Annotated in this window: 51 protein-coding genes and 1 tRNA gene (1 of these 52 only partly in view); 38 read left to right on the forward strand and 14 right to left on the reverse strand. The window is 66.8% G+C overall.

Annotation, left to right across the window (positions count from 1 at the left end; genetic code table 11):
• Positions 1–70 precede the first annotated feature (70 nt).
• The gene (locus EJO66_RS29875) at positions 71–1771 is read left to right on the forward strand and encodes a bifunctional protein-serine/threonine kinase/phosphatase (RefSeq protein ID WP_125966942.1); all 1701 of its coding nucleotides are present in this window, start codon (positions 71–73) and stop codon (positions 1769–1771) included.
• A 17-nt stretch (positions 1772–1788) separates the two neighbouring features.
• Here EJO66_RS29875 and EJO66_RS29880 read toward each other — a convergent pair whose 3' ends face one another.
• Positions 1789–3057 (reverse strand): MFS transporter, encoded by a 1269-nt coding sequence (locus EJO66_RS29880; protein ID WP_125966943.1) that lies wholly within the window; start codon positions 3055–3057, stop codon positions 1789–1791.
• 257 nt (positions 3058–3314) lie between these two features.
• Here EJO66_RS29880 and EJO66_RS29885 point away from each other — a divergent pair, with 257 nt between their 5' ends.
• Positions 3315–4616, forward strand: a complete 1302-nt coding sequence (locus tag EJO66_RS29885; RefSeq protein WP_125966944.1) for an ANTAR domain-containing protein — start codon at positions 3315–3317, stop codon at positions 4614–4616.
• 25 nt (positions 4617–4641) lie between these two features.
• On the opposite strand, the gene EJO66_RS29890 is transcribed toward EJO66_RS29885, so the two are convergent.
• From EJO66_RS29890 to EJO66_RS29905, 4 genes are all read right to left on the reverse strand, one after another.
• A complete protein-coding gene (locus tag EJO66_RS29890) occupies positions 4642–5451 on the reverse strand; it encodes an ABC transporter ATP-binding protein (RefSeq protein ID WP_125966945.1) in 810 nt (269 codons plus the stop codon).
• Positions 5448–6359: a nitrate ABC transporter permease gene (gene ntrB / locus EJO66_RS29895; protein WP_125966946.1), complete on the reverse strand. Its 912-nt coding sequence runs from the start codon at positions 6357–6359 to the stop codon at positions 5448–5450. Before ntrB ends, EJO66_RS29890 begins: the two co-directional genes overlap by 4 nt.
• Before the next feature lie 13 nt (positions 6360–6372).
• On the reverse strand, positions 6373–7617 hold the full coding sequence (locus tag EJO66_RS29900) for a CmpA/NrtA family ABC transporter substrate-binding protein (protein ID WP_125966947.1): 1245 nt from the start codon (positions 7615–7617) through the stop codon (positions 6373–6375).
• A 341-nt stretch (positions 7618–7958) separates the two neighbouring features.
• Positions 7959–9239 carry a nitrate regulatory protein gene (locus EJO66_RS29905; protein WP_125966948.1) on the reverse strand — a complete coding sequence of 427 codons (1281 nt, stop codon included), beginning with the start codon at positions 9237–9239 and terminating at the stop codon, positions 7959–7961.
• A 77-nt stretch (positions 9240–9316) separates the two neighbouring features.
• On the opposite strand from EJO66_RS29905, the gene tsaD reads away from it, so the two are divergent.
• Positions 9317–10381 carry a tRNA (adenosine(37)-N6)-threonylcarbamoyltransferase complex transferase subunit TsaD gene (tsaD, locus tag EJO66_RS29910; protein WP_125966949.1) on the forward strand — a complete coding sequence of 355 codons (1065 nt, stop codon included), beginning with the start codon at positions 9317–9319 and terminating at the stop codon, positions 10379–10381.
• Here tsaD and EJO66_RS29915 read toward each other — a convergent pair.
• Complete coding sequence (locus EJO66_RS29915; protein ID WP_124961647.1) at positions 10314–11075, reverse strand: alpha/beta hydrolase-fold protein; 762 nt, start codon at positions 11073–11075, stop codon at positions 10314–10316. The two genes, tsaD and EJO66_RS29915, sit on opposite strands and share 68 nt — an antisense overlap.
• 191 nt (positions 11076–11266) lie before the next feature.
• Positions 11267–11638, reverse strand: a complete 372-nt coding sequence (locus EJO66_RS29920; RefSeq protein WP_124961646.1) for an Hsp20/alpha crystallin family protein — start codon at positions 11636–11638, stop codon at positions 11267–11269.
• Between the two features lie 121 nt (positions 11639–11759).
• Between EJO66_RS29920 and EJO66_RS29925 the strand changes: the two genes are divergently transcribed.
• From EJO66_RS29925 to EJO66_RS30045, 25 genes are all read left to right on the forward strand, one after another.
• Positions 11760–13040, forward strand: coding sequence for a branched-chain amino acid ABC transporter substrate-binding protein (locus EJO66_RS29925; RefSeq protein ID WP_124961645.1), 1281 nt, complete (start codon positions 11760–11762; stop codon positions 13038–13040).
• 11 nt (positions 13041–13051) lie between these two features.
• A complete protein-coding gene (locus tag EJO66_RS29930; protein ID WP_125966950.1) occupies positions 13052–14212 on the forward strand; it encodes a pyridoxal phosphate-dependent aminotransferase in 1161 nt (386 codons plus the stop codon).
• A gap of 215 nt (positions 14213–14427) precedes the next feature.
• Positions 14428–14694 carry a 30S ribosomal protein S15 gene (rpsO, locus tag EJO66_RS29935; protein ID WP_007837783.1) on the forward strand — a complete coding sequence of 89 codons (267 nt, stop codon included), beginning with the start codon at positions 14428–14430 and terminating at the stop codon, positions 14692–14694.
• A gap of 216 nt (positions 14695–14910) precedes the next feature.
• Positions 14911–17217, forward strand: a complete 2307-nt coding sequence (gene pnp / locus EJO66_RS29940; protein ID WP_125966951.1) for a polyribonucleotide nucleotidyltransferase — start codon at positions 14911–14913, stop codon at positions 17215–17217.
• Positions 17218–17310: 93 nt separating this feature from the next.
• Positions 17311–18309: an NAD(P)H-quinone oxidoreductase gene (locus EJO66_RS29945; RefSeq protein WP_125966952.1), complete on the forward strand. Its 999-nt coding sequence runs from the start codon at positions 17311–17313 to the stop codon at positions 18307–18309.
• Complete coding sequence (gene tpiA / locus EJO66_RS29950; RefSeq protein ID WP_124961641.1) at positions 18303–19088, forward strand: triose-phosphate isomerase; 786 nt, start codon at positions 18303–18305, stop codon at positions 19086–19088. Before EJO66_RS29945 ends, tpiA begins: the two co-directional genes overlap by 7 nt.
• A 39-nt stretch (positions 19089–19127) precedes the next feature.
• Complete coding sequence (gene secG / locus EJO66_RS29955) at positions 19128–19541, forward strand: preprotein translocase subunit SecG (RefSeq protein WP_124961640.1); 414 nt, start codon at positions 19128–19130, stop codon at positions 19539–19541.
• A 117-nt stretch (positions 19542–19658) separates the two neighbouring features.
• Positions 19659–19743, forward strand: a tRNA-Leu gene (locus EJO66_RS29960).
• Positions 19744–19811: 68 nt separating this feature from the next.
• The gene (locus EJO66_RS29965; RefSeq protein ID WP_124961639.1) at positions 19812–20171 is read left to right on the forward strand and encodes an NADH-quinone oxidoreductase subunit A; all 360 of its coding nucleotides are present in this window, start codon (positions 19812–19814) and stop codon (positions 20169–20171) included.
• Between the two features lie 15 nt (positions 20172–20186).
• On the forward strand, positions 20187–20666 hold the full coding sequence (locus EJO66_RS29970) for a NuoB/complex I 20 kDa subunit family protein (RefSeq protein ID WP_012748606.1): 480 nt from the start codon (positions 20187–20189) through the stop codon (positions 20664–20666).
• 13 nt (positions 20667–20679) lie between these two features.
• Positions 20680–21291, forward strand: a complete 612-nt coding sequence (locus EJO66_RS29975) for an NADH-quinone oxidoreductase subunit C (protein WP_124961638.1) — start codon at positions 20680–20682, stop codon at positions 21289–21291.
• A gap of 1 nt (position 21292) precedes the next feature.
• Positions 21293–22546, forward strand: a complete 1254-nt coding sequence (locus tag EJO66_RS29980) for an NADH-quinone oxidoreductase subunit D (protein WP_018905852.1) — start codon at positions 21293–21295, stop codon at positions 22544–22546.
• A 10-nt stretch (positions 22547–22556) separates the two neighbouring features.
• Positions 22557–23105, forward strand: coding sequence for an NADH-quinone oxidoreductase subunit NuoE family protein (locus tag EJO66_RS29985; protein WP_021008160.1), 549 nt, complete (start codon positions 22557–22559; stop codon positions 23103–23105).
• Positions 23105–24445, forward strand: coding sequence for an NADH-quinone oxidoreductase subunit NuoF (gene nuoF / locus EJO66_RS29990; protein ID WP_124961637.1), 1341 nt, complete (start codon positions 23105–23107; stop codon positions 24443–24445). The genes EJO66_RS29985 and nuoF overlap by 1 nt, the downstream gene beginning before the upstream one ends.
• A 20-nt stretch (positions 24446–24465) precedes the next feature.
• A complete protein-coding gene (nuoG, locus tag EJO66_RS29995) occupies positions 24466–26628 on the forward strand; it encodes an NADH-quinone oxidoreductase subunit NuoG (protein ID WP_125966953.1) in 2163 nt (720 codons plus the stop codon).
• Entirely contained in the window at positions 26625–27701 is a 1077-nt protein-coding gene (nuoH, locus tag EJO66_RS30000; protein ID WP_124961635.1) for an NADH-quinone oxidoreductase subunit NuoH, read from the forward strand. Before nuoG ends, nuoH begins: the two co-directional genes overlap by 4 nt.
• Before the next feature lie 17 nt (positions 27702–27718).
• Positions 27719–28264: an NADH-quinone oxidoreductase subunit NuoI gene (nuoI, locus tag EJO66_RS30005; protein ID WP_012748599.1), complete on the forward strand. Its 546-nt coding sequence runs from the start codon at positions 27719–27721 to the stop codon at positions 28262–28264.
• Positions 28265–28302: 38 nt separating this feature from the next.
• Positions 28303–28965, forward strand: coding sequence for an NADH-quinone oxidoreductase subunit J (locus tag EJO66_RS30010; RefSeq protein ID WP_125966954.1), 663 nt, complete (start codon positions 28303–28305; stop codon positions 28963–28965).
• Entirely contained in the window at positions 28962–29270 is a 309-nt protein-coding gene (gene nuoK, locus EJO66_RS30015) for an NADH-quinone oxidoreductase subunit NuoK (protein ID WP_012748597.1), read from the forward strand. Before EJO66_RS30010 ends, nuoK begins: the two co-directional genes overlap by 4 nt.
• Before the next feature lie 7 nt (positions 29271–29277).
• The gene (gene nuoL / locus EJO66_RS30020) at positions 29278–31308 is read left to right on the forward strand and encodes an NADH-quinone oxidoreductase subunit L (protein ID WP_125966955.1); all 2031 of its coding nucleotides are present in this window, start codon (positions 29278–29280) and stop codon (positions 31306–31308) included.
• 25 nt (positions 31309–31333) lie between these two features.
• Positions 31334–32815 (forward strand): NADH-quinone oxidoreductase subunit M, encoded by a 1482-nt coding sequence (locus EJO66_RS30025; RefSeq protein WP_124961632.1) that lies wholly within the window; start codon positions 31334–31336, stop codon positions 32813–32815.
• A gap of 24 nt (positions 32816–32839) precedes the next feature.
• The gene (nuoN, locus tag EJO66_RS30030) at positions 32840–34327 is read left to right on the forward strand and encodes an NADH-quinone oxidoreductase subunit NuoN (RefSeq protein ID WP_124961631.1); all 1488 of its coding nucleotides are present in this window, start codon (positions 32840–32842) and stop codon (positions 34325–34327) included.
• 16 nt (positions 34328–34343) lie between these two features.
• Positions 34344–34652: a DUF2818 family protein gene (locus tag EJO66_RS30035; RefSeq protein ID WP_124961630.1), complete on the forward strand. Its 309-nt coding sequence runs from the start codon at positions 34344–34346 to the stop codon at positions 34650–34652.
• A gap of 5 nt (positions 34653–34657) precedes the next feature.
• Positions 34658–35263, forward strand: a complete 606-nt coding sequence (locus tag EJO66_RS30040) for an NUDIX domain-containing protein (protein WP_420856710.1) — start codon at positions 34658–34660, stop codon at positions 35261–35263.
• 7 nt (positions 35264–35270) lie between these two features.
• Positions 35271–35738 (forward strand): DUF1178 family protein, encoded by a 468-nt coding sequence (locus tag EJO66_RS30045; RefSeq protein ID WP_124961628.1) that lies wholly within the window; start codon positions 35271–35273, stop codon positions 35736–35738.
• Positions 35739–35762: 24 nt separating this feature from the next.
• On the opposite strand, the gene EJO66_RS30050 is transcribed toward EJO66_RS30045, so the two are convergent.
• A complete protein-coding gene (locus EJO66_RS30050; RefSeq protein ID WP_124961627.1) occupies positions 35763–37547 on the reverse strand; it encodes an ABC transporter transmembrane domain-containing protein in 1785 nt (594 codons plus the stop codon).
• A gap of 77 nt (positions 37548–37624) precedes the next feature.
• On the opposite strand from EJO66_RS30050, the gene EJO66_RS30055 reads away from it, so the two are divergent.
• Genes EJO66_RS30055 through EJO66_RS30070 form a run of 4 tightly spaced genes read left to right on the forward strand, consistent with a single transcriptional unit; the run spans position 37625 to position 42612 of the window.
• The gene (locus tag EJO66_RS30055; protein WP_124961626.1) at positions 37625–38161 is read left to right on the forward strand and encodes a MarR family winged helix-turn-helix transcriptional regulator; all 537 of its coding nucleotides are present in this window, start codon (positions 37625–37627) and stop codon (positions 38159–38161) included.
• Positions 38154–39635, forward strand: coding sequence for an efflux transporter outer membrane subunit (locus EJO66_RS30060; protein ID WP_125966957.1), 1482 nt, complete (start codon positions 38154–38156; stop codon positions 39633–39635). The genes EJO66_RS30055 and EJO66_RS30060 overlap by 8 nt, the downstream gene beginning before the upstream one ends.
• 43 nt (positions 39636–39678) lie before the next feature.
• Positions 39679–41019 carry an HlyD/EmrA/EmrK family protein gene (locus EJO66_RS30065; protein ID WP_124961624.1) on the forward strand — a complete coding sequence of 447 codons (1341 nt, stop codon included), beginning with the start codon at positions 39679–39681 and terminating at the stop codon, positions 41017–41019.
• Positions 41020–41049: 30 nt separating this feature from the next.
• Positions 41050–42612 carry a DHA2 family efflux MFS transporter permease subunit gene (locus EJO66_RS30070; RefSeq protein WP_124961623.1) on the forward strand — a complete coding sequence of 521 codons (1563 nt, stop codon included), beginning with the start codon at positions 41050–41052 and terminating at the stop codon, positions 42610–42612.
• A gap of 16 nt (positions 42613–42628) precedes the next feature.
• Here the strand turns inward: EJO66_RS30070 and EJO66_RS30075 are convergent, their stop codons facing one another.
• Positions 42629–43828, reverse strand: coding sequence for an AGE family epimerase/isomerase (locus tag EJO66_RS30075; protein ID WP_124961622.1), 1200 nt, complete (start codon positions 43826–43828; stop codon positions 42629–42631).
• Between the two features lie 217 nt (positions 43829–44045).
• On the opposite strand from EJO66_RS30075, the gene EJO66_RS30080 reads away from it, so the two are divergent.
• The 5 genes from EJO66_RS30080 to EJO66_RS30100 all read left to right on the forward strand — a co-directional run bounded on the left by EJO66_RS30080 (position 44046) and on the right by EJO66_RS30100 (position 48827).
• Complete coding sequence (locus EJO66_RS30080) at positions 44046–44816, forward strand: ABC transporter ATP-binding protein (protein ID WP_124961621.1); 771 nt, start codon at positions 44046–44048, stop codon at positions 44814–44816.
• Between the two features lie 87 nt (positions 44817–44903).
• Entirely contained in the window at positions 44904–45620 is a 717-nt protein-coding gene (locus EJO66_RS30085) for an ABC transporter ATP-binding protein (RefSeq protein WP_124961620.1), read from the forward strand.
• A 56-nt stretch (positions 45621–45676) separates the two neighbouring features.
• Positions 45677–46873 (forward strand): ABC transporter substrate-binding protein, encoded by a 1197-nt coding sequence (locus EJO66_RS30090; protein ID WP_124961619.1) that lies wholly within the window; start codon positions 45677–45679, stop codon positions 46871–46873.
• A gap of 86 nt (positions 46874–46959) precedes the next feature.
• Positions 46960–47835 carry a branched-chain amino acid ABC transporter permease gene (locus EJO66_RS30095; protein ID WP_124961618.1) on the forward strand — a complete coding sequence of 292 codons (876 nt, stop codon included), beginning with the start codon at positions 46960–46962 and terminating at the stop codon, positions 47833–47835.
• A gap of 5 nt (positions 47836–47840) precedes the next feature.
• The gene (locus tag EJO66_RS30100) at positions 47841–48827 is read left to right on the forward strand and encodes a branched-chain amino acid ABC transporter permease (protein ID WP_124961617.1); all 987 of its coding nucleotides are present in this window, start codon (positions 47841–47843) and stop codon (positions 48825–48827) included.
• A 55-nt stretch (positions 48828–48882) separates the two neighbouring features.
• Here the strand turns inward: EJO66_RS30100 and EJO66_RS30105 are convergent, their stop codons facing one another.
• From EJO66_RS30105 to EJO66_RS30125, 5 genes are all read right to left on the reverse strand, one after another.
• Positions 48883–50715, reverse strand: a complete 1833-nt coding sequence (locus EJO66_RS30105) for a bifunctional metallophosphatase/5'-nucleotidase (RefSeq protein WP_124961616.1) — start codon at positions 50713–50715, stop codon at positions 48883–48885.
• Positions 50716–50798: 83 nt separating this feature from the next.
• Positions 50799–51254, reverse strand: coding sequence for a hypothetical protein (locus EJO66_RS30110; protein ID WP_124961615.1), 456 nt, complete (start codon positions 51252–51254; stop codon positions 50799–50801).
• Between the two features lie 99 nt (positions 51255–51353).
• Complete coding sequence (locus tag EJO66_RS30115; RefSeq protein WP_125966958.1) at positions 51354–52427, reverse strand: lipocalin-like domain-containing protein; 1074 nt, start codon at positions 52425–52427, stop codon at positions 51354–51356.
• Positions 52427–53503: a PLP-dependent cysteine synthase family protein gene (locus EJO66_RS30120; RefSeq protein WP_124961614.1), complete on the reverse strand. Its 1077-nt coding sequence runs from the start codon at positions 53501–53503 to the stop codon at positions 52427–52429. Before EJO66_RS30120 ends, EJO66_RS30115 begins: the two co-directional genes overlap by 1 nt.
• Positions 53504–53598: 95 nt before the next feature.
• On the reverse strand, positions 53599–56214 hold the full coding sequence (locus EJO66_RS30125) for an FtsX-like permease family protein (protein ID WP_185738407.1): 2616 nt from the start codon (positions 56212–56214) through the stop codon (positions 53599–53601).
• 100 nt (positions 56215–56314) lie between these two features.
• Here EJO66_RS30125 and EJO66_RS30130 point away from each other — a divergent pair, with 100 nt between their 5' ends.
• Positions 56315–56739, forward strand: the 5' portion of a protein-coding gene (locus EJO66_RS30130; RefSeq protein WP_223262453.1) for a serine hydrolase domain-containing protein. Its footprint extends 979 nt past the window's final position; the window shows 425 of its 1404 coding nt (coding positions 1–425); its start codon is at positions 56315–56317; its stop codon lies off the right edge, out of view.

The following is a 56739-nucleotide window of genomic DNA, read 5'->3' on the forward strand; positions in this document are numbered from 1 at the left end:
AACGAATCAAGCTATGGGAAGCGCTCGGCGCGCGTGGAAAGCACGCGGAAAGCACGTGGAGAATGGCGCCATGAGCTTTGAAGTGGACATCGGCTACAGCAGCCAGCGCGGACCGCGCGACGTGAACGAAGACTTTGCCGGTGCCGTGAACGCACCGCCGGGCGAAGAGTCGCGCGGGCTCATCGCGGCCATTGCCGACGGCGTGTCCACCGGCGGGCGCGGCCTGGAGGCGGCGCAGACGACCGTCATGGGCCTCTTGGCCGACTACTTCGCGACGCCCGACACCTGGGAGCCGACCGCCGCGCTCGACCGCCTGGTCGCCGCGCAGAACGCCTGGCTCGCCGACCACAACCGGCGGCGGCAGGGCGGCGCCACCGCGCTCACCACCCTGACGGCGCTGGTGCTGCACGGCCAGAGCTACACGCTCGCGCACGTGGGCGACACGCGCGCATGGCGCGTGCGCGCCGGCGGCGGGCCGGCCATGCCGCTGACCCAGGACCATGCCTTCGAGCATCCCGACATGCGCAGCCGCCTGACGCGCGCCATCGGCCTGGACGACCAGGTGCGCGTCGACTATGCGCAGGGCGACGTGCGCGTGGGAGACTGCTTCGTGCTCACCACTGACGGCGTGCACGGCGTGCTCAAGCCGCAGCGCCTGGCCGCGCTCGCCCTGCAAGGCAGTGCCGAGGAGGCGAGCGAGGCGCTGGTGCGCGCGGCGCTCGACGCCGGCACGCGCGACAACGCGACCGCGCTGGTCATCCGCGTTGTCGGCCTGGATCTGCGGCAACTCGACGACGAACTTGGCGACGGCCGCCGCCTGGCGCCGCCGCCGTTCCTGAAGGTGGGCGACGCGCTCGACGGCTACGTCGTCACCGCGCTGGTGGCCGACACCGGCGTGCACCTGCTGTACCAGGCGCGCAATGCGGCCACGCGCGAACTGGTGGCGCTCAAGACCTTGCATCCCTCGCGCGCCAGCGACCCGCAGGAGCGCGCGATGCTCGCGCACGAAGCCTGGCTGGGCCAGCGCGTGGGCAACAGCGGATTCGTGCGCGTGCACGAGCGCGCCGAGAACGCCAGCGCGCTCTACATCGTGTTCGACTGGCACGGCGGCCGCACGCTGGAGCAGATGCGCAAGTCCGGCGCGCGCGGCGCGGTGGCCGAGGTGGTTGCCGCCGCCATCGAGCTGGCCAAGGCCCTGGGCCGGCTGCACCGCCACGGCGTGGTGCATCGCGACATCAAGCCCGGCAACCTGCACCTGGGCGACGATGGCCGCTGGCGTATTCTCGACCTGGGCGTGGCGCTGTCGGGCCGCGAAGGCGCGGCCCAGCGGGAGCTGCATGCCGGCACGCCGAGCTACATCAACCCCGAGCAGTGGGAGGGCGCCGAAGCCGACACCGCGAGCGACCTGTTTGCGCTCGGCGTCACGCTGTACCAGTGGCTCGGCGGTCATCTGCCCTATGGCGAGATCGAGCCCTACCAGGTGGCGCGCTACCGGCGCGATCCGGCCGCACTCTCGCGCCTGCGGCCCGACGTGCCCGTGTGGCTCGACCATCTGGTGCGCAAGGCCGTCGCGCGCGATCCGCGCGAGCGCTTCGAAACTGCCGAGGAAATGCTGCTTGCCCTGGAGCGGGGTGCTTCCCGCCCCGTGAGCGCGCCCGCCGCCACGCCGCTGATCCGCCGCGACCCGGCCGCGCTCTACAAGATCGCGCTGGCCGTGTCGCTGCTGTTCAACGCACTGCTGGTGGTGTGGCTGCTGTTCTTGCCACGTTGAGGACGGGCGGAGGAAGGTCATGGCCGCGCCGTCTTCCTCGCGGGGGGCACGTACTTGGCTTCGGCAGCGTGGGGCGAGGTGCGTGCCCGGCCACCTTTCTCGGCCCAGGTGCGGGTCCAGCGGATCTGCATCACGCGCATGACGCCCAGCATCGCCAGCGACAGCGCACCGAAGAATACGAAGCCCCAGACGTAGCTGCCCAGGTACTGCTTCGACAGGCCCATGGCATTGGGCACCAGGCCGCCGCCCAGCGCGCCGATCTCGCCGATCATCGAGCCGGCCACGGCGGTGCTCGTGGGCCAGCGCAGCGGCACCAGTTGGAACAGCGCGCCGTTGCCTGCGCCCAGCGCGGCAAAGCACAGGATCAAGAGCAGCGTGGTGAGCGCGAGCGATGCCGACGAGATGCCCACCAGCACCAGCCCGACGGCCACCACCAGCAGCACCACGGTCAGCGTGTTGACGCCACCCCAGCGGTCGGAGATCCAGCCGCCGACGATGCGCACCGCCGCGCCCATGAAGGCGGCCAGCATCGTGAGCTGTCCGGCCTGCACCTTGCTCACGCCGAACTGGTCGTAGTAGTAGGAGGGCAGGAAGGTGATGAGCCCGATGAAGCCGCCGAAGGTCACGCCGTAGATCAGGCTGAACACCCAGCCGTCCTTCTCGAACAGGCAGGCGATGTGCTCGCGGAAGCTGGCATGGCTGTCGACGTCGGGCGGCTCCTTGGCGAACACGATCATCACGATCATCGGCACCAGGATCGCGGCGGCTGCCACGGCATACACCGCCTGCCAGCCGAGCCACTGCGCGAGCGGCGGCGCCACCAGCACCGACACCGCCGTGCCCACGTTGCCGGCACCCACCAGGCCCATCGCAAGGCCCTTGTGCTGCGGCGGGAACCAGCCCGAGCCCAGCGACAGCGCCACGCCGAAGCTTGCGCCCGCAATGCCCAGCAGCACGCCCATGGCGAGCAGGTCGTTGAAGCTCTTCACGAAGAAGAAGCCGAACAGCATCGCCACCGCGATCAGGCCCATCTCGACCAGCGTGGCGTTCTTGCGCCCGATGTACTGCGACAGGATGCCGAGCGGAAAGCGCATCAGCGCGCCCGCGATGATCGGCACCGACAGCATCAGGCCCTTCTGCGCGGGCGAGAGGTCGAAGGTCTCGCCGATGAAGGGCGCCATCGCGCCGTTGAGCACCCAGATGCAGCACGAAAACGAGAAGTACAGGAAGGACGCAAACAGCGTCGGCCCGTGGCCGGAATGCAGAAAGGTCTTGAAGCTGGACATGGCGTTCAATCGTGCGAAATGCCGCGGCGCGGCCTTGCAGGAGCCGTGTCGACGGACGGGGTTGGGGCGGGATGCCGGCAGCGGACGCTGTCGGCGTGGGGGTGCTTCCCGGCACGTGCAGTGCCAGGATGGATGCAGGAGTCTGCAGCCTCACCAAAGCGGTGCTTCGTTACACCGCACCCTGCTCTACGCAAGAGGCGTGCCTGCGAAAGCGCGCGGGCCTGGCCTATGCTTGCGCTGCTCTGCATCACCTCGCCATGATTTCTCTTCTCGCCGTCTTGCCCAATGAATTCGCCGACTCCGCGCCCTTGCCGGACCTGCCGGAGCCGTTGCGGCTGGCGCTGGAGGGGGTGAATGCCACTGTGCTCGGAAGGGCCACCTGCCACACGCTGGTGCAGCAGGTGAGTGCGCTTGCACCGCAACAGGCATGGGTCCATTTGCCCGAACCGGCGGATCAGCTGCCGGCGCTGGTCGACGCACTGCAGGCGTGGGGTGGCGCGCCGCCTTGCGCGCTGAGCCTGGCCAGTGCGCCGCTGAGCGGAGAACAGCACGAGGCGCTGGCCGCGCTCGGCGTGCATGCCTGGGCGCCCATCGATGCGCTGGACGCCCTGTCGCTCGCGGCGTTGATCGCCCGCGCGCAGGCGCGCTGGCAGCGCGAGGCCGCGCTGCGCACCGAGCTCGATGCCCTGCGCACGCGCATGGACGAGCGCAAGTGGGTCGACCGTGCCAAGGGCCTGCTGATGTCGGCGCGCGGCATCGGGGAAGACGAGGCCTTCGGCCTGCTGCGCGGCGCCGCGATGCATGCCAACCTGCGGCTGGGCGAGGTCTCGCGCTCCGTGATCGAGGCCGCGCAGTGGGCTGACGCGATCAACCGCGCGGGGCAGCTGCGCATGCTCTCGCAGCGGCTGGTGCGCGTGGCGGCGCAACTGCTGTCGGGCATCGACGTGCAGCGCGCACGGGTCCTGCGCACGCAGTCGACCGAGCGGGTGCAGCAGAACCTCGATCATCTGGGCACCCTCGAGCTGGGCGCGGCCGGCGTGCTCGCGCTGGGCGAAGTGCGGGCCGCCTGGAGCGAGCTCGCCAGCTCGCTGGCCGCGCGTCCGACGCAGCCGGGGCTGGCCGAGATCGACGCGCGCGGCGAGGCCTTGCTCTCGGCTGCCGAGGCCATGACCGAGGCGCTGGAGGCCTCGGGCGCGCGGCGCGCGCTGCGCATCGTCAACATCTGCGGTCGCCAGCGCATGCGCGCGCAGCGCCTCGCGAAGGACGCATTGCTCGCATCGACCATTGCGGCCGAGGCGTCGCGCGAGCGCCTGCTGCCGACCATGAACGAATTCGAGGCCGCGCTGCTGGAGCTGGAGCGCGCGCCCCTCAGCTCGCCCGAGATCCGCGCCGCGCTGGCGGCCGCGCGCGACGAATGGCTGCGCCTGGTCGGCGGCGTGCAGGCGCACGGCAGCCCCGAAGGCCGCGCGACGCTGGTGCGCTCGAGCGAGGCGCTCGTCGACACCTTCGAGCGCCTCACGGGGTGGTACGAGCACAGCCTGCAGGTCATCATGTCCTGACGCCGCTTGTGCCGCGCTCGTTGGATCAGGCTGCAGCCTTCTCCACGTGCGCCTGGCGCGTGTAGAGGAAATCGATCACCGCCTTGCGGGCGTGAACATAGGCCGGGTCTTCGGCCAGTTCGACGCGGTTGCGCGGACGCGCGATGTCGACCTTCAGCACCTCGCCGATGGTGGCGGCCGGGCCGTTGGTGAGCATCACGATGCGGTCGGAGAGGAGCACCGCCTCGTCGACGTCGTGCGTGACCATGACGACGGTGCTCTGCGTCTTCTGCACGATGGCGAGCAGTTCGTCCTGCAGCTTGGCGCGCGTGAGTGCGTCGAGGGCGCCGAAGGGCTCGTCCATCAGCAGCACCTTGGGTTCCATCGACAGCGCGCGCGCAATGCCCACGCGCTGCTTCATTCCGCCGGAGATTTCGCCGGGGCGCTTCTGCGCGGCGGCCGAGAGGCCGACCATCGCAAGCGCCGCATCGGTGCGCGCGCGCAGCTGCGCCTTGCCTTCGGTGGCGGCAAAGACGCGCTCGACGGCCAGGTACACGTTCTCGAAGCAGGTGAGCCAGGGCAGCAGCGAGTGGTTCTGGAACACCACCGCGCGCTCCGGGCCCGGCCCCTTGATTTCCCTGTTCGCGCACAGCAGCACGCCCTGCGTCGGCGTGGTCAGGCCCGCGATGAGGTTCAGCAGCGTCGACTTGCCGCAGCCCGAATGGCCGATCAGCGTGACGAACTCGCCCTTGGCCACGTTCAGGTTGACGCCCTGCAGCGCAAGGAAGCTGCCCTTGGCGGTCTTGAAGCGCTGCTCGACGTTGTGGATCTCGATGTACTTCGAATCATCATTCATGACTTCACCTCTTCGAACGTGAACGCGGTTGCAAGCTTGATGAGCGCGAACTCAAGCACCAGGCCGACGATGCCGATCACGAAGATCGCGATGATGATGTTGGCGACGTTGAGGTTGTTCCACTCGTCCCACACCCAGAAGCCGATGCCGACGCCGCCGGTGAGCATCTCGGCCGCGACGATCACGAGCCACGCGGTGCCCACCGCCAGGCGCACGCCGGTCAGCATGTAGGGCAGCACGGCCGGGAACAGGATCTTCGTGAAGATCTTCCACTCCGACAGGTTCAGCACCTTGGCCACGTTCATGTAGTCGCTCGGCACGCGCTGCACGCCGACCGCGGTGTTGATCACCATCGGCCAGATCGAGCAGATGAAGATGGTCCAGATGGCCGCCGGGTTGGCGCCCTTGAAGACGAGCAGGCCGATCGGCAGCCAGGCGAGCGGCGACACCGGGCGCAGCAGGCTGATCAGCGGGTTGAACATGCGCGAAAGGAACTCGAAGCGCCCGATCGCAAAGCCCGCCGGAATGCCGGCTGCCGCGGCAAGCCCGAAACCCAGCGCCACGCGCTGCAGCGACGAGAGCACGTTCCAGCCCACGCCCTGGTCGTTCGGGCCCTTGCTGTAGAACGGGTCGCTGAACACCGTGAGCGCCTGCTGCCAGGTGGCCAGCGGCGACGGAAAGCCGGTGGTGCTCTTCATGGCCACCAGTTCCCAGACCAGCACCAGCAGGCCGAAGCCCGCGAGCGGCGGCAGCACGCGCATCCAGAAGGCGCGAAGGTCGATGGGCGCGCGGAACCTGGGTTCGGCCGGCGCGCGGACGGCAGGCGCCGCGGTCTTGTTCGTGGACACGGCAGGCGCAGCGTGCGCCGCGGCGGCCTCGATCGGGGAGTGGAAAACGGCACTGACCATGATGTGTTTCTCCTCAGGCATGCAGCTTGAAAGACTCGGCGTACTTCTTCGGATCCTTGCCGTCCCACACGGTGCCGTCGAACAGCTTGCTGCTGCGCATCACGTCCTTGGGCACGGGGGTCTGCGTGGCGGCGGCGGCCTGCTTGTAGATGTCGATGCGGTTGATCTCGGTGGCCACCTTCAGGTAGTCCGGATGCTCCTTGAGCAGGCCCCAGCGCTTGTGCTGCGTGAGGAACCACATGCCGTCCGACAGGTAGGGGAAGCTCACGGCGCCGCCGTTGTAGAACTTCATGTGGTTGGGGTCGTCCCAGCTCTTGCCCATGCCGTTGACGTAGCGGCCCAGGATGCGCTGGTTGATCGCGTCCACGCTGGTGTTGACGTAGCTCTTGTCGGCGATGGTCTCGGCCATCTTGTTCTTGTTCTGCAGGCCGGCGTCGATCCACTTGCCGGCCTCGATGATGGCCGCGGTGACGGCGCGCGCGGTGTTGGGGTACTTCTTGACGAAGTCGCCCGTGGTGCCGAGCACTTTCTCGGGGTGGTCCTTCCAGATGTCCTGCGTCGTGATGGCCGTCACCCCGATGCCGTCCATGATCGCGCGCTGGCCCCAGGGCTCGCCCACGCAGTAGCCGTCCATGTTGCCCACGCGCATGTTGGCCACCATCTGCGGAGGCGGCACCGTGATGTTCTTGACGTCCTTGAAGGGGTCGATGCCGGCCGATGCGAGCCAGTAGTAGAGCCACATCGCATGCGTGCCCGTGGGAAAGGTCTGTGCGAAGGTGTATTCGCGCTTCTCGCTCGCGATCAGCTTGGCGAGCGAGGGAGCATCGACTGCGCCCTTGTCCGCGAGCTTCTTCGACAGCGTGATGGCCTGCCCGTTGTTGTTGAGGGTCATGAGTACGGCCATGTCCTTCTTCGGGCCGCTCAGGCCCAGGTGCATGCCGTAGACCAGGCCGTAGAGCACGTGCGCCATGTCCAGGTCGCCGTTGGAGAGCTTGTCGCGCACGCCGGCCCAACTGGCTTCCTTGCTGGGCACGATCTTCACGCCGTACTTCTTGTCGATGCCCAGCACCGAGGCCATCACCACGCTGGCGCAGTCGGTCAGCGGGATGAAGCCGATCTTCACTTCCTCCTTCTCCGGCTTGTCGGAGCCCTGGGCCCAGACGGCGGCGCGCAGCGCGGGATCGATGGCCACGGCGCCAATGGCGGCGGCTTGCAGTACGCGGCGGCGGCTGAGGCGGGTTGTCAGCGGGTCGGTCATGTGGCGGGCTCCGGTGAGTGAAGGAAGAACGAACAAAAGCGAAAAACAAAAAAGGCGTCCGCACCGCGCAGGGGCTGCTCGAAAACGAGCCCTTGCGGGATGGGGACGCCTTTGTCCGGTTTCGGTGGACGACACCCGCCGTTGGGTGCCGCCTGCCTGGGACCCGAAGGTCCATGTACTACTTCAGCAAACTATGTGCCAGCTTTCGTGCGTGCCGATTGCTATCGAATCAGCAGCAGGAGAGCGGTTGCCGGCCTATCCGAAACGGCCGCAAGGCGGAAATCCGGATTCATGCACGGTTGTTGTGCGTTGCACCAATTCGAGTGCTTTTCGGGCGGCGCTCAGCGCCGGGGCGCTGCATCGAGCGGCAGGTAGTCGGCCATGGCGAGCATCGACTCGGCCACGTCGACGAGGCGGCGCTTCTGGTTCATGGCCGTCTGGAGCAGCATCTTGTGCGCTTCGTTCTCGCTCATGCGGCGGTGCGCCATCAAGAGGCCCTTGGCGCGTTCGACCAGCTTGCGCTCGTTGAGCGAAGCGCGCACGGTTTCGAGTTCGTCGCTCATGGCCTGCAGGCGGCGCGACTGCTCCTGGACCATGTCGAGCACCGAGCGCTCGAGATGGCGGCCGTATTGCGCGGGCTCCGTGGCCCGGGTGTCGGCGTCGTCGAAGAACACCGCGCCCTCGGGCTGCGGCGCCAGGTTGCCGAGCACCTCCTGGTATTTCTGCAGTTCGCCGCGCGCCTGCGCGGTCTTGCGGGCGCAGAGCTCGCGCAGGTCGGCGGCCAGCCGGTGTTCGACGGTCTTCATGGCGTCGATGCGGCGCGTGCACCAGTCGAACCAGGCCTGGCTCAGCCGGGCGTCGGGAACGCACGCCGAGGCCGCCTGGGCCGGGCTCACGCTCATGCGGCGCTGGCGCTCGATCTCGGCCATGACCGGGTCGGACTGGCTTTGGTGCCAGAGCGCCAGCACGCCGCTGCTCGAAAAATCGGTAAAGACCTGGAAGCAGCGCTCCTGCAGTTCGATGAGGTGCAGCCACTGCTGGCGCTGCGCCTCGTCGCTGCGCCCCAGCGCCAGCGACGCAGCGCCGAAGGCACGCTCCTGGCCGGCAAATTCCTTGCCCTGCATGAAGTTGAACATCGCCACCAGCAGGCGCGAGATCTCGGGGTCGGTGGCGCCGTCGGCCGCCTCGAACACCACCGCCAGCAGGCCGGCAACGAGCTTTGCGAATGCGGCGGTGGCCTGCGCGGGCGTCAGCTCGAGCGCGCCGATGCGCCGGCGCAGGGCGGGCAGGCCGTCCAGCCCCGGAAGCACCCAGGCAATGCGGCTGAAGAGGCGGGCGCTGTTGCCTGCGGTGGCGCCGGGGTGCGCTTCGGTCTCGAGCTGGTCGAATCCGGCGCGCACCTCCTGCTCGAGCGCCAGGCATTCGGCGATCTGCGGATCGCGCTGCTCGGCGAAGCGGACGCCGCGCGAGGCGAGGAACACGTTGGACATGCCGCGCTCCCGCTGCAGCGCATGGACCAGCCGCGCGATCAGGCCGACCAGGTCGCTGGTGCGCGCGAGCTGGTCCAGCTCGTCGATTTCGCACTTTCTGGCGGCGATCAGAAAACTCAGTCCGGATTTCATGGCGGGAAAGGGGAGGCAACGGGCTTGCTGCAACATCCGTGCCGCACGGGCATTCCTCGCCGCCTACACTCCCGGGCATGCTTCTCCTGGGAATCGAATCATCCTGCGACGAAACCGGCGTGGCGCTGGTGGAAACGCATGGCAGCGCGCTGCCGCAGCTGCGCTCGCATGCGCTGCACAGCCAGATCGCCATGCACCGGGCCTATGGCGGCGTGGTGCCCGAACTGGCCAGCCGCGACCACATCCGCCGCGTGCTGCCGCTGACCGAAGCCGTGATGGCCGAAGCGGGCCGCTCGCTGGCCGAGATCGACGTGGTCGCCTACACGCGCGGGCCGGGCCTGGCCGGGGCCTTGCTGGTGGGCGCCGGCGTGGCCTGCGCGCTGGGCGCGGCGCTCGGCAAGCCGGTGCTCGGGGTGCATCACCTCGAAGGGCACCTGCTGTCGCCGTTCCTGAGTGCCGATCCGCCGGAATTTCCCTTCGTGGCGCTGCTCGTGTCGGGCGGCCATACGCAGCTCATGCGGGTCGACGGCGTGGGCCGCTACGAACTCCTGGGGGAAACCATCGACGATGCGGCCGGCGAGGCTTTCGACAAGAGCGCCAAGCTCATGGGCCTGCCTTATCCGGGCGGCCCCTGGCTGGCCAAGCTGGCGGAGGCAGGCAACCCCACGGCGTTCAAGCTGCCGCGGCCGCTGCTGCACAGCGGCGACCTCGACTTTTCGTTCGCCGGCCTGAAGACGGCCGTGCTGACGCAGGCCAAGAAGCTCGGCGCCGAGCTCGAGGCGAACAAGGCCGACCTGGCCGCGTCCACGCAGGCGGCAATCGTCGAGGTGCTGCTGAAGAAATCGCTGGCCGCGCTCGGGCAGACGGGCCTCAGGCGGCTGGTGGTGGCCGGCGGGGTGGGCGCGAACCGAAGCCTGCGGGAGCAATTGAACGCCGCCTGCGCCCGGCGCGGCGTGCGCGTGCACTACCCGGAACTGCACCTGTGCACCGACAACGGGGCCATGATCGCCATGGCGGCCGCCATGCGGCTGCAGTCGGGCCTGGCAGAGGCGAGCGAGCGCTATGCCTTCGACGTCAAGCCGCGATGGCCCATGGCTTCGCTGATGACGTCATCCGAGACGCCGCGGCCGGTGCCCGCATAGCCGCCGACGGGCGAGAACGGCCGAGCGACGGTAGCGGCAGCACGTCGAGCACATTGCGCCAGAGTTGGCGCCATTGCGGCCAGTCGTGGCCGCCTTCGGTCGTGAAGACGCGGCCTTCGGGCAGGGCGTCCGCCAGCAGCTTGTGGTTGCTGGCAAAGCGGTCGCTGAGGCCGAAGCCAAGGTAGAGCTGGGGCAGGCTCTGGGATTTCTGCGGCTCCAGGTACTGCTGGAACCAAGGCCACAGCTTGCGGTCGACTTCCTCGTCGGGCAGGGGGCCGGCCGGCGCCTGCCAGGTGCGCAGGCCGCCGGCCTTGAGGATCTCGGCACCAAGAACGCGGCGCCCCAGGTAGGGCGCCAGCGCGACGATGCCGTCGACCGAGCCCGGCCGCGACAGTTCATGGATCAGCGCGCCGAAGCCGCCAATGGAAATCCCGACCAGCCAGATCGACTTGTAGCCCTTGGCGCGCTGCGGCTCGATGACGTCCGCATGCAGCCGCTCGCTGAGCGTCTGGTCGTAATAGTAGGAAACATCGGCATCCACCAGCAGCGAGTCGGCCGCCAGGTGGCGCTCGCGCACGGCGCTGATGAAGCCTTCGCGCTCGAACTCGTCGGGTTTCAGGTAGGCGCCCGGAAGGAAGACCAGGAGCGTATCGGACCGTTCATCGTCTTTGGCTGACTTGAGGTGCGTGATCATGGCGTGCCTTGAGGGGCACCCGAATCCGCACCGTCATGGATTCGGTGCGTCTGTCGAAACGCCCACGAAGAAAGAAAAATGTGAAAACGTCACATGATGTGACGTTATTCGCTGTCGTATTGTGATTAGAGAGCGTCTTCAAAGTCAAAAACAATAGATAACGACACTTTCCTCTTGTGGGCTTTGCAGGCTCAGTTGATCGGCAGCTGCGCAACCTGGCTGACCGGCACCTGCTTGCCCAGCTTCAGCGTGAGCACGCCGTTCTCGAGCCTGGCCTCGCTCGAGGCCGCGTCGATGTCCAGCGGCAACTCGTAGGCCGCCTTGAATTGGCGCTTGGCTTCTGCCTTGCTGTCGATGCGGACCACGGCGCCCTCGATGCCGATGGCGAGGTCTTCGCGCGAGAGGCCCGGCACGTCGATGGAGAGCGTCCAGCTCTTGTCGTCCTGCTCGACGAGCGGCGAGGGGCGCGTTCCGGCGAAGGCATCGTTGACGAAGCGCTCGAAGGCGCGGTCGTACGAACGGGGTGCAAAGCGGGCGGTGCGAAGGGTGGGTGCGAAAAACATGTGAGAACTCCTGAATGAACACAATGGGGACAAGGAATGTGTGTCCCTTACACTGCGCGGCCATTCAATCCTGAGTGCCGCTTGACACCCATCTAGGCACAGCCGCACCCGTTTCAAGACAATGAATCCCCCCTTTATTTGGCGTCGCAAGGCCTTGAAATTTGCGGCGCTGGCGCTATGCGCGGCCCCCTTCGCAGCGCAGGCGCAGACACCGCCCGCGCCCATCCGTCTCGCGCTGATCGAAAGCATGAGCGGGCCGTTCGCCAACACCGGCGAGGCGGTGTTCCGCAACCTGCTGTGGGCCGTGGAGCGCGTGAATGCGCGCGGCGGCATCAAGCTGCCCGGCGGAGCGCGGCCGCTGCAGCTCGACCGCTACGACAGCAAGGGGCAGAACGAAGAAGCGCTGTCGGCGCTGCGTGCGGCCATCGACGACGGCGCGCGCATCGTGCTGCAGGGCAATTCGTCGGCCACCGCCGCGGCGCTGGTCGATGCCATCGAAAAGAACAACGAGCGCGACCCCGCGCGGCGCGTGATCTTCCTCAACTACGCGGCGGTCGATCCGGTGCTGACCAACGAGCGCTGCAGCTTCTGGCACTTCCGCTTCGACGCGCATGCCGACATGCGCGTGGCCGCGCTCATGCAAGTGGTGAAGGACGATGCGGCCATCAAGCGCGCTTACCTGATCGGACAGGACTACAGCTTCGGCCAGGCGGTGCTGCGCGAATCGAAGCGCCAGCTCGGCCTGCAGCGGCCCGACGTGGAGATCGTCGCGGAAGAGCTCCATCCGATGGGCAAGGTGAAGGACTTCGCGCCCTACGCCAGCAAGATCATCGCGAGCGGCGCGCAGGCCGTGTTCACCGGCAACTGGGGCAACGACCTCACGCTGCTCGTGAAGGCCGCGCGCGAGGCCGGCTTCAATGGCAGCTTCTATACCTTCTACGGCAACGCGCTCGGCGCGCCGGCAGCCATCGGGGATGCCGGTATCGGCCGCGTGATCGCGGTGGCCGACTGGCTGCCCAACGTGCAGAGCGCGCAGTCCGAGGCCTTCTACCGCGCCTTCCGCGCGCGCTTTCCGAAACCCGCCGACGACTACGTGCACATGCGCATGCAATTGCTCGTGGAGTCGCTTGCGCAATCGATAGCGCGTGCGGGCAGCGTCGACGCGGTGGCCGTGGCGCGCGCCCTCGAGCAGGCCGACGTGAGCCTCTACGGCCAGCGCGGCCGCATGCGCGCGGCGGACCATCAGTTCCAGCAGCAGCTGGTGGTCGGCGTGATGGACAAGCAGGGCAGGCCGGGCGTGCAATTCGATGTCGAGGGTTCGGGCTACGGCTTTCGCGTGGTCAAGACCATCGCCCCCGAACGCGCCGAACTGCCGACCACCTGCAAGATGAAAAGAATCTAGGAAACGAAGACATGCGTGAAGCCATCCACAACCTCGAAGCCTCCAAGATCCGCGAGGTTGCCAATGCCGGACTCGGCCGCGACGACGTGCTCGCGTTCTGGTTCGGCGAAAGCGACGAGGTCACGCCCGAGGTGATCCGCCAGGCGGCGATCGACTCGCTGCAGCGCGGCGAAACCTTCTATGCGCACAACCTCGGCCTGCCCGAATTGCGCGAGGCCATCGCGCGCTACACCAGCGCGCTGCATCCCGCGGTCGATGCGTCGCGCATCGCCGTCACGTCCGGCGGCGTCAGCGCGCTGATGCTCGCGGTGCAGGCGCTGGTCGACGCGGGCGACGAGGTGGTCGCGGTCACGCCCGTGTGGCCCAACCTCACGGCGCAGCCAGCGATCCTCGGCGCCCACGTGCGCACCGTGGCGCTGGTGCCCGCCGATGGCCAATGGACGCTCGACCTGGCCGCGCTGCGCAAGGCGGTCACGCCAAGGACCAGGCTGCTGATCGTCAACGCGCCCAACAACCCGACCGGCTGGACCATGACGCGCGAAGAGCAGCAGGCCGTGCTCGACCACTGCCGCGAAACCGGCACCTGGATCCTGGCCGACGAGGTGTACGAACGGCTGTACTTCGAACCCACGCCCAACGGCTGCGCGCCGAGCTTCCTGGACATTTCCAGGCCGGACGACCGGCTGGTGGTGACGCACAGCTTCTCGAAGAGTTTCCTCATGACCGGCTGGCGCCTCGGCTGGCTCGTGCTGCCGCCCGCGCTGGTCGACGGCATCGGCAAGCTGATCGAGTTCAACACCTCCTGCGCCAGCGTCTTCACGCAGCGCGCCGCCGTTGCCGCCATCGAGCACACCGCGGAGATCACGCCCCGCGTGGTGGCCCACCTGAAGCAGTGCCGCGACACCCTGGTGCCCTTGCTGGCCGGGCTGCCCGGCGTGCAGGTGGCCCCCGCCAGGGGCGGCATGTACGCCTTCTTCCGCCTCGAAGGCTTCGGCGACTCCCTCGACCTGGCCAAACGCCTGGTCGTCGAAGCCGGCCTTGGCCTGGCCCCCGGCAATGCCTTCGCCCCGGAAGCCCAGGGCTGGCTGCGCTGGTGCTTCGCCTCCAAGGATCCGCAGCGGCTTGTCCAAGGCGTGGAGCGCCTCAAAACCTGGCTCGCTGCCCAGAAATAGCGAGGCCGAAGGCGAGCCGCCCCTTCCAGAGATGCCGCGGAACCGGCTCCGCCGGGCCGCAGGCGTCGCCCCCGGTAGGGGGAGGGAGGAGCGACACGAAGTGCGCGGAGCCTGGGGGCGAGCTATAATGAATGGCTTTGCATGCCGCAAGGCGCACGGTGAGGGCAGTTCCAGCGCTCACCGCAAGTCAAACATCCCGGAACAAAGGAAATTCAATGATCGCAGCCTCCATCAAGGCCGAAGTCGTCAAGGACAACGCCCGCGCCGCCAACGACACCGGCAGCCCCGAAGTTCAAGTCGCACTGCTGACCGCCCGTATCAACGAGCTCACCCCCCACTTCAAGACGCACGCCAAGGACCACCACGGCCGTCGCGGCCTGTTGCGCATGGTGAGCCGCCGCCGCAAGCTCCTGGACTACCTCAAGTCCAAGGATGCCGACCGCTACACCGCGCTGATCGCCAAGCTGGGTCTGCGCAAGTAAATCGAATCGCATGAAAAAACGCCTGGGTTAGTCCGCTAGCTCAGGCGTTTTTTACTTCGCGATCCACTTTCGGAGTGCCAAAACAGAGCGAAGCTGTGTCATTCCAATGAAGTTCCCGCCGAGCTTCGCTGGAATGGCATCGTGTTCTGAGAAGCCTCCGTCCCTGCGGAACCTGTGCCGAATGCAGGTCATCCGCTCTCAAAACAGGAGCAAAACATGAGCCTCTTCAACAAAGTCACCAAGTCCTTCCAATGGGGCGACAAGACCGTCGTCATGGAAACGGGTGAAATCGCCCGCCAGGCCAGCGGCGCCGTGGTGGTCGACATCGACGGCACCGTGATCCTCGCGACCGTGGTCGCCTCCAAGACCGCCAAGCCGGGCCAGGACTTCTTTCCGCTGACCGTCGACTACATCGAGAAGACCTACGCCGCGGGCAAGATCCCCGGCAGCTTCTTCAAGCGCGAAGCCAAGCCCAGCGAACACGAAACCCTGACCAGCCGCCTGATCGACCGTCCGATCCGCCCGCTGTTCCCCGAGGGTTTCCTGAACGAAGTGCACGTGGTCATCCACACGCTGTCGCTCAACCCCGAAGTCGACGCCGACATCGCCGCCATGATCGGCGTGAGCGCCGCGCTGTCGATCTCCGGCATTCCGTTCAGCGGCCCGATCGGTGCGGCCCGCGTGGGCTACATCAACGGCCAGTACGTGCTGAACCCGGGCCAGACCGCCCGCAAGGATTCGCAGATGGACCTCGTCGTGGCCGGCACCGAAGCCGCCGTGCTGATGGTCGAATCCGAAGCCCTGCAGCTCAGCGAAGAAATCATGCTGGGCGGCGTGGTGTTCGGCCACGAGCAGGCCAACATCGCCATCAACGCGATCCATGAACTCGTGCGCGACGCCGGCAAGCCGGTGTGGGACTGGCAGGCGCCGGCCGAAGACGAAGCCTTCGTCGCCAAGGTCAAGAGCCTGGCCGAGGAAAAGCTGCGCGCCGTCTACCAGATCCGCAGCAAGCAGGCCCGCACGCAAGCCCTGCGCGAAGCCAACGCCAGCGTGATGAACGCGCTGAAGGAAAGCGGCGAACCCTTCGACGCCGGCAAGGTCAACGACCTGCTGTTCTCGATCGAAGCCAAGATCGTGCGCAGCCAGATCCTGTCGGGCGAACCCCGCATCGACGGCCGCGACACGCGCACCGTGCGCCCCATCGAGATCCGCAATTCCGTGCTGCCGCGCACCCACGGCTCGGCGCTGTTCACGCGCGGCGAGACGCAGGGCCTGGTCGTGACCACGCTCGGCACCGAGCGCGACGCGCAGCGCATCGACGCGCTGGCCGGCGAGTACGAAGACCGCTTCCTGTTCCACTACAACATGCCTCCCTTTGCCACCGGCGAAGTGGGCCGCATGGGCTCGACCAAGCGCCGCGAAATCGGCCACGGCCGCCTCGCCAAGCGCGCGCTCGTCGCCGTGCTGCCGACCAAGGAAGAATTCCCGTACACCATCCGCGTGGTGTCGGAAATCACCGAGTCCAACGGCTCCTCGTCGATGGCCTCGGTGTGCGGCGGCTGCCTCTCGATGATGGACGCCGGCGTGCCGATGAAGGCCCACGTGGCCGGCATCGCCATGGGCCTGATCAAGGAAGACAACCGCTTCGCGGTGCTGACCGACATCCTGGGCGACGAAGATCACCTGGGCGACATGGACTTCAAGGTGGCCGGCACGACCAACGGCATCACCGCGCTGCAGATGGACATCAAGATCCAGGGCATCACCAAGGAAATCATGCAGGTCGCACTGGCCCAGGCCAAGGAAGCGCGCATGCACATCCTCGGCAAGATGCAGGAAGCCATGGGCGAGGCCAAGACCGAGGTGTCGCAGTTCGCACCGCGCCTGACCACGCTGAAGATCAACCCCGAGAAGATCCGCGACGTGATCGGCAAGGGCGGCGCGGTCATCCGCGGCCTGCAGGAAGAAACCGGCACGACGATCAACATCGACGAAGACGGCACCATCACCATCGCCTCGACCGACCCCGAAAAGGCCGAATTCGCCAAGAAGCGCATCGAGCAGATCACGGCCGAAGTCGAAATCGGCAAGGTCTACGAAGGCCCGGTCACCAAGATCCTGGACTTCGGCGCGCTCATCAACCTCCTGCCCGGCAAGGACGGCCTGCTGCACATCAGCCAGATCGCGCACGAGCGCGTCGAGAAGGTGACCGACTACCTGAGCGAAGGCCAGATCGTCAAGGTCAAGGTGCTCGAGACCGACGAAAAGGGCCGCGTCAAGCTGTCCATGAAGGCCCTGACCGAGCGTCCGGCCGGCATGGAATACAGCGAGCGCCCGCCGCGCGAAGACCGCGGCGACCGTGGCGGCGAGCGCCGCGAGCGCTCGGACCGCGGCGACCGTGGTGGCGATCGCGGCGAACGCGCTCCGCGTTTCAACAGCGAGCAGCAACAGCAGCCGCGCAACGAGCAGCAGCCGGCACCCGTTGGCGAGCAGCCGTACGCACCGCGCGAACCGCAAGAGTAAGAAGGAGGGGCGCAGCGGCAGTCATGCCGCTGCCATCCAACTTTCCAGTATTCGCTAACCACGTCCGGAAACGGGCGTTGCAGGCCAAAGACCATGAAAGCCATTGAAATCACTTCGTACGGCGCCCCCGAGGTGCTGCGCGCCGTGGAGCGCCCCGATCCGGTGGCCGGCGTGGGCGAACTGCTGATCCGCGTCGCGGCCAGCGGTGTGAACCGTCCGGACGTGCTGCAGCGCAAGGGGCACTATCCGGTTCCGCCGGGCGCCTCCGACCTGCCGGGTCTCGAGGTGGCCGGCGAGATCGTGTCGGGCGATGCCGCGGCCCTGGCCGAGGCGGGTTTCAAGATCGGTGACCGCGTCTGCGCGCTGATCTCGGGCGGCGGCTATGCCCAGCTGTGCGTGGCGCCCGTGGCGCAATGCCTGCCGGTGCCCAAGGGCTGGAGCGACATCGAGGCCGCTTCGCTCCCCGAGACCTTCTTCACCGTCTGGAGCAACGTGTTCGACCGGGGCCGCCTGCAAAAGGGCGAGACCCTGCTGATCCAGGGCGGAACGAGCGGCATCGGCGTGACGGCCATCCAGATTGCCAAGGCGCTGGGCGCCACGGTGGTCGCCACGGCCGGCAGCGACGACAAGTGCGAGGCCTGCAGGAAGCTGGGTGCCGACCACGCCATCAACTACCGCACGAGCGACTTCGCCGAAGAGGCGAAGAAGCTCACCGGCGGCAAGGGCGTGGACGTGGTCCTGGACATGGTCGCGGGCGACTACGTGGCGCGCGAGATCGAATGCATGGCCGAGGACGGCCGGCTCGTGATCATCGCGGTGCAGGGCGGCGTCAAGAGCGACTTCAATGCGGGCCTGGTGCTGCGCAAGCGGCTGGTGATCACCGGCTCCACGCTGCGTCCGCGGCCGGTGGCGTTCAAGGGGGCCATCGCCAAGGCGCTGCGCGAAAAGGTCTGGCCGCTGCTGGAAAGCGGCGCGGTCAAGCCGGTGATCCACAGCACCTTCGCGGCGGACGGCGAACCCAGCGGCGCGGCACAGGCGCATGCGCTGATGGAATCCAACCAGCACATCGGCAAGATCGTGCTGACATGGTGACTGACAACAACACGATGACCACGAAAAAGAAGCTGATCGCGGGCAACTGGAAGATGAACGGCAGTCTGGCTGCCAACGAGGCGCTGGTGAAGGCCCTGCAGCAGGGCCTGGCTGCGGCGCCGGCCAGCTGCGACATCGCGCTTTGCGCGCCGGCCCCGTATTTCGCGCAACTGCAATCGCTGCTGGCCGGCTCCACGGCCATGGCGCTGGGCGCACAGGACATCTCGGCGCATCCGCAGGGTGCATTCACGGGCGAGCAATCGGCGGCCATGCTGAAGGATTTCGGCGTGCGCTATGCCATCGTCGGCCATTCGGAGCGCCGCCAATACCATGGCGAAACCGATGAGGCCGTGGCGGCCAAGACGGCGGCTGCGCTGGCGAGCGGCATCACGCCGATCGTCTGCGTGGGCGAAACGCTGGCCGAGCGCGAAGCAGGGCGCACCGAAGAAATCGTCAAGCGCCAGCTGGCTGCGGTGATCCACGTCAATGGCCATTGCATCAGCGAGATCGTGGTGGCCTACGAGCCGGTCTGGGCCATCGGCACCGGCAAGACGGCCACGCCGGAACAGGCGCAGGCGGTGCATGCCGTGCTGCGCGCGCAACTGCACCATGCCGCGAGCGAACACGCCGCCGGCATCTGCATTCTCTACGGCGGCAGCATGAACGCGGCCAATGCCGCGCAGCTCTTGGCGCAGCCCGACATCGACGGCGGCCTGATCGGCGGCGCGTCGCTCAAGGCCCCCGACTTTTTGCAGATCATTTCCGCCGCTTCCCGCTGAACGCGGGCGGTGGCCGACATCAATTAGGAGTAAGAACGAATGAATGTGGTCCTCAATCTACTGGTCGGCGTGCAGATGCTGTCGGCCCTTGCAATGATCGGGCTGATCCTGATCCAGCACGGCAAGGGCGCCGACATGGGCGCGGCCTTCGGCAGCGGCAGCGCGGGCAGCCTGTTCGGCGCGAGCGGCAGTGCCAATTTCCTTTCGCGCACCACAGCTGTGCTGGCGGCGGTCTTCTTCGCATGCACCTTGCTGCTGGCCTACTTCAGCCACGCGCGGCCTGCGGGCGGCGGCAGCCTGCTGGAGCGCGCAGCCATCGGTACGCCGGCAACGCCCGCTTCCGGCGCGGCGGGGCAGATTCCGGGCGGTACGTCGGGCGCAGCGCCTGCCGGTGCACCCGCTTCGGCGCCTGCCGCACCCGTTTCGGGCGCGGGCCAGATCCCGAACAAATAATCAAGTTGTTTTCATGAAGCTGTCAGTGAGAAACTGCTTCATTTCAGGGTAAACTCTAAAGCTGTTCGGAAAGCCAAACACCTTTCCAGGTACCTCATGCCATCCGAACAAAAAACCGCGGTCGTGGTGAAATTGGTAGACACGCTATCTTGAGGGGGTAGTGGCGAAAGCTGTGCGAGTTCGAGTCTCGCCGACCGCACCAAATCTCGCCGGCAGAAAACCTCATCCAGAGTGTTTTTCTGCCGGTGGCAAGCGGTGAAAAATCTCCCGATGAGCCTCGATTCCTATCTCCCCGTCCTCTTGTTCATTTTGGTCGGTGTCGGTGTAGGCGTCGCGCCGCAAGTCATCGGCTACATCCTGGGGCCCAACCGGCCCGACGCAGCGAAGAACGCTCCCTACGAGTGTGGCTTCGAGGCCTTCGAGGATGCGCGCATGAAATTCGACGTGCGCTACTACCTCGTCGCCATTCTCTTCATCCTGTTCGATCTCGAGATTGCCTTTCTCTTTCCATGGGCGATAGCGCTCAAGGAAATCGGCGCCGTCGGCTTCTGGGCCATGATGATCTTTCTCGCCATCCTCGTCGTGGGCTTTGTCTACGAGTGGAAAAAAGGCGCGCTCGACTGGGAATGACAAGGAATCGACAAAATGGCCATTGAAGGCGTCATGAAGGAAGGCTTCGTCACCACCACCTATGACTCGGTGGTGAACTGGGCGAAGACCGGATCACTTTGGCCGATGACTTTCGGTCTGGCCTGCTGTGCCGTCGAAATGATGCACGCAGGCGCGGCCCGCTACGACATCGACCGTTTCGGCATGCTGTTCCGGCCCAGCCCGCGCCAGTCCGATCTGATGATCGTGGCCGGCACGCTGTGCAACAAGATGGCGCCGGCGCTGCGCAAGGTCTACGACCAGATGCCGGAGCCGCGCTGGGTTCTTTCCATGGGCTCGTGCGCCAACGGCGGCGGCTACTACCACTACAGCTACTCGGTGGTGCGTGGTTGCGACCGCATCGTGCCGGTGGATGTCTATGTGCCGGGTTGCCCGCCCACCGCCGAAGCGCTGCTTTACGGCGTGATCCAGCTGCAGCAGAAGATTCGCCGCACCAACACCATTGCGCGCGCCTGAGGGATTGCCGACGATGACCGATTTTGCAATTTCGCCGGAGGTGCTGCGCGCCACCATTGCCGAGACGCTCGGCGCCCGCGCCAAGAGCGTGACGCTCGCGCTGGGCGAGGTGACCGTGGTGGTTGCTGCCGCCGACTACATCGAGGCGGCCATGCTGCTGCGCGATGCGCCCGGCTGCCGCTTCGAGCAGCTGATCGACCTCTGTGGCATGGACTACTCCGACTACCGCGAAGGCGAGTGGCAGGGCGAGCGCTATGGCGTCGTCACGCACCTGCTGTCGGTGAGCCTCAACCAGCGCGTGCGCCTCAAGGTGTTTGCGCCGAACGAAGACCTGCCTGTGGTCGATTCGCTCCAGCCCGTATGGAATGCCGCGACCTGGTTCGAGCGCGAAGCCTTCGATCTCTACGGCATCGTGTTCGAGGGGCACGACGACCTGCGCCGCATCCTGACCGACTACGGTTTCATCGGACACCCGTTCCGCAAGGACTTCCCGGTGTCGGGGTACGTCGAAATGCGCTACGACGAAGAGCAGAAGCGCGTCGTTTACCAGCCGGTATCGATCGAGCCCCGCGAAATCACGCCGCGCGTGATCCGCGAAGACAACTACGGCAGCGGTTTGCATTGATATGGCCGAAATCAAGAACTACACACTCAACTTCGGTCCCCAGCACCCGGCAGCGCACGGCGTGCTGCGCCTGGTGCTCGAGCTCGACGGCGAAGTGATCCAGCGCGCCGATCCGCACATCGGCCTGCTGCACCGCGCGACCGAGAAGCTCGCCGAATCGCGCACCTTCATCCAGTCGCTGCCGTACATGGACCGTCTCGACTACGTGTCGATGATGAGCAACGAGCACGCCTACTGCCTTGCCATCGAGCGGATGATGGGCCTGGACGTGCCGATCCGCGCGCAGTACATCCGCGTGATGTTCGCCGAGATCACTCGGCTGCTGAACCACCTGCTGTGGCTCGGCGCGCACGGCCTGGATTGCGGTGCGATGAACATGCTCATCTACTGCTTCCGCGAGCGTGAAGACCTGTTCGACATGTACGAAGCCGTGTCGGGCGCGCGCATGCATGCGGCGTACTTTCGCCCGGGCGGCGTCTACCGCGACCTGCCCGATGCGATGCCGCAGTACAAGGTCAGCAAGATCAAGAACGCGAAGGCGATCGAGAAGCTCAACGAGAACCGCCAGGGCTCGCTGCTCGACTTCATCGACGACTTCTGCAAGCGCTTCCCCGGGATGGTCGACGAGTACGAAACGTTGCTCACCGACAACCGCATCTGGAAGCAGCGCACCGTGGGCATCGGCGTCGTGACGCCGGAGCGCGCGCTGAACCTCGGCTTCACCGGCCCCATGCTGCGCGGCTCGGGCGTCGAATGGGACCTGCGCAAGAAGCAGCCCTACGACGTCTACGACCAGATGCAGTTCGACGTGCCGGTCGGCAAGACGGGCGACTGCTACGACCGCTATCTGGTGCGCGTGGAAGAAATGCGCCAGGCCAACAGGATCATCCAGCAGTGCTCGGCCTGGCTGCGCGCCAACCCCGGTCCGGTGATCACCGACAACCACAAGGTCGCCGCGCCCGCGCGCGAATCGATGAAGGCGAACATGGAGGAGCTGATCCACCATTTCAAGCTCTTCACCGAAGGCTTCCACGTGCCCGAAGGCGAGGCCTATGCCGCCGTCGAGCATCCGAAGGGCGAGTTCGGCATCTACCTGGTGAGCGACGGCGCCAACAAGCCGTACCGCCTGAAGATCCGCGCGCCCGGTTTCCCGCACCTCGCTGCCCTCGACGAAATGTCGCGCGGCCACATGATCGCCGACGCTGTCGCGGTGATCGGCACGATGGACATCGTGTTCGGCGAAATCGACAGGTGAGAAAGAGCGAATGACGACTTCCTCGACCCACCATGACACGGCGCCCTCGGCGCCTTCTGCTCCTCTGAAGCCTGCGATTCTCGAGCGCTTTGCGCGCGAAGTCGCGAAGTACCCCGAAGCGGGCAAGCAGTCGGCCGTGATGGCCTGCCTGGCCATCGTCCAGCAGGACGAAGGCTTCATCAGCATGCAGCGCGAGCGCGAGATCGCCGAGTACCTTGGCATGGCGCCGATCGCCGTGCATGAGGTCACGACCTTCTACAACATGTACAACCAGCACCCGGTGGGCAAGTTCAAGCTCAACGTGTGCACCAACCTGCCGTGCCAGCTGCGCGACGGCGTCACCGCGCTGGTCCACCTCGAAAAGAAGCTCGGCATCAAGATGGGCGAGACCACGGCCGACGGCATGTTCACGCTGCAGCAGAGCGAATGCCTGGGCGCCTGCGCCGATTCGCCCGTGATGCTGGTCAACGACCGCACCATGTGCAGCTTCATGAGCAACGAGAAGCTCGACCAGCTCATCGACGGCCTGCGCGGCTCCGCCAAAGGGGAGGCTGCCTGATGTCCCCCGAACAAGTGCTCCAGCAATTCCAGGCCACGGGCGTCCAGACCTGTTTCCATGGCCGCCACATCGAGCCGCAGATCTATGCCGGCCTGAACGGCACCAACTGGCGCCTGGCCGACTACGAGGCGCGCGGCGGCTACAAGGCGCTGCGCAAGATCCTCACCGAGGGCCTCACACCCGACCAGGTGATCGCCGAAGTCAAGGCTTCGGGCCTGCGCGGCCGCGGCGGCGCGGGCTTTCCCACCGGCCTGAAGTGGAGCTTCATGCCCCGTCAGTTCCCGGGCCAGAAGTACCTCGTCTGCAATTCGGACGAAGGCGAGCCGGGCACGTGCAAGGACCGCGACATCCTGCAGTTCAATCCGCACATCGTGATCGAAGGCATGGCCATCGCCGCGTATGCGATGGGCATCAGCGTGGGCTACAACTACATCCACGGCGAGATCTTCCAGAGCTACGACCGCTTCGAGGAAGCCCTCGAAGAAGCGCGCGCCGCCGGCTATCTCGGCGACAAGATCATGGGCAGCACGTACAACTTCCAGTTGCACGCCGCCCACGGCTTCGGCGCCTATATCTGCGGCGAGGAAACCGCGCTGCTCGAATCGCTCGAAGGCAAGAAGGGCCAGCCGCGCTTCAAGCCGCCGTTCCCGGCGAGCTTCGGCCTCTACGGCAAGCCCACCACCATCAACAACACCGAGACCTTCGCGGCGGTGCCCTGGATCATCAACAACGGCGGTCCGGCCTACCTCGAATGCGGCAAGCCGAACAACGGCGGCACCAAGATCTATTCGGTGAGCGGCGACGTCGAGCTGCCGGGCAACTACGAAGTGCCCATGGGCACGCCGTTCTCCAAGCTGCTCGAACTGTGCGGCGGCGTTCGCAAGGGCCGTACGCTCAAGGCCGTGATTCCCGGCGGATCGTCGTCGCCCGTGCTGCCCGCTTCGATCATGATGGAATGCACGATGGATTACGACTCCATCGCCAAGGCCGGCTCCATGCTGGGCTCGGGCGCGGTGATCGTGATGGACGACAGCCGCTCGATGGTCGAGTCGCTGCGGCGCCTCTCGTATTTCTACATGCACGAGTCCTGCGGCCAGTGCACGCCGTGCCGCGAAGGCACGGGCTGGCTGTACCGCGTGGTGGACCGCATCCACAACGGGCAGGGCAGGGCGTCGGACATGGACCTGCTGAACTCCGTGGCAGACAACATCCAGGGCCGCACCATCTGCGCGCTCGGCGACGCGGCGGCCATGCCGGTGCGCGCCATGATCAAGCACTTCCGTCACGAGTTCGAGGCCCTGATCCCGGGCTACGTCCCGAAGGCACCGGTCCAAGCCTGAGCGCGAGAAGAAACATACTCATGATCGAAATCGAACTCGACGGCAAGAAGGTCGAAGTGACCGAAGGCAGCATGGTGATGCATGCGGCCGACAAGGCGGGCACCTACATCCCGCACTTCTGCTATCACAAGAAGCTCAGCATCGCGGCCAACTGCCGCATGTGCCTGGTCGACGTGGAGAAGGCGCCCAAGCCGATGCCGGCCTGCGCCACGCCCGTCACGCAGGGCATGATCGTTCGCACCAAGAGCGAAAAGGCCATCAAGGCGCAGCAGTCGGTCATGGAGTTCCTCCTGATCAACCACCCGCTCGATTGCCCGATCTGCGATCAGGGCGGCGAGTGCCAGCTGCAGGATCTGGCCGTGGGCTACGGCGGTTCTTCTTCGCGCTACGAAGAAGAAAAGCGCGTCGTCTTCCACAAGGACGTCGGCCCGCTGATCAGCATGGAAGAAATGAGCCGCTGCATCCATTGCACGCGCTGCGTCCGCTTCGGCCAGGAAGTGGCCGGCGTAATGGAGCTCGGCATGACCCAGCGCGGCGAGCACTCCGAAATCGAAACCTTCCTCGGCGATTCGGTCGACTCCGAACTGTCGGGCAACATGATCGACATCTGCCCGGTTGGCGCGCTCACGAGCAAGCCGTTCCGCTACAGCGCCCGGACCTGGGAGCTGTCGCGCCGCAAGTCGGTGAGCCCGCACGATTCCACCGGTTCCAACCTGATCGTCCAGGTCAAGAACAACCGCGTGATGCGCGTGGTGCCGCTCGAGAACGAAGAAGTCAACGAGTGCTGGATTGCCGACCGCGACCGCTTCTCGTACGAAGCCCTCAACGGCCCCGAGCGCCTCACGCAGCCCATGCTCAAGCAGGGCGGCCAGTGGCAGCAGGTCGACTGGCAGACCGCGCTCGAATACGTGGCCAACGGCCTGAAGCAGATCAAGGCCGACCACGGCGCGCAAAGCATTGGCACGCTCGTAAGCCCGCACAGCACGCTCGAAGAGCTGCAGCTGGCCGCCATGCTCACGCGTGAACTCGGCAGCGACAACATCGACTACCGCCTGCGCAACGCCGAATTCGCGGCGTTCGAGGGCGTGCGCTGGCTCGGCACCTCGATCGCATCGCTCACGCAATTGCAGCGCGCGCTGGTCGTCGGTTCGAACCTGCGCAAGGACCATCCGCTCTTCGCGCAGCGCATCCGCCAGGCCGTGCGCAAGGGCGCCGCGCTGTCGGTGATCACCTCGGCCGGCCTGATGGCCGACCGCGACGCCTGGGCCATCAGCGTGGCGCAATCGACCATCGTCGAAGCCGACCAATGGGTCGAGGCACTCGCTGCCGTCGCTGCCGCCATCGGCAAGACCAACGGCGCGACCGCACCGTTCGCACCGAAGAACGAACCCGACGCCGCCGCACAAGCCATCGCAGCCTCGCTGCTGAGCGGCGAGCGCAAGGCCATCCTGCTCGGCAATGCCGCCGCCCACCACGCGCAAGCCAGCAGCCTGCTGGCCCTGGCCAACTGGATCGGCGCGCAGACTGGCGCCACCGTCGGCTACCTGACCGAAGCCGCCAACACCGTGGGCGCGCAGCTCGTCGGCGCGTTCCCGAAGAACGGCGGCCTCGATGCCGGCCGCATGCTGGCCGCGGGCTCGGGCCTCAAGGCCGTGCTGCTGCTCAATACCGAACCGGTGTTCGACTCGGCCGCGGGCGCCGCGGCCGCCGGCGTCATCGGCAATGCACAGATGGTCGTCACGCTGAGCCCCTTCAAGGCCAACCTCGAATTCAGCGACGTGCTGCTGCCCATCGCGCCGTTCACCGAAACGCCTGGCACCTTCGTCAATGCCGAAGGCCGCGTGCAGGGTTTCCATGCCGTCGTGAAGCCGCAAGGCGAAACGCGTCCAGCCTGGAAGGTGCTGCGCGTGCTGGCCAACCTGCTCGGCCTGCCGGGCTTCGCATTCGAATCCACGGCTGACGTGCTGCGCACCATCGGCGACAACGGCAGCGTGCCGGCCAATGCGCTGAACAACGCCACCGCCGCCAAGGCCGCTGCTTCCAATGGCGCCGTGGCCGCACCCGTGGTCGCGAGCATCTATCAACTCGACTCGATCGTGCGCCGCGCACCATCGCTGCAACTCACCGCTGATGCACGCAACGCATCGGCCGCTTCGGCCCGTGCCGAGGAGGCATTGGCATGATCGACGCAGTGCATTCGTTTGGCCAGGGACTGGTCCACGCGGGCTGGTGGACGGCCATCGCCTGGCCGGTGATCTGGACGCTGATCAAGATCATCGTGGTCGTGCTTCCGCTGATGGGGGCCGTGGCCTATCTCACGCTGTGGGAGCGCAAGGCCATCGGCTTCACGCAGATCCGCATCGGCCCGAACCGCATCGGCCCGCTGGGCCTGCTGCAACCCATCGCCGACGCGCTCAAGCTGATGACCAAGGAAATCATTCTTCCGACGGTCGCCAACAAGGGCCTGTTCCTGCTGGGCCCCATCATGACCATCATGCCGGCGCTCGTCGCATGGGCCGTGATTCCCTTCGGCCCCGACGTGGCGCTGGCCAACATCAACGCCGGCCTGCTGTTCGTGATGGCCATCACCTCGCTCGAGGTCTACGGCGTGATCATCGCGGGCTGGGCTTCCAATTCGAAGTACGCCTTCCTGGGCGCGCTGCGCGCCTCGGCACAGATGGTGAGCTACGAGATCGCGATGGGCTTCTGCTTCGTCGTGGTGCTGATGGTCTCGGCCAGCCTGAACATGACCGACATCGTGACGGGGCAGGGCAAGGGCATCTTCGCCGACATGGGCGTCGGGTTCCTGTCGTGGAACTGGCTGTCGCTGCTGCCGATCTTCGTCGTCTACTTCATCTCGGGCCTGGCCGAAACCAACCGCCACCCCTTCGACGTGGTCGAGGGCGAGTCCGAGATCGTTGCGGGCCACATGATCGAGTACTCGGGCATGAGCTTCGCGATGTTCTTCCTGGCCGAGTACGCCAACATGTGGCTGGTCTCGATCCTGTGCGCCGTGCTGTTCCTCGGCGGATGGCTGCCGCCGTTCGAGTTCCTGAGCTTCATCCCGGGCTGGATCTGGCTCGGTGCCAAGACCTTCTGCGTGGTCACCATGTTCCTGTGGGTCCGATCCACCTTCCCGCGCTTCCGCTATGACCAGATCATGCGGCTCGGCTGGAAGATCTTCATTCCGGTCACGCTCGTGTGGCTGGTCGTGGTCGGTGCCTGGATGCAGACCCCGTTCAACATCTGGAAATAACTGGAAGCGCCAACATCATGACTGCTGCGCATACCGCCGGCGCGCTCGCGCGCCCTTCCAAGCTCGCATCCGCGCCGTTCTCGCTCAAGGACTTCCTGGGCAGCTTCATGCTGTTCGAGCTGTTCAAGGGCCTGGCCATCACCGGCAAGTACGCTTTCGCCCGCAAGATCACGGTGCAGTTTCCCGAAGAGAAGACGCCGCTGTCGCCGCGCTTTCGCGGCCTGCACGCGCTGCGCCGCTATGAGAACGGCGAAGAGCGATGCATTGCCTGCAAGCTCTGCGAAGCCGTGTGCCCGGCGCTGGCCATCACCATCGAGTCGGATGTGCGCGACGACGGCTCGCGCCGCACCACGCGCTACGACATCGACCTGACCAAGTGCATCTTCTGCGGCTTCTGCGAAGAGAGCTGCCCGGTCGATTCGATCGTGGAAACCCACATCTTCGAATACCACGGCGAAAAGCGCGGCGACCTGTACTTCACCAAGGACATGCTGCTGGCCGTGGGCGACCGCTACGAAAAAGAAATTGCAGCGAACAAGGCGGCCGACGCCAAGTACCGCTGATTCCGCTCAGCCCGAACCCCGTACCAATTCGAATTCCAATGGACGTCAAGACCGGTCTGTTCTATCTGTTTGCCGCGGTGCTGCTGTTCGCAGCCTTCCGCGTCATCACCGCCCGCAATCCCGTGTATGCCGCGCTGTACCTGGTGCTGGCCTTCTTCCAGGCTTCGGCGATCTGGCTCCTGTTGCGCGCCGAGTTCCTGGCGATCTCGCTGGTGCTCGTCTACGTGGGGGCCGTGATGGTGCTGTTCCTGTTCGTCGTGATGATGCTGGACATCAACGTCGACGGCCTGCGGCAGGGCTTCTGGAAGCACTTCCCGCTGGCAGCCGGCGTGGGCGCGCTCATTGCGCTCGAAATGGCCGCCGTGCTGATGGGCGGCTTCCGCCTGGCGGAGCCGTCGCGCGCCGGAGCCGCCATGGCGGCCAACAGTTCGAACACGCTCGAGCTCGGCAAGCTGCTGTACTCAGAGTACCTGTATCCGCTCGAGATCGCGGCGGTCATCCTGCTCGTGGCGATCGTGGCGGCCATTGCGCTGACGCTGCGCACCCGCAAGGACAGCAAGTACGTCAACCCGTCCGACCAGGTGCGCGTGAAGGCGCGGGACCGCGTGCGCATCGTGCAGATGCCGGTCACGCGCGCCGCCGAGCCCGTGGTGGAAGCACCCGCAGACGCAGCAGCAGCGGCAAAGGAAAACAAGGCATGACGCTCACGCTCGGACACTTTCTATCGCTCGGCGCCATGCTCTTTGCGCTGTCGGTGATCGGCATCTTCCTGAACCGCAAGAACCTCATCGTGCTGCTGATGGCCATCGAGCTGATGCTGCTCGCGGTGAACATGAACTTCGTGGCGTTCTCGTACTACCTGGGCGACATGCACGGCCAGATCTTCGTGTTCTTCATCCTGACGGTGGCCGCGGCCGAGTCGGCCATCGGCCTTGCGCTGCTGGTCCTGCTGTTCCGCAACAAGTCGAACATCAACGTGGACGAACTCAACTCGCTCAAGGGTTGAAAGCAACATGAGCGCAACCCTTTCCGCATCCACCCTGCTGGCCGTTCCGCTGGCACCCCTGGTCGGCGCCGTCGTCGCCGGCCTGTTCGGCACCAAGTTTGGCGGCAATCACATCGGCCGCAAGGTCACGCATTCGCTGACCATTCTCGGCGTGCTCGTCGCCTTCATCATCTCGGCCATGACGCTCAAGAGCGTGGTGGCCGACGGCGCGCGCTTCAACGCCACCATCTATGAATGGATGGTGGTGGGCGGCCTCAAGATGGAAATCGGCTTCCTGGTCGACGGCCTCACGGCCATGATGATGTGCGTGGTGACCTTCGTCTCGCTGATGGTGCACGTCTACACCATCGGCTACATGGAAGAGGACGAGGGCTACAACCGCTTCTTCGCGTACATCTCGCTCTTCACCTTCTCGATGCTGATGCTCGTCATGAGCAACAACATGCTCCAGCTGTTCTTCGGCTGGGAGGCGGTGGGCCTGGTGTCGTACCTGCTGATCGGCTTCTGGTTCAACAAGCCGACCGCGATCTTCGCGAACATGAAGGCCTTCCTGGTCAACCGCGTGGGCGACTTCGGCTTCATCCTCGGCATCGGCCTGATTGCCGCCTACGCCGGCACGCTGAACTACGGCGAAGCCTTTGCCAAGGCCAACACGCTGGCCGGCATCACCTTCCCCGGCACCGAGTGGATGCTGGTGACCGTGATCTGCATCTGCCTGTTCATCGGCGCGATGGGCAAGAGCGCGCAGTTCCCGCTGCACGTGTGGCTGCCCGACTCGATGGAAGGCCCGACGCCCATCTCCGCGCTGATCCACGCCGCGACCATGGTCACGGCCGGCATCTTCATGGTGGCGCGCATGTCGCCGCTGTTCGAGCTGAGCGACACGGCCCTGAGCTTCATCCTGGTGATCGGTGCCATCACGGCGCTGTTCATGGGTTTCCTCGGCATCATCCAGAACGACATCAAACGCGTGGTGGCGTACTCGACGCTCTCGCAGCTGGGCTACATGACGGTGGCGCTCGGCGCCTCGGCCTACTCGGTCGCGGTGTTCCACCTGATGACGCATGCCTTCTTCAAGGCGCTGCTGTTCCTCGGCGCAGGCTCGGTGATCATCGGCATGCACCACAACCAGGACATCCGCTGGATGGGTGGCGTGCGCAAGTACATGCCGATCACCTGGATCACTTCGCTGCTGGGTTCGCTCGCGCTGATCGGTACGCCGTTCTTCGCCGGCTTCTACTCGAAGGACAGCATCATCGAAGCGGTGCACGAAAGCCACCTGTGGGGCGCGCAGTTCGCGTACTACGCGGTGCTGGCCGGCGTGTTCGTGACAGCGTTCTATTCTTTCCGCATGTACTTCCTGGTGTTCCACGGCAAGGAGCGCTACGACCAGAACCCCGACGCGCACCACCACGACGAACATGCGGAGCACGACGACGATCACGGCCACGGCCACAAGCCGCACGAATCGCCCTGGGTGGTGTGGCTGCCGCTGGTGCTGCTGGCGATCCCGTCCGTGGTGATCGGCTTCATGACGATCGAGCCGATGCTCTTCGGCGAGTTCTTCAAGGGCGCCATCGTGGTCGACGCAAACAAGCACCATGCCATGAAGGAGCTCGGAGAAGCCTTCCACGGCCCGCTGGCCATGGCAATCCATGGCCTGCAGACGGCGCCGTTCTGGCTGGCCCTGGCAGGCGTGGTGCTCTCGTTCTACATGTACATGGTCAACCCGGCGCTGCCGGCCGCGATCAAGCGCGCCTTCGGGCCGGTCTATCGCCTGCTCGACAACAAGTACTACCTCGACTGGATCAACGAGAACATCCTCGCCCGCGGTGCGCGTGCCTTCGGCACCGGGCTGTGGAAGGGCGGCGACCAGGCGCTGATCGACGGTGCGGTGGTCAACGGCTCGTGGAAGATCGTGGGCCGCATCTCTGGCGCGGTGCGCTGGCTGCAGTCGGGCTACATCTATCACTACGCCTTCGCGATGCTGCTCGGCATCTTCATCCTGATGACGTACTTCGTCTGGTTCAAACGCTGAGCTTTAGCGCTGGAGAAAAACAAAAATGGGTTTGTTGAGCCTTGCCATCTGGGTGCCGATCGCATTCGGTGTCGCGTTGCTGGCGTTCGGCCGTGACGAGCATGCCAGGGGCGTGCGCTGGGTCGCGCTGGTCGGCGCGATCGTGAGCTTCCTGGTGACCGTGCCGCTTTACACGGGTTTCGAGAACGGCACCGCCGCGATGCAGTTCGTCGAGAAGGGCAGCTGGATCGCGCGCTTCAATGTCAACTATCACCTGGGCGTCGACGGCCTGTCGCTCTGGCTGGTGCTGCTGACTTCGTTCATCACCGTGGTGGTCGTGATCTCGGCCTGGGAAGTGATCACCGAGCGCGTGAACCAGTACATGGGCGCGTTCCTGATTCTCTCGGGCTTCATGATCGGCGTGTTCGCCGCGCTCGACGGCATCCTGTTCTATGTGTTCTTCGAAGCCACGCTGATCCCGATGTATCTCATCATCGGCATCTGGGGCGGCCCGAACAAGATCTACGCAGCCTTCAAGTTCTTCATCTACACCCTGCTCGGCTCGCTCTTGATGCTGGTGGCGCTGATCTACCTGTACAACAAGTCGGGCGGCAGCTTCGACATCCTGAGCTGGCACAAGCTGCCGCTGGGCTCGACGGCGCAGACCTTCCTGTTCTTCGCATTCTTTGCCGCCTTTGCCGTCAAGGTGCCGATGTGGCCGGTCCACACCTGGCTGCCGGACGTGCACGTCGAGGCACCGACCGGCGGTTCGGCCGTGCTGGCCGCGATCATGCTGAAGCTCGGCGCCTACGGCTTCCTGCGCTTCTCGATGCCGATCGCGCCCGACGCCTCGCACGAATGGGCCTGGCTCATGATCGCGCTGTCGCTGATCGCGGTGATCTACGTCGGCCTGGTGGCGCTGGTGCAGGAAGACATGAAGAAGCTCGTGGCTTACTCGTCGGTTGCCCACATGGGCTTCGTGACGCTCGGCTTCTTCATCTTCAACGATCTGGGCGTGTCCGGCGGCATCGTGCAGATGATTGCCCACGGCTTCGTGTCGGGCGCCATGTTCCTTGGCATCGGCGTGCTCTACGACCGCGTGCATTCGCGCCAGATCGCCGACTACGGCGGCGTGGTCAACACCATGCCCAAGTTCGCCGCGTTCGCGCTGCTGTTCGCCATGGCCAATTGCGGCCTGCCGGGCACCGCCGGTTTCGTGGGCGAGTGGATGGTCATCCTGGGCGCCGTGAAGGCCAACTTCTGGCTCGGCGCGGGTGCAGCCACGGCGCTGATCTTCGGCGCGGCCTACACCCTGTGGATGTACAAGCGCGTGTACCTCGGCCCGGTCGGCAACGACCACGTCAAGGAACTCACCGACATCAATGCCCGCGAATTCCTGATGCTGTCGCTGCTGGCCATCGCCGTGCTGTGGATGGGCATCCATCCGAAGCCGTTCACCGATGTGATGGACGCTTCCGTGACCGAGCTTCTTCGCCACGTGGCGATCTCGAAGCTGCCCTTGCCCTGATGCCACGCTGAAGAAGAGAACGAGATGATTGACAAACTCAGCTGGGTCGCGATCTACCCCGAAATCGTGCTGCTGGTCATGGCCTGCATCATTGCGCTGGTCGACCTGTCGAGCACCAGTGCGCAGCGCACGCGCACCTACATCCTGACGCTGCTCACGCTGGCCGTGGTGGCGGTGCTGACCGGCCTTGCCGCCAACGAGGGCAAGACGGTCTACGGCTTCGGCGGCATGGTCGTGAGCGATCCCATGGGCAACTGGCTCAAGTGCTTTGCCACGGTGGCCCTGATGGTCACGCTGGTCTACGGACGGCCCTATGCGGCGGACCGCGACATGCTGCGCGGCGGAGAGATGTTCACCATCGGCATGTTCGCGCTGCTGGGCATGTTCGTGATGATCTCGGGCAGCAACTTCCTCCTGATCTACCTGGGCCTCGAATTGCTCACGCTGTCGAGCTACGCCCTGGTGGCGCTGCGCCGCGACAATGCGGTGGCCAGCGAGGCGGCCATGAAGTACTTCGTGCTCGGCGCCATGGCCAGCGGCTTCCTGCTCTATGGCCTGTCGATGCTGTACGGCGCGACCGGTTCGCTCGACGTCAACGAAGTGTTCAAGATCATTGCCAGCGGCAAGGTGAACCACCAGGTGCTGGTGTTCGGCCTCGTGTTCGTCGTGGCGGGCCTGGCCTTCAAGGTGGGGGCGGCGCCTTTCCACATGTGGGTGCCCGACGTGTATCAGGGCGCTCCGACGGCAGTCACGCTGCTGATCGGCGCGGCGCCCGAGCTGGCCGCCTTTGCCATCATCATCCGCCTGCTGGTGGAAGGGCTGCTGCCGCTGGCCATCGACTGGCAGCAGATGCTGGCGCTGCTGGCCATCGCATCGCTGCTGGTGGGCAACCTGGCCGCCATCGCGCAGACCAACCTCAAGCGCATGCTGGCCTACTCGACCATTGCGCAGATGGGCTTCATGCTGCTCGGCCTGGTGGCGGGCGTGGTCAACGGCAACACCTACAACGCACAGTTCGCCTACAGCGCTTCGATGTTCTACATCGTGACCTACGTGCTGACCACGCTGGCGAGCTTCGGCATCATCCTGCTGCTGGCGCGCGAGGGTTTCGAAAGCGAAGAGATCACCGACCTGGCCGGCCTGAACCAGCGCAGCCCGCTGTACGCCGGCGTGATGGCCATCGCGATGTTCTCGCTCGCGGGCCTGCCGCCGCTGGTCGGGTTCTATGCCAAGCTGGCGGTGCTGCAGGCGTTGATCGCCTCGGGCCAGGCGCTCTACATCGGCCTGGCGGTGTTCGCGGTGGTCATGTCGCTGATCGGCGCCTTCTACTACCTGCGCGTGGTCAAGGTCATGTACTTCGACGCTCCGGTCACGGCCAGCACCGTGTCGGCGCCGCGCGACGTGCGCACCGTGCTGTCCATCAACGGCCTGCTGATCCTCGTGCTGGGCATCGTTCCCGGCGGCCTCATGACGCTGTGCGCCAAGGCCATCGTGGCCACGCTGGCGAACTGACCCCGGCCTGCCCACGGTGTCGCAAACCGCATCGGTCTGGGTCGTTCTGCTGGTGGCGCTGGCGGCGGCCAACCTGCCGTTCTTCAACGACCGGCTATTCGGCGTCGTGCCCCTGGCCACGCGGCCCAAGCCGCTGGCGGTGCGGCTCGCCGAACTGGTGGTGCTGTATTTCGCCGCGGGCGGCGTGGGCTTGCTGTTCGAAAGCCGGGCAGGGCAGATTGCCCCGCAGGGCTGGGAGTTCTATGCGGTGACCGGCGCGCTTTTCATCGTGCTGGCCTTTCCAGGGTTCACCTGGCGCTACCTCATGAAGCACAGGCACGGATGACCGACATGACCTCTCCCATCGCCGATTCGCACCTGAAGGAAGAACGCACGGCCAGCCAGGTCCTGGTCAAGGGCAATTTCCTCCAGGTCTGCCGCGACACCGTGCGCCTGCCCGATGGCCACAGCGCCACGCGCGAGTACGTGATCCACCCGGGCGCGGTGGTGGTGATTCCGCTGCTCGACGACGGCCGCGTGGTGCTGGAGCGCCAGTACCGCTATCCGGTCGGGCATGTGATGGTCGAGTTTCCGGCCGGCAAGCTCGATGCGGGGGAAGACCCGCTGGTGTGTGGCCAGCGCGAGCTGCTCGAGGAAACGGGCTACACCGCGAGCGAATGGGCCTACGCCGGCGCCATGCACCTGGCCGTGGCGTATTCCACCGAGATCATCCACATCTACTTTGCGCGCGGCCTGTCGCTCGGCAAGCGGCAGCTCGACCACGGCGAGTTTCTCGACGTGTTCACGGCCACGCCGGCCGAAGTTGCGCTCTGGTGCCATGACGGCACGCTCACCGATGCCAAGTCGCTGACCTGCACGCTGTGGCTGCAGAACGTTCTTTCGGGCGCATGGTCACTCGATTGGCAAGCCACCGCTTCGCAGGGCGGCGCGGGATAATCCGCGCATGAAGGTTCTCGATCTGCGCTGCTCGCATGGCCACGGCTTCGAAGGCTGGTTTGCGTCCAATGAAGCTTTCGAAACCCAGCTTGCCGCCGGACTGGTGGAATGCCCGGTGTGCGCCGACACGCGCATCGTCAAGCTGCTGAGCGCGCCGCGCCTGAACCTGGGCAACGCGAAGGCGCCGGCAGAGGCCGCTGCTGCTTCGGCATCTCCGGCGCTCGCCAAGGCCCAGGTACCGGCCGAACAGTCTCCGCAGGCCCGCTGGATGCGCGCCGTGCGCGAGGTTCTCGCAAAGACCGAGGACGTGGGCGACCGTTTTGCCGACGAGGCGCGCAGGATGCACTACGGCGAAGCCGAAGAGCGCGGGATCCGCGGCCAGGCGACCCGCGAGCAGACCGAGGCGCTGCTCGAAGAGGGCATCCCGGTGATGGCCCTGCCCATTCCCGCGGCGCTCAAGGAAACGCTGCAGTAGCGGCAGCCTGCCGCCGCCGGTTCATCAAGCCGTGAACTGGAGGGCGGCCAGGCGGGCATAGACCCCGCCTTGCGCCACCAGCGCGGCGTGCGTTCCCTGTTCGACGATGCCGCCGTGGTCCAGCACGATGATGCGGTCGGCCTTCTGCACGGTGGCCAGGCGGTGCGCAATCACGAGCGTGGTCCGGCCTTCCATGGCCGATTCGAGCGCCGCCTGCACCATGCGCTCGCTCTCCGCATCGAGCGCGCTGGTGGCTTCGTCGAGCAGCAGCAGCGGCGGGTTCTTGAGAATGGCGCGCGCAATCGCGATGCGCTGGCGCTGTCCGCCCGACAGGCGCACCCCGCGCTCGCCCAGGAAGGTGTCGTAGCCCTCGGGCAGCGCCTGCAGAAAGTCGTGCGCAAAGGCCGCGCGCGCGGCGGCATGCACTTCGTCGGCCGCGGCGTCGGGGCGGCCGTAGCGGATGTTCTCGAAAGCGCTGGCCGAGAAGATCACGGCATCCTGCGGCACCAGGCCGATGCGGGTGCGCAGCTCGGACAGCGCGAGCGAGGCCAGCGGCGCGCCGTCGAGCAGCAGGCGGCCGGACTGCGGATCGTAGTAGCGCAGCAGCAGCTGGAACACCGTGCTCTTGCCGGCGCCGCTCGACCCCACCAGGGCCACCGTTTCGCCGGGCGCGATGTCGAGGCTGAAGTCCTTGAGCGCCGGCGTGCCGGGCCGCGAGGGGTAGTGGAAAGTCACCGCCTCGAGCTTGACGGCGCTGCCCGCCACGGGGACGGGCGCAGCCGCCGGATTCGGCGGTGAAACGATCGCCGCCGGGGCATGCAGCAGTTCCATCAGGCGCTCGGTTGCGCCGGCAGCGCGCAGCAGGTCGCCATAGACCTCGCCGAGCACGGCGGTCGCACTGGCAAGAATGGCCACGTACACCACCGTCTGGCCCAGGTGGCCGGCCGTGATGTCGCCGCGCAGCACCGCCTGGGTGCCCTGGTACAGGCCCCAGAGCAGCGCCGCCGAGGTGGCGATGATGATGAAGGCCACCAGCACCGAACGCGCCCTGGTGCGGCGCACGGCGGTTCGAAAGGCGTTTTCGGTCGAGGCATTGAAGCGGCCGGCCTCGCGCAATTCGGCCGTGTAGCTCTGTACCACCGGAATCGCGTTGAGCACCTCGGCCGCGATGGCACTCGAATCGGCTACGCGGTCCTGGCTCGCGCGCGAGAGCTTGCGCACGCGCCGGCCGAACCACATGCTCGGCAGCACCACCAGCACCAGGATGCCCAGCACCTGGACCATCACATAAGGGTTGGTCCAGATCAGCACCGCCAGCGCGCCCACGCCCATGACCGCATTGCGCAAGCCCATGCTCAGCGACGAGCCGACCACGGTCTGGACCAGCGTGGTGTCGGCCGTGAGGCGCGACAGCACTTCGCCGGTCTGCGTGGTTTCAAAGAATGCCGGGCTCTGGCGCAGCACGTGGCCGTAGACGGCGTTGCGCAGGTCGGCCGTGACGCGTTCGCCGAGCCAGCTCACCGTATAGAAGCGCGCCGCCGAAAAGAGGCCGAGCGCCACGGCCACCGCGAAGAGGGCGCCGAAGTGCTCGCGCAGCGCCATGGTCTGCGCGCCCTTGTCGGTGCTCACCAGTCCGCCGTCGATCAGGCTGCGCAGCGCCAGCGGGAACACCAGCGTGGTGACGGCGGCCATCACCAGGAAGATGCCTGCCAGCACGATCTGGACGCGGTAGGGCCGAAGAAAAGGGCTCAGGCCCGACAGCGATCGGGGCGAGCCCTTGGCCGGTGAAGACAGAGGGGAAGAAGCCATGGCTCGGATTCTACCGACCCTTGCCTTCGCAAAGGTGGCCTTGACAATAATTGCCCAGACAATTAATATTTCGACCCATGAGCGATGCAGACAATCCGCAAGTCCCGCCAGCCTCCGGCGACACCGAGCGCCGGCCGGTCGATTTCTACCGTGCCGAGACCTACAAGGCCGAGGAAAGCATCGGGTATTTGATGCGCCGCATCCTGAGCGCGGTGGCCCAGGCGGTAGAAACCCGTATGTGCGAGCCCGGCAGTCCCACCTTTCCGCAATGGTTGCCGCTGTACAAGCTGCATGTCGGCGCAGCCACCACGGTGGCCGAACTCGCCCGGGCCTGCGAGCTCGACGCCGGTGCCATGACGCGCCTGCTCGACCGCCTCGAGGCCAAGGGCCTGTGCCGCCGCGTGCGCTCGCTGGAAGACCGCCGCGTCGTCAACATCGAGCTCACCGAGGAAGGCCGCGCCGCCGCGCAGGAAGTGCCGTACGTGCTGAGCCGCGTGCAGAACGAGCACCTGGCGGGCTTCACCAGGGAAGAGTGGGAGCAGCTCAAGGGCTACCTGCGCCGCATTCTCGACAACGCCCAGGCCCTGGCGGCCCGTGGAGATAAAAATGACTGAATCACTTGCCGCGCGCGCCGTGCGCCGCACCCCCGTCGTTGCCGCCGTGCTGCTTGTGGCCGCGCTGGCCGGCTGTGCCGACATGGCCGGCATCGGCTCGGAGGCCCGGCTGCGCGACGCCGCGTCGCTCGGCATTGCCGCGGACCGCAGCGCCGCCGCCGTGCCGGGCGTCGAGCGCCAATGGTGGCTGGCCTTTGGCGATGCGCAGCTCAACGCGCTGATCGACCAGGCCGTGGCCGGCAATCCGAACCTGCAGGTGGCGCGTGCACGGCTCGCGCGCGCGCAGGCTTCCGCGGACATCGCCGGGGCGGCACTGAAGCCCAAGGTCAATGGCGAACTCGACCTGAACCGCCAGAAGTTCAACAGCAACTACATCTACCCCGAGCCGCTCGGCGGCTCCACGCAGAACATCGGCCTGCTGCAGCTCGGCGCGAGCTGGGAGCTCGACTTCTTCGGCAAGAACCGCACCGCGCTCGAAGCCGCCATCGGCAGCGCCAACGCCGCGGCAGCCGATGCCGATGCCGCGCGCGTGCTGCTGGCCAGCAACGTGGCGCGCAGCTACTTCCAGTGGGCGCGCCTGAACGAGCAGCTCGGCGTGGCCCGGCGCACGCTGGCCCAGCGCGAGGAAACGCTCAAGCTGGTGCGCGACCGCGTGTCCGCCGGCCTCGATACCCGCCTCGAACTGCGCCAGAGCGAAGGCGGCCTGCCCGAAGCGCGCCAGCAGATCGAAGCCCTTGGTGAGCAGATCGCGCTGCAGCAGCACGCGCTCGATGCGCTCGTGGGCCGGCCCGATGCGTCCACATCGCTCAAGCCGCCGATGCTGGAGGCCGTCAAGCCGATCGCGCTGCAGGCCAGCATTCCGGCCGACCTGCTGGGCCGCCGCGCCGACATCGCCGCCGCGCGCTGGCGCGTCGAGGCCGCCACCAGCGACGTGGCCAACGCCAGGACCCAGTTCTATCCCAACGTGAACCTCACGGCCTTCGTCGGCTTCCAGAGCCTGGGTTTCGGCAAGCTGCTCAAGTCGGGCAGCGAGCAGTGGGGCGTGGGCCCCGCGATCCACCTGCCGATCTTCGAAGGCGGCCAATTGCGCGCCAACCTGCGCGGCAAGGCAGCCGACCTGGACGCTGCGATCGAGAGCTACAACGCCACGGTGCTCGATGCGGTGCATGACGCGGCCGACCAGGTGTCCAGCGCCCAGTCGATCACGCGCCAGCAGGCCGAGCAGCGCGCCGCGCAGGCCGCCGCCGAAGGGGCCTACGACATCGCCGTGCAGCGCTATCGCGCGGGCCTGGGCAACTACCTCAACGTGCTGACCGCCGAAACCGCGGTGCTCGCGCAGCGCCGGCTGGCGGTCGACCTGGCCGCGCGCGCGCTCGACACGCAGGTGGGCCTGGCGCGCGCGCTCGGCGGCGGCTGGCAGCCGCCGGCAACCGCCACCGCCACGGCGCCCGCCTCATCTGCCGCATTGAACTGAACTGAACTGAATCGACTTTTTCGTCTTCGGAAAGAACTCCATCATGAGCGACAACAACACTCCGACGCCCGCTGCAGCCAACGCTTCCGCAGCTCCTGAAGCACCCGCTGGCAACGGCAAGCGCCGCCGCGCGCTGACCGCACTGGCGGCCGTGGTGATCGTCGCCGGCGGTGGCTGGGGCCTTTACGAATGGCTGGTGGCCAGCCACTACGAGGACACCGACAACGCCTACGTGCAGGGCAACGTGATCCAGATCACGCCGCAGATCGGCGGCACCGTCATGGCCATCAACGCCGACGACACTGACTTCGTGAAGGCCGGCCAGCCGCTGGTGCAGCTGGACCCCGCCGATGCGAAGGTGGCGCTCGAGCAGGCCGAGGCCGCGCTCGCCCAGGCCGTGCGCCAGGTGCGCACGCTCTACGCCAACAACGGTTCGCTGGCCGCGCAGGTCACGCTGCGCCAGGCCGACATCGTCAAGGCGCAGAGCGACATCGCCAAGGCGCAGGACGACTTGCAGCGCCGCCGTGCGCTCTCGGGCAACGGCGCGGTCTCGAAGGAAGAACTCAACCATGCCGAAACGGCGCTCGACAACGCGAAGAGCCAGCTCGCCGCTGCGCAGGCCGGCGTGGTGGCCGCGCGCGAAGCGCTGGCCAGCAACCAGTCGCTGACCGAAGGCACCAGCGTGGCCCAGCACCCGAGCGTGCAGGCCGCCGCCGCCAAGGTGCGCGAGGCCTACCTGGCCACGCAGCGCGTGGCCATGCCCGCGCCGGTCGACGGCTACGTCGCCAAGCGCACCGTGCAGCTCGGCCAGCGCGTGGCGGCCGGCACGCCGATGATGTCGATCGTGCCGCTGAACCAGCTGTGGGTCGACGCCAATTTCAAGGAAGTGCAACTGCGCAACATCCGCATCGACCAGCCCGTGAAGCTCACGGCCGACGTCTACGGCAAGAAGGTGGAATACACCGGCAAGGTCGCGGGCCTGGGCGTGGGCACCGGCAGCGCCTTTGCGCTGCTGCCCGCGCAGAACGCCACCGGCAACTGGATCAAGGTGGTGCAGCGCGTGCCCGTGCGCATCGCGCTCGACCCCGAGCAGCTCAAGGCCAACCCGCTGCGCATCGGCCTGTCGATGGATGCCGAGATCGACATCTCGCAGAAGGGCGGCAAGATGCTGGCCGACGCGCCGCGCGCCACCGCCATTTCGCAGACGCAGGTCTACAGCAAGCTCGACCACGGCGCCGATGCCGAAGTCGAGCGCATCGTGGCCGCGAATCTCGGCCGTGGCGCGCCGACGGCCGCCGCAGCGCCGGCGGCGGGCCGCTCCGCCACGCCTGCGGCAACGGCCGGAACCGCGGCCCACGGCGCTTCGCAGTCCCATCCCGGCTGATCGCCATTCACGGTTCCCGAGGCAAAGCCAATGGCCACTGCTGCTCCCGCCTACGTCGCGCATCCGCCGCTCGAGGGCGCCGCCCGCGTCTGGGGCACGATCGCGCTGTCGGCCGCCACCTTCATGAACGTGCTCGACTCGTCGATCGCGAACGTGTCGCTGCCGGCCATCTCCGGCGACCTTGGCGTGAGCACCACGCAAGGTACCTGGGTCATCACCAGCTTCGCGGTGGCCAACGCCATCGCGGTGCCGCTCACGGGCTTCATGACGCAGCGCTTCGGCCAGGTGCGCCTGTTCATGGCGAGCGTGATCCTGTTCATGGTCGCCTCGCTGCTGTGCGGCCTAGCACCGAACATGACCACGCTGATCCTGTTCCGGGCGCTTCAAGGCTTCGTCGCGGGGCCGATGATTCCGCTGTCGCAGACGCTCTTGCTGTCGAGCTATCCGCGCGCCAAGGCGGGCCTCGCGATGGCGATGTGGTCGATGACCACGCTGGTCGCGCCGGTGATGGGGCCGCTCTTGGGCGGCTGGATCACCGACAACATCTCGTGGCCGTGGATCTTCTACATCAACATCCCGGTCGGCATCGTCGCGGCCGCGATCACCTGGGCGCTCTACCGCAAGCGCGAGAGCAGCACGCACAAGGTGCCGATCGACGCCATCGGCCTCGCGCTGCTGGTGCTGTGGGTCGGCTCGATGCAGCTCATGCTCGACAAGGGCAAGGAGCTCGACTGGTTCCACTCGCCCGAGATTGTCACGATGGCGGTGATCGCGGTGGTCGGCTTCGCGTTTTTCCTGATCTGGGAGCTGACCGACAAGCACCCGGTGGTCGACCTGTCGCTCTTCAAGCGCCGCAACTTCTGGTCGGGCGCCGTGGCCACGGCCGTGGCCTATGGCCTGTTCTTCGGCAACGTGGTGCTCTTGCCGCTGTGGCTGCAGCAATGGATGGGCTACACCGCCACGCAGGCCGGCATGATCATGGCGCCGGTGGGGCTGCTGGCCATCTTCTTCTCGCCGGTGGTCGGGCTCACGGTGGCCAAGATCGACCCGAGGCGCTACGCCACCTTCTCATTCCTGGTGTTTGCGCTGGTGCTGTGGATGCGGTCGAACTTCAACACGCAGGCCGACTTCGTGACGATCATCATCCCGACGATCATCCAGGGCATCGCGATGGCGTTCTTCTTCATTCCGCTGGTGACCATCACGCTCTCGGGCCTCACGCCCGACCGCATCGCGGCCGCGTCGGGGCTGTCGAACTTCCTTCGCATCACCGCGGGCGCCATGGGCACGTCGATCACCACCACGCTGTGGGAGAACCGCGCGGCGCTGCACCACTCGCAGCTCGCGGAGTCGGTGAACCAGGGCAACAACGCGGCGACCAGCGCGATGTCGGGGCTTGCGAGCAGCGGCCTGAGCACCGAGCAGGTGATGGGCCAGATCAACCGCATCGTCGACCAGCAGTCCTTCATGCTGGCCACCAACGACATCTTCTATGCGTCGGCGATCCTGTTCCTGCTGCTGATTCCGCTGGTGTGGCTGGCCAGGCCGCAGCGCGGCGGTGCGGGCGGCGACGCCGCAGCCGGCGCGCATTGAGGGCGCGCGTTCTTCTTCAGGCGCCGAGTATCCGCAGCACGTCGTAGCACGCCCCCATGGTGTGATAGTCGGTCTTGCCGGCGGGGCTTTTTTCGTCGCTGATCTTGCGGTTGTCGGGCGCGAGGATGCGGTACCAAGCGCCGTGGCGGTGGTCGACGAAATGCGCCCAGCTGTAGGCCCAGATGCGGTCGTACCAGCTCCAGTAACCGGCATCGCCAGTGCGCACGGCCAGCAGGGCCGCGGCGGCAAAGCTCTCGGCCTGCACCCAGAAGTACTTGTCGCCGTCGCACACCGCGCCGTCGGGGCCGAATCCATAGGCGAGGCCGCCATGCGCCGCATTCCAGCCGCGGAGCATCGCGGTGTCGAAGAAGTGCCTGGCGCGCAGCACGGCCCAAGCCGCTTCGCGGCCCGCGGCAACGAGCGCACGCTCCAGCTGCAGCAGCAGCTTGGCCCATTCAGTGAGATGGCCGGTCTGGAAGCCCCAGGGCCGGAAGATGTTGCTCTTGTCGCCGCGGTTGTAGTCCCAGTCGACCGACCAGTCTTCGCGGTAGTGCTCCCAGACCAGCCCGCCGGCCAGCGCGGCCTGCCGGCCCGTGATCGACTCCGCCAGCGCGAGCGCGCGATCGAGATAGCGCGCATCCCGCGTGGCCTCGAAGGCCGCAAGCATCGCCTCGCAGGCGTGCATGTTGGCGTTCTGGCCGCGGTACGCACCCACATGCCAATCGGCGGTGGCTTCGTCGGCATAGAGCGCGTGCTGCGGCTCCCAGAAATGCTGTTCCATCAACTGCCACGTGTCTTCGAGCCCCGCGCGCGCCTCCTCGATGCCGGCCATGAGCGCGTGCGCATGCGCGAGCAGCACGAAGGCCAGGCCGTAGCAATGCTGCGTGCCGTCCTGCACGGTGGCGCGGCCGTCGTGCCAGTCGATCTGCCATGCGTAGCCGCCGCCCGGCTGCGCATGCGCGCGCTGCACGAAAGCCAGGCCGTGGCGCGCAGCGTCGAGGTGCTTTGGATCCCCGAAGCGCCGATACGCCATCGCATGGTTGAAGACGAAGCGCGTGCTGCTGACCAGGTGGCGCGTGCGCCGGTCGTACACCGTGCCGTCGTCCTTGAAGAAGTGGAAGAAGCCACCTGATGGGTCGCGGCTGACCGGCTCATAGAAGGCCAGCGTGTGCAGGATGTGGCCGATCAGGAATTCGGGCGAGCGGAAGTTCGGCATGGAAGTAGGGGTTCGAACCGATGAGTCATTGTCATTGTGACGACAGTCGTGCGCTGCCGGAGACAGCCGCCGAAGGCAGGTTGCACTGCAGCATAGGCATTTGCCCCAGTATGCAAGCGGGAGGCGGCCACGAACAATCGGTCCGCGCTCGACAGTGGCGCGATGAGATGGACCGCATGACCGACATATCTTTCCTGAACCCGGGCGACTTCGCGAGATGAGCGACGTCATCCTCGAAACACGCCAGCTCACCAAGGAATTCAAGGGGTTCACTGCGGTCAGCAAGGTCGATCTCTCGGTGGTGCGCGGCTCGATCCATGCGTTGATCGGCCCGAACGGCGCCGGCAAGACCACCTGCTTCAACCTGCTCACCAAGTTTCTCGAACCCACCAGCGGCACGATCCTGTTCAACGGGCACGACATCACGGGCGAGCGGCCGGCGCAGATCGCGCGGCGCGGCATTATCCGCTCGTTCCAGATATCGGCGGTGTTTCCGCACCTCACGCTGCTGGAGAACGTGCGCCTCGGGCTGCAGCGCGCGCTCGGCACTTCGTACCATTTCTGGAAGAGCGAGAAATCGCTCGAGCCGCTCAACACACGCGCCCGCGAACTGCTTGCGGAGGTCGGCCTGGCGCACGAGGCCGGCGAGCTCACGGTGAACCTGCCCTACGGCCACAAGCGCGCGCTCGAGATCGCAACAACGCTGGCCATGGACCCCGAACTGATGCTGCTCGACGAACCCACGCAGGGCATGGGCCATGAAGACGTGCACCGCGTGGCCGAACTCATCAAGCGCGTGTCGGCCGGCCGCACCATCCTGATGGTCGAGCACAACATGAGCGTGGTCTCGACCATTGCCGACACCATCACGGTGCTGCAGCGCGGCGCCGTGCTGGCCGAAGGGCCGTACGCGGAGGTCTCCAGGAATCCGCAGGTGATGGAGGCCTACATGGGCACCACCGACGGCCAGCTTCAAGGGGCACATTGATATGAACCCCCACGCTCCTCACTTCGTGTATGCGCTGCCCCCCGAGGGGGCGCGGGCCTCCTTTGGGGCGGCCCGGCAGGAGGCCCCATGACCGCTGCCTTGGAAATCAAGGGCCTGCACGCCTGGTACGGCGAATCGCACGTGCTGCACGGCGTCGACATGGTGGTACAGCCCGGCGAGGTGGTCACGCTGCTCGGGCGCAACGGCGCGGGGCGCACCAGCACGCTGCGCGCCATCATGGGCCTGACAGGCTCGCGCAAGGGCAGCATCGAAGTCAATGGCGTGCAGACCATCGGCATGGCCACGCACCGCATCGCGCACCTGGGCATCGGCTATTGCCCCGAAGAGCGCGGCATCTTCGCGAGCCTCTCTGCAGAGGAAAACCTGCTGCTGCCGCCGCCGCTCAAGAACGTCAAGGGTGCGGGGCCGGGCATGTCGGTGGCCGAGATCTACGAGATGTTCCCCAACCTGGCCGAGCGCCGCAACAGCCCGGGCACGCGGCTGTCAGGCGGTGAGCAGCAGATGCTGGCGGTGGCGCGCATCCTGCGCACCGGCGCCAAGCTGCTGCTGCTCGACGAGATATCCGAAGGCCTGGCCCCCGTCATCGTGCAGGCGCTCGCCCGGATGATCCACACGCTGCGCGGCAAGGGCTACACCATCGTGATGGTGGAGCAGAACTTCCGCTTTGCCGCGCCGCTGGCCGACCGCTTCTACGTGATGGAGCACGGCCGCATGGTCGAGGCCTTCGGCGCCAAGGAGCTCGACGCCAAGATGCCCGTGCTCAGCGAGCTGCTGGGCGTGTAGCCGCGGCCCCGCCAATCGTTTTTCCGTTGACTCTCTCAACCATTCCAGGAGACACCATGCAAACCAAGCTCAAAATCATTGCTCTCATGCTCGGGGCCGCGGGTCTTGCGAGCCATGCCGTGCAGGCGCAGGAGAAGGTCGTCATCGGCTACATCAGCGACCTGTCGGGCCTGTACGCCGACCTGGAAGGCAAGGGCGGCGCAACGGCCATCCAGATGGCCATCGACGACATGGGCGGCAAGGTGCTCGGCCAGCCGGTGGAGGTGCTGAGCGTCGACCACCAGAACAAGCCCGACATCGCCGCCTCCAAGGCGCGCGAGTGGATCGACACCGCCGGCGCCACGATGATCTTCGCGGGCACCAATTCGGGCGTGGCGCTGGCCACCGCCAAGGTGGCGCAGGAGAAGAAGCGCGTGTTCTTCACCAACGGTGCAGCCACCTCGGCGCTCACCAACGCGCAGTGCAGCCCCTACACCGTGCACTACGCCTACGACACGGTCGCACTCGCCAAGAGCACCGGCGGCGCGGTGGTCGACACGGGCGGCAAGAGCTGGTTCTTCCTGACGGCCGACTATGCCTTCGGCCATGCACTCGAGGGCGACACCGCCAAGGTGGTCAAGGCCAAGGGCGGCACGGTGGTAGGCACGGTGCGGGCACCGCTCAATGCGTCGGATTTCTCGTCCTTCCTGCTGCAGGCGCAGAACTCCAAGGCCCAGGTGCTGGGCCTGGCCAATGCCGGCGGCGACTTCATCAACTCGATGAAGGCATCGAAGGAGTTCGGCATCGACAAGTCGATGAAGGTCGCGGGCCTCCTGGTGTTCCTCACCGACGTGAAGAGCCTGGGCCTGCCGGCCACGCAGGGCCTGCTGCACACTACCAGCTGGTACTGGGACGCGGACGACGAGTCGCGCAAGTGGGCCGCGCGCTACGAAGCCAAGACCAAGAACAAGCCGACCGACATCCAGGCGGCAGACTACTCGGCCACCATGGCCTACCTCAAGGCCGTGGAGGCAGTGAAGAGCACCGATGCCGACAAGGTCATGGCGCACCTCAAGAAGACGCCGATCAACGACTTCTATGCCAAGGGCGTGATCCGCCCCGACGGCCGCATGGTGCACGACATGCTGCTGGCCGAAGTCAAGAAGCCGTCGGAATCCAAGGGCCCGTGGGACCTGCTGAAGATCGTCAAGAAGGTGCCGGGCGACCAGGTCTACACGACCAAGGAAGAAAGCACCTGCGCGCTGTGGAAGTAACTGCTGCCTGAGCAGGAGCTGGCCGTACGCGGCGCGGCTCCCGCGCGAAGCCGCTGCCTCCTTTCTGAACCTCGATTCCATTCACGATGAATATTTCCATGCCTGCCCTGTTGAGCCAGCTCCTGCTGGGGCTGGTCAACGGGTCGTTCTACGCGATCCTGAGTCTGGGGCTGGCGGTGATCTTCGGGCTGCTCAACGTCATCAACTTCGCGCATGGCGCGCTGTTCATGATGGGAGCGGTGCTGTCGTGGATGGCGATGAATTATTTCAACGTCAACTACTGGGTCATGCTGGCGGTGGCGCCGCTCGTCGTCGGGCTGTTCGGCGTGCTGATCGAGCGGCTGCTGCTGCGCTGGATCTACAAGCTCGACCACCTCTACGGCCTGCTGCTCACGCTGGGCCTCACGCTGCTGATCGAAGGCGGCTTCCGTTCGGTGTACGGCGTGTCGGGCCTGGCCTACAACACGCCCGAGGCGCTGAGCGGCGGCACCAACCTGGGCTTCATGTTCCTGCCCAACTACCGTGCCTGGGTGGTCGTCGCATCGCTGGTGGTGTGCTTCGCCACTTGGTATGCGATCGAAAAGACGCGGCTGGGCGCCTACCTGCGGGCCGGCACCGAGAACCCGCGGCTGGTCGAGGCCTTCGGCGTCAACGTGCCGCTGATGGTGACGCTGACCTACGGCTTCGGCGTGGCGCTGGCGGCCTTCGCCGGCGTGCTCGCGGCGCCGGTGATCCAGATCTCGCCGCTGATGGGGCAGAACCTCATCATCATCGTGTTCGCGGTGGTCGTGATCGGCGGCATGGGCTCGATCATGGGCGCCATCCTCACGGGCCTGGGGCTCGGCGTGATCGAGGGCCTGACCAAGGTGTTCTACCCGGAGGCTTCGGCCACCGTGGTGTTCGTGATCATGGTCGTGGTGCTGCTGATCCGTCCCGCCGGCCTCTTCGGCAGCGAGAAGTGAAGTCCATGAAGAAAATATCGCTCGTCGTCTACGCAGTGCTGCTGCTGGCACTCGTCGCCGCACCCTTCATCGGCTTCTATCCGGTGTTCGTGATGAAGGTACTGTGCTTCGCGCTCTTTGCCTGCGCCTTCAACCTGCTGCTGGGCTACACCGGCATGCTGTCCTTCGGGCATGCCGCGTTCCTCGGCGGCTCGGCCTACCTCACTGGCCAGGCGCTCAAGGTCTGGCATTTCACGCCCGAGCTCGGCCTCGCCATGGGCACGCTGGCCGGCGCGCTGCTGGGGCTGGTGTTCGGTTGGCTGGCCATTCGCCGCCAGGGCATCTACTTCTCGATGATCACGCTGGCGCTGGCGCAGATGATGTACTTCGTCGCGCTGCAGGCGCCCTTCACCGGCGGCGAGGATGGACTGCAGAGCGTGCCGCGCGGCAAGCTCTTCGGCATCGTCGACCTGCGCGACGACCTCACGATGTACTACGTCGCGCTGGTGATCGTGGTGGCGGCCTTCCTGCTCATCGCGCGCACCGTGCATTCGCCGTTCGGCCAGGTGCTCAAGGGCATCAAGGAGAACGAGCCGCGCGCCATCTCGCTCGGCTACGACGTCAACCGCTTCAAGCTGCTGGCCTTCGTGATCTCGGCCGCGCTGTCGGGCCTGGCCGGCTCGCTCAAGACGCTGGTGCTCGGCTTCGCTTCGCTGAGCGACGTGCACTGGACCGCATCGGGCCACGTGATCCTGATGACGCTGGTGGGCGGCCTGGGCACGCTGTCGGGCCCGCTGGTGGGCTCGGCGGTGGTGGTGCTGCTGGAGAACAAGGTGGGTGACTTCGGCAGCTTCATGGCGCACCTCACCGGGGTCGACTGGTTCAACACGCTCGGCGAGTCGGTCACCATGGTCACGGGCCTGATCTTCGTGATCTGCGTGCTGGCGTTCCGCAGGGGGATCATGGGCGAGGTCATCGCTTTCCTCGACCGGCGCCGCGGCAAGAAGGCCTGAGAAAACGAAAGAAGGCGGACTCTGTCCGCCTTCTTCGCTTCTGGCGCAAGCCTGCTCAGGGCAGCGCGGTGATGCGGTTGGCCGCGGGCGGCGCGAGCGGGCTGTTGGCCTTGATGTAGGCCTCGAGGGCGTCCACGTCCTGGTCGCCGCCGAGCGTGTCCGTGCCCTGGTTGAAGACCGTGAAGTTGTCGCCGCCGGTGGCCAGGAAGCTGTTCATCGTCACGCGGTAGCTCGCGCTGTCAGTCATCGCGGTTCCGTTGAGCGCCATGTTGCTGATGCGCGAGCCCGCGGGCGCCGAGAGGCTGTAGCTGTAGCTCAGGCTGCGCGAAGGCAGCAGCACCCTCGGCGAGGCGACCGTGTTGCTGCCGCTGTTGAACTGCTGCTCGAGCAAGGCCTTGATCTGCGCGCCGGTCATCGTCTTCACCACCAGGCTGTTGCCGAAGGGCTGCACGCTGAAGATCTGGCCATAGGTCACGCTGCCGTCGCCGGCCGGCACGAGATCGGCGCGCACGCCGCCCGGGTTCATGAATGCGATCTGGGCGCCGCCCTTGTCGCTGGCGCTGGTCGCGGCGAGCTGCGCATCGGCGATCAGGTTGCCGAGCACGCTTTCGCGGGAGGCCGTCTGCGTGCGCGTGGCGGGACCGGAGAGCGTACCCACCACCCGCTGTACCAGCGGCGCCGCGACGGACAGGTACTGGCTGACGAGCGCGGCCACTTCCTGGTTCTTGCCGAACACGGGGTACTGGTCGGTCACCGCCACCGTGTTCGCGCCGCTGGTGTACGCCTCGCCCTGGACGATCACGTTGTCGGCCGACTTGGCCGTGACCTTGCGGGTGCGCGTGTCGATCGTCAGGTTGATGTCGGTCAGCAGGGTGCCGTACTGGCCGGCGCTGGTCAGCAGGAAGGGCTTGGCCGGATTGGTCTGGCCGTAGTCGCAGATGTAGGAGCGGTGCGTGTGGCCCGAGATCACCACGTCGACCGAGGCGTCGAGCTTGTTGAGGATCGGCAGGATGTCGCCGTTCAGGCCGGCGCAGCTCTTGTCGTTGTAGCCCACGGTGGTGGTGCCGCCTTCGTGGACCACCACCACGATGGCGTCGGCGCCCTGGGCCTTCAGCTGCGGGATCAGCGCGTTGGCCGTGTCGGCTTCATCCTTGAAGCTCAGCCCCGCGACGCCGGCCGGCGTCACGATGCTGGGCGTACCCTTGAGCGTCATGCCGATGAACGCGACCTTCACCGTGGCGCCGTCCTTGGAGAAGGTCTTGATGCCCGTGGCGGGGAACAGCGTGGTGCCGTCGGTCTTCACGGTGTTGGCGGCCAGGAAGCCGAAGTTGGCGCCCGGGAAAGCCTTGTTCACGCGGCAGGGCTCCAGCGGCGTGTTCTTGGCGCAGCCGCCGTTCTTCATGCGCAGGAGTTCGGTCTGGCCCTTGTCGAACTCGTGGTTGCCGACGGCGTTGAAGTCGATCTTCATCGCGTTCACGGCTTCGATGGTCGGCTCGTCGAGGAACAGCGCCGACACCAGCGGCGAGGCGCCGATCATGTCGCCGGCGGAGACCACGGCGTTGTTCTCGTTCTTCGCCTTGAGCGACGCGATGGCCGAAGCAAGGTAAGCGGCGCCGCCGGCGGGCACTGCGACCGTGCCGCCTTCCCTGGCCGGCGCGGTGATGGAAAGCCTGGGCGGCTCGAGGTTGCCGTGCAGGTCGTTGAAGGCAATGAGCTTCACGTCCATGCTGCCGGGCGCGGCGGGCGGGGGCGGTGCCGGGGGCGCGGGAGCAGGAGCGGGCGGGAGGAACGGAATGAACCCGTTCGAATTGCTGCTGCTTCCGCCGCACGCGGACAAGGTGGCCAGGACAACCCCCGCCAGGGCGAGATGTTTCAACGATGCGTGCATGAGCCTCTCCTCATTTGATGGAATGCAGCGCATGCTGGACATGGCAGATGACGTCGCCATGACCGCCCCCGCAGAAAGAGTGATCAGGGCAGGGGAACCACGCGGATGGCCACGCCGGGGCCGAAGGCGCGCTGCAGCAGTTCGCTGGCTTGTGCGCTCTGCGCATCGCCGGGCGACTGCACCGCCAGCCATCCCTCGGTGGCTCGCCGCTGCAGGTGCCAGCCCTCCTGCCCGATGCGGATCAGGCTGGCGAGCGAAGCGGCATCCGCGATGGGCAGCGCCGCGGGCGCGATGTCGAGCCAGTCCACCACCTGGTCGGCTTCGCCGCCGAGCCGCGCGGTCGCGCCGTCCACCAGCGCTTGCTGCGTGGCCGCATCCCTGACTGCGCCCTGCAGGATGATCCCGTTGCCGTGCCAGCGGATTTCAAGCGCTGCGTTCGTTGCCGGTGGGGCCGGCCGTGCGGCTGCGAACACCCACGCGGCGCCTGCGGCGGCCAGCAGAACCATCAGCAGCGCGATGACCCGGGGTCTTCTGTTCATTCGAGCCTTGGCGCACGTCCATCGTGCAAACGTCGAATGCCGAGTTCAGGGGCCCGGCATGACGGCGTGATGACAGTCGCACAGGGTTGCTGCGCGGCCTCAGAGCCGCAGTGGCGCGGCGTAGCCGGTCATCTCCAGGTAGCCCCGGCCGGCACGGCGGCCTTGCGCATCGACGAGGTCGCTCAGGCCTTCCCAGTACACCCCGCCGGTGGAGCCGCGGCTGTCGAGCTCCTGGTCGTCGAACAGCGCGTGCACCTCGAAGCTGCCCGATGGGGTATGCACGCGCCAACGGGTCGGGTACTTGGCCTGCGTGCGCGGGCTGGTCCACGTGTTCGCGCTTTCGAAGCGCACCTCGTCGCTGTTGAAAATGCGCAGCGCGCCATCGCGCGTGCGAAACGATCCGCCGGCCCACAGCGCACTGCCGTCGCGGCGCCGCAGGCGAAAGGCGGTGAGGGCGCTGCCGTCGTCCAGGTTCATGCCGATCCAGTCCCAGCCCACGGCCTCGGGATGCATCAGCGCTTCACTCCATTCGTGGTCGAGCCAGGCGGTGCCGCCGACGTCGAAGGCCTGGCCCTTGACCGTGAGCCTGCCCTGCGCGCGCAGCTGCGGCTCGCTGTAGTAGTAGCTCGCCTGCGCTTCCTCCGGTCCCTTGCGAGAGAGCCCGGCCTTGCCTTGCAGCAGCACCGCCTGCGTGGGCGTGAAGCGCAGGTCGAGCGAGAACTCGCCGGCCGGGATGCGCGCCGAATAGCTGCCGTCCTCCATGCGCACCAGCGACCAGTCGCGCAGGCGCACGTCGGTGTCGGCTTCGCTGGCCGATGCAACGCCGAAGCCCGCGCGCGCAATGCGCTGGTCGTGCAGCAGCACGCGGCCTTCGAGGTCGGTGACGGCTGCGTGCGCGAACACGAGGTTCCTGGCCGCGAAGGCCGAGCGCAGGCCCTGCGCCGCATCGATGCGCGAGCGGAAGAAGGTCACCTGGAAGCCGAACTCGCGTCCCGCCGGAGTCTTCGCGTGGCCCGTGATGTACCACCACTCGGTTTGCAGATCGGGATGGCTGCCGTAGTCGCGCGGGAACTGCAGCGTGCGCGCGGGCAGTGCCCAGCCTGCGGGCGCAGCGGCCAGCGCCGCGAGCAGCAGGCTGCGGCGCGAGAGCTTGTGGAGCGCGGCCGGCGGCATCACCCCGCAACCAGTGCGTCGATGCGCTGCTGCGCCGGGCCGATGTCGCCGAACGCGTTCTGCACCCAGGCCGCATCGTGATAGCTCGGCAGGTAGCGCTCGCCCGCATCGCACAGCAGCGAAAGGATGGAGCCCTGCCGGCCGGCCGCGCGCATCTCGCGCGCAATGGCCAGCATGCCGACGAAGTTGGTGCCGGTCGACGGGCCGACCTTGCGGCCGAGCAGCGCCGAGAGCGCGTGCATGGCCGCCACCGAATCGAGATTGGGAACCTCGATCATCCGGTCGACCAGCGTGCGGATGAAGCTCGGCTCCACGCGCGGCCGGCCGATGCCTTCGATGCGCGAGCCCGCCGCCGTCAGCGTGGCGTCGCCGGTGCGGTGGTAGGCCGAGAACACCGAGCCCTCAGGGTCGGGCACGCACACCTGCGTGTCGTGGCAGCGATAGCGCACATAGCGCCCGATGGTGGCGCTGGTGCCGCCGGTGCCTGCGCCCACCACGATCCACGCCGGCACTGGATGCCGCTCGCGCGCCATCTGCTGGAACATGCTTTCGGCGATGTTGTTGTTGCCGCGCCAGTCGGTGGCGCGCTCGGCATAGGTGAACTGGTCCATGTAATGGCCGCCGGTCTGCTCGGCGAGCGCGTGCGCTTCCTCGTAGACCTGCGCCGCATGGTCGACGAAGTGGCAGCGCGCGCCATAGAAGGCGATCTGTGCCACTTTCTCGGGCGAGGTGCTGCGCGGCATCACGGCGATGAAGGGCAGCCCCAGCAGCCGCGCGAAATAGGCTTCGCTGACCGCCGTCGAGCCGCTCGAGGCCTCGACGATCGTGGTGCCCTCGCGTACCCATCCGTTGCACAGCGCATAGAGGAAGAGAGAACGCGCGAGCCGGTGCTTGAGGCTGCCGGTGGGGTGGGTCGATTCGTCCTTCAGGTACAGGTCGATGCCGGCCGCGGCGAGCGCGGGCAGCGGCAGCGGGATCAAGTGCGTGTCGGCACTGCGCTGGTAGTCGGCCTCGATGCGGCGGATCGCGCCGCCGAGCCAGCCGCCGCAGGAGGAAGAGGAGGGTGTTTGCTGCATATCTGTGCCAGTCTACAAGTCGCTGGTGTTGATGGGCTGTTGGCTTGTTTGTGTTCGGGGGCCGGGGCGAGAGCCGGCCCCGGAACGCCAAAAAACTACCAATCCTCCTTCACAGCAAGAACAACATCCCTCCCCGCGGCAGCCCGCCCCGCCAGCCACGCAGTTACCGTCCCTGCGGCAACCACGGCCGCGCAGAGCACCAGCAGCCGCCCCCAGGGCACCAGCAAATCCATCGTCCAGTGAAAGCTCTGCGGATTGACCACCTTCACCAGCACCACCGATACCGCCAACCCGAGCAGGAGCCCCGCCACGGTGCCGATCGCGGTCCAGGCCGCGCCTTCGCCCGCCACCACCGCCAGCACCTGCCGTCGCGTGAAGCCCAGGTGCGCGAGCAGCCCGAACTCCTTGCGCCGAGCCAGCACCTGCGCGCTGAAGCTCGCTGCAATGCCGAACAGGCCGATGGCAATGGCCACGGCCTGCAGCCAGTAGGTCACGGCAAAGCTGCGATCGAAGATGCGCAGCGAGGTGGCGCGGATCTGCCCGACCGACGAGATCTCGACGTTCGTAGTCGTCGAATCGGAGCCGTCGCGGCGCGCCGCCAGCTCGCGCACCGCGGCCTGCACCGCGCCCTCGGACGCACCCGGCGCGAGCCACAGCGACACATCGCTCACGTTGCGTTCGCCTGTCAGGCGCTCGAAGTCGTGCGCGTCCATCGTGATGGCGCCGAACTGCCGCGCATAGTCGCGCCACACGCCCGCGACGAAGAACGCAGCTGGATCAGAGCCTGCGGTGGCCAATGCCGGCGACAGCGGCGCGAAGAGAGAGCCCGGCTTCGCGCCATACAGCTCGACCATCGGCTCGCTCACGTAGATGCCGACCTGGCCGGCAGGCACCGGCAGCGCGGGGCCCACCAGCGGCAGCGCCTGTGACGCGCCGCCTTCGAGGCTTCGCGCGATCAGCGTGACCGCGGGCTGCGCGGGGTCGAGCTGCAGCGAGCGGGTTCGCAGCGTGCCGATGCGCGCAACGCCAGGCAGCCGTGCCAGCGCCTGCACGAAGGGCGGCGCAAAGGTGGCGGTGTCGCTGCTGCTCTGGGTCCCCGAATTGCCGGAGCGGCCGCTCGATGTGGCGCGAACATAAAGATCGGCCGGCAGGACCACGTCGAGCCAATGCGTGACCGAATCGCGAAAGCTCGCCACCATCACGGTGAGCGCCACCGCGAGGCTCAGGCTTGCGACCACACCGCTCACCGCCACGGCCGCGGTACCGCGCATGCGCCGTGCGCGCTCGATGGCCAGCATCGGCAGCACGCGCTCGGCGAATGCTGGCGCGATGCGGTCGTACAGCAGCGCAATCAGCCAGGGCAGCGCGGTGATGCCGCCCACCAGCAGGCAGCCCACCGAGAGATACGCCGCAATCGGAATACCGCCGACGGCCGGCATGTTGGCCAGCGCCGCGCTGGCGACAATGAGGCCCAGCGCGAGCCAGTGGCTGTGGCCCGGCACGGGCGCGGCGCCCAGGCCCTTGAGCGTTTGCGCTTCAGGCAGCGCCTGCGCCGCGCGGGCGGGCCACCAGCCGCCCACCAGCGCGGCAAGCACGCCGAGCCCGCCATACAGCAGCGCCGAGGCGTTGCTCCAGTGCAGCGTGGGCGCCACGCCCTCGAAGTAGCCGCCGCCCAGGTCGCCACCGAGCACGCGCAATGCGAAGGCCGCGAGCGCCGTGCCCAACGCAAGGCCGGCGCCGCTTCCGATCAGGCCCAGCACCAGCGATTCGGTCAGCACCAGGCGCAATCGCTCGCGCGGCGTCAGGCCCAGCACGCCGAGCAGCGCAAACTGCTGCGCCCGTTTGGCAACGCTCAGCGCCAGCACCGAGAACACCAGAAAGGCCCCGGTGAAAAGCGCCACCAGCGCCAGCACCGTCAGGTTGACGCGGTAGGCGCGAGAGAGATTGCTCACGCGCTCGGCCGCGTCGCCCGGCTCGGCAAACTGCAGGCCGGCGGGCCAGCCCGGCGAGCGCTGCAGCGAGGCGGTGAAGGCCGCCCGGTCGGTGCCCGGAGCGAGCCTCAGGTCGACGCGGCTGAGCTGGCCGAGCTTGTCGAACAGGTCCTGCGCGGCCGCGATGTCCAGCACCGCCAGCGCGGCGCCGCCGGCGGCAACATGGCCTGCAACCTCGAGCCGCTGCCAGGCACCGCCGCCAGTGCGCAGCTGCGCCGTCTCCACGCGGCCCTCCGGTGATTCGGCCGCTTCGGCCGGGAGTCCGAGCGCGCTGCGCGCCGCCGCATTGAGAAACACATGGCCCGGCGCGAGCATCGCAAAGCGCGCGGCGTTTCTGTCGGGCTGCGGCATCAGCGCCGGCGCAATGGTGGGCAGCGCCAGCGCATCGATGCCGATCACGCGCATCGGCACCTGGCGTTCGCCGGCCAGCGCAAGCCCCTGGAATTCGAGCACCGGGCTTGCGAGCGCCACCTGCGGATGCTGCGCGAGCCGCGCGAACACCGCTTCGTCGAAGCTGCCTTGCACGGCGCGCACTTCGAGATCGGGCTGGCCGTTGACCGAGCGCACCGCGCTCGAGAATTCGTCGAGGGCCGAGGCATTGATCAGCTGCACCGAGAACGCAAGCGCCACGCCCAGCATCACGGCCAACACGGCCGCGGCGTTGCGCCAGGGATGGTGGCGCAGTTCCTGCCATGAGAAGGTGGAGAGCAAGGCACGCATGCCGCGATTGTGGCCGGCGCGCGCGAAGTTCCGCGGCCGTGGCACCATGGCGCCTCTTCGATGCCTGGGGAATTCCACGATGCGGCTTTCTTGCTCCGCCTTGGCCCGCCGATGGATGGCGGCCTGGCTTGCTGCCCTGCTGCCGGCCGCCGCCGCATTGGCACAGCCGTCGCCCATCACCCTGGCCAGCGATCCTGCCGCCATCGCGAAGATGGCGCTCGGCGCCGAAAGAGGGACGCTCGTGGTCGGCGTGCTGCACGGCGGCAAGGCCACCTATGGTGTGGCGCACAACCCCGAGCCGTCTGCAGCGCCACGCGCCATCGAGCCGAACAGCGCCGAGCAGCCAATGTTCGAGATCGGCTCCGTGACGAAGGTGTTCACGGGCCTGCTGCTGGCGCAGTCGGTGGAGCGTGGCGAAGTGAAGCTCGACGACACCGTGGGCCAGCTGCTGGCCGGCAAGGTGGCGCAGCCGCTCTCTCCCGCGGTGGCCTCCGTGACGCTGCGCCAGCTCGTGACCCACACCGG

Source organism: Variovorax beijingensis (assembly GCF_003951285.1).
Taxonomy (GTDB): Bacteria; Pseudomonadota; Gammaproteobacteria; order Burkholderiales; family Burkholderiaceae_C; genus Variovorax; species Variovorax beijingensis.

Excerpts from the sequence above, each read along its gene's own strand:
- nuoL (WP_125966955.1), top strand. The coding sequence starts at position 29,278 with ATGAGCGCAACCCTTTCCGCATCCACCCTGCTGGCCGTTCCGCTGGCA.
- EJO66_RS30125 (WP_185738407.1), bottom strand. The coding sequence starts at position 56,214 with ATGCGTGCCTTGCTCTCCACCTTCTCATGGCAGGAACTGCGCCACCAT.
- EJO66_RS29965 (WP_124961639.1), top strand. The coding sequence starts at position 19,812 with ATGAGCCTCGATTCCTATCTCCCCGTCCTCTTGTTCATTTTGGTCGGT.
- rpsO (WP_007837783.1), top strand. The coding sequence starts at position 14,428 with ATGATCGCAGCCTCCATCAAGGCCGAAGTCGTCAAGGACAACGCCCGC.
- EJO66_RS30075 (WP_124961622.1), bottom strand. The coding sequence starts at position 43,828 with ATGCCGAACTTCCGCTCGCCCGAATTCCTGATCGGCCACATCCTGCAC.
- secG (WP_124961640.1), top strand. The coding sequence starts at position 19,128 with ATGAATGTGGTCCTCAATCTACTGGTCGGCGTGCAGATGCTGTCGGCC.
- EJO66_RS29975 (WP_124961638.1), top strand. The coding sequence starts at position 20,680 with ATGACCGATTTTGCAATTTCGCCGGAGGTGCTGCGCGCCACCATTGCC.
- EJO66_RS30080 (WP_124961621.1), top strand. The coding sequence starts at position 44,046 with ATGAGCGACGTCATCCTCGAAACACGCCAGCTCACCAAGGAATTCAAG.
- EJO66_RS30085 (WP_124961620.1), top strand. The coding sequence starts at position 44,904 with ATGACCGCTGCCTTGGAAATCAAGGGCCTGCACGCCTGGTACGGCGAA.
- EJO66_RS30040 (WP_420856710.1), top strand. The coding sequence starts at position 34,658 with ATGACCTCTCCCATCGCCGATTCGCACCTGAAGGAAGAACGCACGGCC.
- EJO66_RS29905 (WP_125966948.1), bottom strand. The coding sequence starts at position 9,239 with ATGAAATCCGGACTGAGTTTTCTGATCGCCGCCAGAAAGTGCGAAATC.
- EJO66_RS30115 (WP_125966958.1), bottom strand. The coding sequence starts at position 52,427 with ATGCCGCCGGCCGCGCTCCACAAGCTCTCGCGCCGCAGCCTGCTGCTC.
- EJO66_RS29900 (WP_125966947.1), bottom strand. The coding sequence starts at position 7,617 with ATGACCGACCCGCTGACAACCCGCCTCAGCCGCCGCCGCGTACTGCAA.
- nuoF (WP_124961637.1), top strand. The coding sequence starts at position 23,105 with ATGTCCCCCGAACAAGTGCTCCAGCAATTCCAGGCCACGGGCGTCCAG.
- EJO66_RS30070 (WP_124961623.1), top strand. The coding sequence starts at position 41,050 with ATGGCCACTGCTGCTCCCGCCTACGTCGCGCATCCGCCGCTCGAGGGC.
- EJO66_RS29885 (WP_125966944.1), top strand. The coding sequence starts at position 3,315 with ATGATTTCTCTTCTCGCCGTCTTGCCCAATGAATTCGCCGACTCCGCG.
- nuoH (WP_124961635.1), top strand. The coding sequence starts at position 26,625 with ATGATCGACGCAGTGCATTCGTTTGGCCAGGGACTGGTCCACGCGGGC.
- EJO66_RS30110 (WP_124961615.1), bottom strand. The coding sequence starts at position 51,254 with ATGAACAGAAGACCCCGGGTCATCGCGCTGCTGATGGTTCTGCTGGCC.
- EJO66_RS29890 (WP_125966945.1), bottom strand. The coding sequence starts at position 5,451 with ATGAATGATGATTCGAAGTACATCGAGATCCACAACGTCGAGCAGCGC.
- EJO66_RS29985 (WP_021008160.1), top strand. The coding sequence starts at position 22,557 with ATGACGACTTCCTCGACCCACCATGACACGGCGCCCTCGGCGCCTTCT.
- EJO66_RS30120 (WP_124961614.1), bottom strand. The coding sequence starts at position 53,503 with ATGCAGCAAACACCCTCCTCTTCCTCCTGCGGCGGCTGGCTCGGCGGC.
- EJO66_RS30060 (WP_125966957.1), top strand. The coding sequence starts at position 38,154 with ATGACTGAATCACTTGCCGCGCGCGCCGTGCGCCGCACCCCCGTCGTT.
- EJO66_RS29915 (WP_124961647.1), bottom strand. The coding sequence starts at position 11,075 with ATGATCACGCACCTCAAGTCAGCCAAAGACGATGAACGGTCCGATACG.
- tsaD (WP_125966949.1), top strand. The coding sequence starts at position 9,317 with ATGCTTCTCCTGGGAATCGAATCATCCTGCGACGAAACCGGCGTGGCG.
- EJO66_RS29980 (WP_018905852.1), top strand. The coding sequence starts at position 21,293 with ATGGCCGAAATCAAGAACTACACACTCAACTTCGGTCCCCAGCACCCG.
- nuoN (WP_124961631.1), top strand. The coding sequence starts at position 32,840 with ATGATTGACAAACTCAGCTGGGTCGCGATCTACCCCGAAATCGTGCTG.
- EJO66_RS29875 (WP_125966942.1), top strand. The coding sequence starts at position 71 with ATGAGCTTTGAAGTGGACATCGGCTACAGCAGCCAGCGCGGACCGCGC.
- tpiA (WP_124961641.1), top strand. The coding sequence starts at position 18,303 with ATGGTGACTGACAACAACACGATGACCACGAAAAAGAAGCTGATCGCG.
- EJO66_RS30010 (WP_125966954.1), top strand. The coding sequence starts at position 28,303 with ATGGACGTCAAGACCGGTCTGTTCTATCTGTTTGCCGCGGTGCTGCTG.
- EJO66_RS29970 (WP_012748606.1), top strand. The coding sequence starts at position 20,187 with ATGGCCATTGAAGGCGTCATGAAGGAAGGCTTCGTCACCACCACCTAT.
- EJO66_RS30105 (WP_124961616.1), bottom strand. The coding sequence starts at position 50,715 with ATGCACGCATCGTTGAAACATCTCGCCCTGGCGGGGGTTGTCCTGGCC.
- pnp (WP_125966951.1), top strand. The coding sequence starts at position 14,911 with ATGAGCCTCTTCAACAAAGTCACCAAGTCCTTCCAATGGGGCGACAAG.
- EJO66_RS30100 (WP_124961617.1), top strand. The coding sequence starts at position 47,841 with ATGAAGAAAATATCGCTCGTCGTCTACGCAGTGCTGCTGCTGGCACTC.
- EJO66_RS29880 (WP_125966943.1), bottom strand. The coding sequence starts at position 3,057 with ATGTCCAGCTTCAAGACCTTTCTGCATTCCGGCCACGGGCCGACGCTG.
- EJO66_RS29930 (WP_125966950.1), top strand. The coding sequence starts at position 13,052 with ATGCGTGAAGCCATCCACAACCTCGAAGCCTCCAAGATCCGCGAGGTT.
- EJO66_RS30055 (WP_124961626.1), top strand. The coding sequence starts at position 37,625 with ATGAGCGATGCAGACAATCCGCAAGTCCCGCCAGCCTCCGGCGACACC.
- EJO66_RS29945 (WP_125966952.1), top strand. The coding sequence starts at position 17,311 with ATGAAAGCCATTGAAATCACTTCGTACGGCGCCCCCGAGGTGCTGCGC.
- nuoK (WP_012748597.1), top strand. The coding sequence starts at position 28,962 with ATGACGCTCACGCTCGGACACTTTCTATCGCTCGGCGCCATGCTCTTT.
- EJO66_RS30050 (WP_124961627.1), bottom strand. The coding sequence starts at position 37,547 with ATGGCTTCTTCCCCTCTGTCTTCACCGGCCAAGGGCTCGCCCCGATCG.
- EJO66_RS29920 (WP_124961646.1), bottom strand. The coding sequence starts at position 11,638 with ATGTTTTTCGCACCCACCCTTCGCACCGCCCGCTTTGCACCCCGTTCG.
- EJO66_RS30095 (WP_124961618.1), top strand. The coding sequence starts at position 46,960 with ATGAATATTTCCATGCCTGCCCTGTTGAGCCAGCTCCTGCTGGGGCTG.
- EJO66_RS30045 (WP_124961628.1), top strand. The coding sequence starts at position 35,271 with ATGAAGGTTCTCGATCTGCGCTGCTCGCATGGCCACGGCTTCGAAGGC.
- EJO66_RS30090 (WP_124961619.1), top strand. The coding sequence starts at position 45,677 with ATGCAAACCAAGCTCAAAATCATTGCTCTCATGCTCGGGGCCGCGGGT.
- ntrB (WP_125966946.1), bottom strand. The coding sequence starts at position 6,359 with ATGGTCAGTGCCGTTTTCCACTCCCCGATCGAGGCCGCCGCGGCGCAC.
- EJO66_RS30025 (WP_124961632.1), top strand. The coding sequence starts at position 31,334 with ATGGGTTTGTTGAGCCTTGCCATCTGGGTGCCGATCGCATTCGGTGTC.
- EJO66_RS30065 (WP_124961624.1), top strand. The coding sequence starts at position 39,679 with ATGAGCGACAACAACACTCCGACGCCCGCTGCAGCCAACGCTTCCGCA.
- nuoG (WP_125966953.1), top strand. The coding sequence starts at position 24,466 with ATGATCGAAATCGAACTCGACGGCAAGAAGGTCGAAGTGACCGAAGGC.
- nuoI (WP_012748599.1), top strand. The coding sequence starts at position 27,719 with ATGACTGCTGCGCATACCGCCGGCGCGCTCGCGCGCCCTTCCAAGCTC.
- EJO66_RS29925 (WP_124961645.1), top strand. The coding sequence starts at position 11,760 with ATGAATCCCCCCTTTATTTGGCGTCGCAAGGCCTTGAAATTTGCGGCG.